50 protein-coding genes (2 of these 50 only partly in view) are annotated in these 57,671 nt (G+C 61.4%); 28 read left to right on the top strand and 22 right to left on the bottom strand.

The genetic code is table 11. The features are described 5' to 3' along the window. Window positions 1-1,390, top strand: the 3' portion of a protein-coding gene (locus DCO57_RS01300) for an anthranilate synthase component I (RefSeq protein WP_116697035.1). The gene continues 791 nt to the left of window position 1, outside the view; only the last 1,390 of its 2,181 coding nucleotides appear in the window; the start codon falls outside the window, past its left edge; the stop codon is at window positions 1,388-1,390. Between the two features lie 343 nt (window positions 1,391-1,733). Continuing rightward, window positions 1,734-2,672 (top strand): hypothetical protein, encoded by a 939-nt coding sequence (locus DCO57_RS01295; protein WP_208977726.1) that lies wholly within the window; start codon window positions 1,734-1,736, stop codon window positions 2,670-2,672. A 69-nt stretch (window positions 2,673-2,741) separates the two neighbouring features. Here the strand turns inward: DCO57_RS01295 and amt are convergent, their stop codons facing one another. The 5 genes from amt to DCO57_RS01270 all read right to left on the bottom strand — a co-directional run bounded on the left by amt (window position 2,742) and on the right by DCO57_RS01270 (window position 11,543). Beyond that, complete coding sequence (amt, locus tag DCO57_RS01290; RefSeq protein WP_208977725.1) at window positions 2,742-5,936, bottom strand: ammonium transporter; 3,195 nt, start codon at window positions 5,934-5,936, stop codon at window positions 2,742-2,744. Window positions 5,937-6,285: 349 nt separating this feature from the next. After that, window positions 6,286-8,130 carry a dihydroxy-acid dehydratase gene (gene ilvD / locus DCO57_RS01285; RefSeq protein ID WP_116697034.1) on the bottom strand — a complete coding sequence of 615 codons (1,845 nt, stop codon included), beginning with the start codon at window positions 8,128-8,130 and terminating at the stop codon, window positions 6,286-6,288. Between the two features lie 302 nt (window positions 8,131-8,432). Further along, a complete protein-coding gene (locus DCO57_RS01280) occupies window positions 8,433-9,539 on the bottom strand; it encodes an alkene reductase (protein ID WP_116697033.1) in 1,107 nt (368 codons plus the stop codon). 114 nt (window positions 9,540-9,653) lie between these two features. After that, the gene (locus DCO57_RS01275; RefSeq protein WP_244287852.1) at window positions 9,654-10,154 is read right to left on the bottom strand and encodes a TetR/AcrR family transcriptional regulator; all 501 of its coding nucleotides are present in this window, start codon (window positions 10,152-10,154) and stop codon (window positions 9,654-9,656) included. Window positions 10,155-10,355: 201 nt separating this feature from the next. Further along, entirely contained in the window at window positions 10,356-11,543 is a 1,188-nt protein-coding gene (locus DCO57_RS01270; protein WP_116697326.1) for an ABC transporter substrate-binding protein, read from the bottom strand. Between the two features lie 333 nt (window positions 11,544-11,876). Here DCO57_RS01270 and DCO57_RS01265 point away from each other — a divergent pair, with 333 nt between their 5' ends. The 3 genes from DCO57_RS01265 to DCO57_RS01255 all read left to right on the top strand — a co-directional run bounded on the left by DCO57_RS01265 (window position 11,877) and on the right by DCO57_RS01255 (window position 15,008). Beyond that, window positions 11,877-13,052 (top strand): SH3 domain-containing protein, encoded by a 1,176-nt coding sequence (locus DCO57_RS01265; protein ID WP_165814594.1) that lies wholly within the window; start codon window positions 11,877-11,879, stop codon window positions 13,050-13,052. Window positions 13,053-13,186: 134 nt separating this feature from the next. Further along, window positions 13,187-13,666, top strand: coding sequence for a hypothetical protein (locus tag DCO57_RS01260; protein WP_116697031.1), 480 nt, complete (start codon window positions 13,187-13,189; stop codon window positions 13,664-13,666). 145 nt (window positions 13,667-13,811) lie between these two features. Beyond that, window positions 13,812-15,008 (top strand): lytic murein transglycosylase, encoded by a 1,197-nt coding sequence (locus DCO57_RS01255; RefSeq protein WP_116697325.1) that lies wholly within the window; start codon window positions 13,812-13,814, stop codon window positions 15,006-15,008. Window positions 15,009-15,133: 125 nt separating this feature from the next. Here DCO57_RS01255 and DCO57_RS01250 read toward each other — a convergent pair whose 3' ends face one another. The 5 genes from DCO57_RS01250 to DCO57_RS01230 all read right to left on the bottom strand — a co-directional run bounded on the left by DCO57_RS01250 (window position 15,134) and on the right by DCO57_RS01230 (window position 20,351). Next, window positions 15,134-16,105, bottom strand: a complete 972-nt coding sequence (locus DCO57_RS01250) for a formylglycine-generating enzyme family protein (protein WP_116697030.1) — start codon at window positions 16,103-16,105, stop codon at window positions 15,134-15,136. Between the two features lie 4 nt (window positions 16,106-16,109). Continuing rightward, window positions 16,110-17,111 (bottom strand): HAD family hydrolase, encoded by a 1,002-nt coding sequence (locus DCO57_RS01245; protein WP_116697029.1) that lies wholly within the window; start codon window positions 17,109-17,111, stop codon window positions 16,110-16,112. 82 nt (window positions 17,112-17,193) lie between these two features. Continuing rightward, window positions 17,194-18,801 (bottom strand): arylsulfatase, encoded by a 1,608-nt coding sequence (locus DCO57_RS01240; RefSeq protein ID WP_116697028.1) that lies wholly within the window; start codon window positions 18,799-18,801, stop codon window positions 17,194-17,196. A 234-nt stretch (window positions 18,802-19,035) separates the two neighbouring features. Continuing rightward, window positions 19,036-19,584 carry a cupin domain-containing protein gene (locus DCO57_RS01235; protein ID WP_116697324.1) on the bottom strand — a complete coding sequence of 183 codons (549 nt, stop codon included), beginning with the start codon at window positions 19,582-19,584 and terminating at the stop codon, window positions 19,036-19,038. Window positions 19,585-19,646: 62 nt separating this feature from the next. Beyond that, entirely contained in the window at window positions 19,647-20,351 is a 705-nt protein-coding gene (locus DCO57_RS01230) for a metal-dependent hydrolase (protein WP_116697027.1), read from the bottom strand. Window positions 20,352-20,589: 238 nt separating this feature from the next. On the opposite strand from DCO57_RS01230, the gene DCO57_RS01225 reads away from it, so the two are divergent. The 12 genes from DCO57_RS01225 to rpmG all read left to right on the top strand — a co-directional run bounded on the left by DCO57_RS01225 (window position 20,590) and on the right by rpmG (window position 35,661). After that, window positions 20,590-23,001 (top strand): EAL domain-containing protein, encoded by a 2,412-nt coding sequence (locus DCO57_RS01225; protein ID WP_133192606.1) that lies wholly within the window; start codon window positions 20,590-20,592, stop codon window positions 22,999-23,001. 57 nt (window positions 23,002-23,058) lie between these two features. Continuing rightward, window positions 23,059-23,544 carry a Holliday junction resolvase RuvX gene (gene ruvX, locus DCO57_RS01220; RefSeq protein ID WP_116697025.1) on the top strand — a complete coding sequence of 162 codons (486 nt, stop codon included), beginning with the start codon at window positions 23,059-23,061 and terminating at the stop codon, window positions 23,542-23,544. 76 nt (window positions 23,545-23,620) lie between these two features. After that, the gene (locus tag DCO57_RS01215) at window positions 23,621-24,547 is read left to right on the top strand and encodes an AEC family transporter (protein WP_116697024.1); all 927 of its coding nucleotides are present in this window, start codon (window positions 23,621-23,623) and stop codon (window positions 24,545-24,547) included. 124 nt (window positions 24,548-24,671) lie between these two features. Further along, a complete protein-coding gene (locus DCO57_RS01210; protein ID WP_205756050.1) occupies window positions 24,672-25,637 on the top strand; it encodes an aspartate carbamoyltransferase catalytic subunit in 966 nt (321 codons plus the stop codon). A gap of 12 nt (window positions 25,638-25,649) precedes the next feature. Next, on the top strand, window positions 25,650-26,951 hold the full coding sequence (locus DCO57_RS01205; RefSeq protein WP_116697023.1) for a dihydroorotase: 1,302 nt from the start codon (window positions 25,650-25,652) through the stop codon (window positions 26,949-26,951). A gap of 152 nt (window positions 26,952-27,103) precedes the next feature. Then, entirely contained in the window at window positions 27,104-27,763 is a 660-nt protein-coding gene (gene plsY, locus DCO57_RS01200) for a glycerol-3-phosphate 1-O-acyltransferase PlsY (RefSeq protein ID WP_116697022.1), read from the top strand. Further along, window positions 27,760-28,896 (top strand): DNA-processing protein DprA, encoded by a 1,137-nt coding sequence (gene dprA, locus DCO57_RS01195; RefSeq protein WP_116697021.1) that lies wholly within the window; start codon window positions 27,760-27,762, stop codon window positions 28,894-28,896. Before plsY ends, dprA begins: the two co-directional genes overlap by 4 nt. 176 nt (window positions 28,897-29,072) lie before the next feature. Further along, window positions 29,073-31,769: a type I DNA topoisomerase gene (gene topA, locus DCO57_RS01190; RefSeq protein WP_116697020.1), complete on the top strand. Its 2,697-nt coding sequence runs from the start codon at window positions 29,073-29,075 to the stop codon at window positions 31,767-31,769. Between the two features lie 62 nt (window positions 31,770-31,831). Next, window positions 31,832-34,084: a ribonuclease R gene (rnr, locus tag DCO57_RS01185; protein WP_116697019.1), complete on the top strand. Its 2,253-nt coding sequence runs from the start codon at window positions 31,832-31,834 to the stop codon at window positions 34,082-34,084. An 80-nt stretch (window positions 34,085-34,164) separates the two neighbouring features. Next, complete coding sequence (locus DCO57_RS01180; protein ID WP_116697322.1) at window positions 34,165-34,563, top strand: DUF983 domain-containing protein; 399 nt, start codon at window positions 34,165-34,167, stop codon at window positions 34,561-34,563. Further along, a complete protein-coding gene (locus DCO57_RS01175; protein ID WP_116697018.1) occupies window positions 34,560-35,306 on the top strand; it encodes an NUDIX hydrolase in 747 nt (248 codons plus the stop codon). Before DCO57_RS01180 ends, DCO57_RS01175 begins: the two co-directional genes overlap by 4 nt. A gap of 187 nt (window positions 35,307-35,493) precedes the next feature. Next, window positions 35,494-35,661, top strand: a complete 168-nt coding sequence (gene rpmG, locus DCO57_RS01170; protein ID WP_094070346.1) for a 50S ribosomal protein L33 — start codon at window positions 35,494-35,496, stop codon at window positions 35,659-35,661. 574 nt (window positions 35,662-36,235) lie between these two features. On the opposite strand, the gene DCO57_RS01165 is transcribed toward rpmG, so the two are convergent. Then, a complete protein-coding gene (locus tag DCO57_RS01165; RefSeq protein WP_116697017.1) occupies window positions 36,236-36,607 on the bottom strand; it encodes a response regulator in 372 nt (123 codons plus the stop codon). Between the two features lie 137 nt (window positions 36,608-36,744). Here DCO57_RS01165 and DCO57_RS01160 point away from each other — a divergent pair, with 137 nt between their 5' ends. The 3 genes from DCO57_RS01160 to DCO57_RS01150 are packed head-to-tail and all read left to right on the top strand — an operon-like array spanning window position 36,745 to window position 39,052. Further along, window positions 36,745-37,044, top strand: coding sequence for a DUF3572 domain-containing protein (locus DCO57_RS01160; RefSeq protein ID WP_116697016.1), 300 nt, complete (start codon window positions 36,745-36,747; stop codon window positions 37,042-37,044). Continuing rightward, complete coding sequence (locus DCO57_RS01155; RefSeq protein WP_116697015.1) at window positions 37,037-37,705, top strand: hypothetical protein; 669 nt, start codon at window positions 37,037-37,039, stop codon at window positions 37,703-37,705. The genes DCO57_RS01160 and DCO57_RS01155 overlap by 8 nt, the downstream gene beginning before the upstream one ends. A 51-nt stretch (window positions 37,706-37,756) precedes the next feature. Then, window positions 37,757-39,052: a DNA polymerase IV gene (locus DCO57_RS01150; RefSeq protein WP_116697014.1), complete on the top strand. Its 1,296-nt coding sequence runs from the start codon at window positions 37,757-37,759 to the stop codon at window positions 39,050-39,052. Between the two features lie 10 nt (window positions 39,053-39,062). On the opposite strand, the gene DCO57_RS01145 is transcribed toward DCO57_RS01150, so the two are convergent. Continuing rightward, the gene (locus tag DCO57_RS01145; protein WP_208977722.1) at window positions 39,063-39,941 is read right to left on the bottom strand and encodes a cell envelope integrity EipB family protein; all 879 of its coding nucleotides are present in this window, start codon (window positions 39,939-39,941) and stop codon (window positions 39,063-39,065) included. Window positions 39,942-40,257: 316 nt separating this feature from the next. On the opposite strand from DCO57_RS01145, the gene DCO57_RS01140 reads away from it, so the two are divergent. From DCO57_RS01140 to DCO57_RS01130, 3 genes are all read left to right on the top strand, one after another. Further along, the gene (locus tag DCO57_RS01140; protein ID WP_116697013.1) at window positions 40,258-40,722 is read left to right on the top strand and encodes a RidA family protein; all 465 of its coding nucleotides are present in this window, start codon (window positions 40,258-40,260) and stop codon (window positions 40,720-40,722) included. A 39-nt stretch (window positions 40,723-40,761) separates the two neighbouring features. Further along, a complete protein-coding gene (locus DCO57_RS01135) occupies window positions 40,762-41,553 on the top strand; it encodes a glycerophosphodiester phosphodiesterase family protein (RefSeq protein ID WP_208977721.1) in 792 nt (263 codons plus the stop codon). 85 nt (window positions 41,554-41,638) lie between these two features. Further along, window positions 41,639-42,955: a GNAT family N-acetyltransferase gene (locus DCO57_RS01130; protein ID WP_116697011.1), complete on the top strand. Its 1,317-nt coding sequence runs from the start codon at window positions 41,639-41,641 to the stop codon at window positions 42,953-42,955. Here the strand turns inward: DCO57_RS01130 and DCO57_RS01125 are convergent. The 3 genes from DCO57_RS01125 to DCO57_RS01115 form a co-directional block, all read right to left on the bottom strand. Then, window positions 42,939-43,814, bottom strand: a complete 876-nt coding sequence (locus DCO57_RS01125; RefSeq protein ID WP_116697010.1) for a GNAT family N-acetyltransferase — start codon at window positions 43,812-43,814, stop codon at window positions 42,939-42,941. The two genes, DCO57_RS01130 and DCO57_RS01125, sit on opposite strands and share 17 nt — an antisense overlap. A 227-nt stretch (window positions 43,815-44,041) precedes the next feature. Continuing rightward, window positions 44,042-44,362 carry an antibiotic biosynthesis monooxygenase family protein gene (locus DCO57_RS01120; RefSeq protein WP_116697009.1) on the bottom strand — a complete coding sequence of 107 codons (321 nt, stop codon included), beginning with the start codon at window positions 44,360-44,362 and terminating at the stop codon, window positions 44,042-44,044. A 194-nt stretch (window positions 44,363-44,556) separates the two neighbouring features. Then, window positions 44,557-45,426, bottom strand: a complete 870-nt coding sequence (locus tag DCO57_RS01115) for a delta-class carbonic anhydrase (RefSeq protein ID WP_208977720.1) — start codon at window positions 45,424-45,426, stop codon at window positions 44,557-44,559. 435 nt (window positions 45,427-45,861) lie between these two features. Here DCO57_RS01115 and DCO57_RS01110 point away from each other — a divergent pair, with 435 nt between their 5' ends. Next, window positions 45,862-46,821 carry a LysR family transcriptional regulator gene (locus DCO57_RS01110; protein WP_116697008.1) on the top strand — a complete coding sequence of 320 codons (960 nt, stop codon included), beginning with the start codon at window positions 45,862-45,864 and terminating at the stop codon, window positions 46,819-46,821. A 36-nt stretch (window positions 46,822-46,857) separates the two neighbouring features. Here the strand turns inward: DCO57_RS01110 and nfsB are convergent, their stop codons facing one another. Further along, the gene (gene nfsB / locus DCO57_RS01105) at window positions 46,858-47,526 is read right to left on the bottom strand and encodes an oxygen-insensitive NAD(P)H nitroreductase (protein ID WP_116697007.1); all 669 of its coding nucleotides are present in this window, start codon (window positions 47,524-47,526) and stop codon (window positions 46,858-46,860) included. 651 nt (window positions 47,527-48,177) lie between these two features. On the opposite strand from nfsB, the gene DCO57_RS01100 reads away from it, so the two are divergent. Continuing rightward, window positions 48,178-49,134, top strand: a complete 957-nt coding sequence (locus tag DCO57_RS01100) for a dihydrodipicolinate synthase family protein (protein ID WP_116697006.1) — start codon at window positions 48,178-48,180, stop codon at window positions 49,132-49,134. A gap of 161 nt (window positions 49,135-49,295) precedes the next feature. Here DCO57_RS01100 and DCO57_RS01095 read toward each other — a convergent pair whose 3' ends face one another. Continuing rightward, window positions 49,296-50,312 (bottom strand): Ldh family oxidoreductase, encoded by a 1,017-nt coding sequence (locus tag DCO57_RS01095; RefSeq protein WP_116697005.1) that lies wholly within the window; start codon window positions 50,310-50,312, stop codon window positions 49,296-49,298. 162 nt (window positions 50,313-50,474) lie between these two features. Between DCO57_RS01095 and DCO57_RS01090 the strand changes: the two genes are divergently transcribed. After that, window positions 50,475-51,170, top strand: coding sequence for a GntR family transcriptional regulator (locus DCO57_RS01090; protein WP_116697004.1), 696 nt, complete (start codon window positions 50,475-50,477; stop codon window positions 51,168-51,170). Between the two features lie 123 nt (window positions 51,171-51,293). Here the strand turns inward: DCO57_RS01090 and DCO57_RS01085 are convergent, their stop codons facing one another. Genes DCO57_RS01085 through DCO57_RS01065 form a run of 5 tightly spaced genes read right to left on the bottom strand, consistent with a single transcriptional unit; the run spans window position 51,294 to window position 55,261 of the window. After that, window positions 51,294-52,325, bottom strand: coding sequence for a proline racemase family protein (locus DCO57_RS01085; RefSeq protein ID WP_116697003.1), 1,032 nt, complete (start codon window positions 52,323-52,325; stop codon window positions 51,294-51,296). 9 nt (window positions 52,326-52,334) lie between these two features. Then, window positions 52,335-53,057, bottom strand: coding sequence for an amino acid ABC transporter ATP-binding protein (locus DCO57_RS01080; RefSeq protein ID WP_116697002.1), 723 nt, complete (start codon window positions 53,055-53,057; stop codon window positions 52,335-52,337). Beyond that, the gene (locus DCO57_RS01075; protein WP_116697001.1) at window positions 53,054-53,716 is read right to left on the bottom strand and encodes an amino acid ABC transporter permease; all 663 of its coding nucleotides are present in this window, start codon (window positions 53,714-53,716) and stop codon (window positions 53,054-53,056) included. The genes DCO57_RS01080 and DCO57_RS01075 overlap by 4 nt, the downstream gene beginning before the upstream one ends. Window positions 53,717-53,726: 10 nt before the next feature. Then, window positions 53,727-54,389 carry an amino acid ABC transporter permease gene (locus DCO57_RS01070; protein WP_116697000.1) on the bottom strand — a complete coding sequence of 221 codons (663 nt, stop codon included), beginning with the start codon at window positions 54,387-54,389 and terminating at the stop codon, window positions 53,727-53,729. A 59-nt stretch (window positions 54,390-54,448) separates the two neighbouring features. After that, window positions 54,449-55,261 (bottom strand): transporter substrate-binding domain-containing protein, encoded by an 813-nt coding sequence (locus DCO57_RS01065; protein WP_208977719.1) that lies wholly within the window; start codon window positions 55,259-55,261, stop codon window positions 54,449-54,451. Window positions 55,262-55,518: 257 nt separating this feature from the next. Between DCO57_RS01065 and DCO57_RS01060 the strand changes: the two genes are divergently transcribed. Both DCO57_RS01060 and DCO57_RS01055 read left to right on the top strand, forming a co-directional pair. Next, window positions 55,519-57,222, top strand: coding sequence for an aconitase family protein (locus tag DCO57_RS01060; RefSeq protein ID WP_205756049.1), 1,704 nt, complete (start codon window positions 55,519-55,521; stop codon window positions 57,220-57,222). A 315-nt stretch (window positions 57,223-57,537) separates the two neighbouring features. After that, window positions 57,538-57,671, top strand: the 5' end (the start) of a protein-coding gene (locus DCO57_RS01055) for a VOC family protein (RefSeq protein WP_116697319.1). Its footprint extends 289 nt past the window's final position; 134 of the gene's 423 nt are visible here — the first part of the coding sequence; it begins with the start codon at window positions 57,538-57,540; the stop codon falls past the right edge of the window.

Here is a 57,671-nt window from a genome sequence, read left to right as displayed (position 1 = left end):
GGGCCAGACCTTCTACGAGCCCTGCGCCAATCCGCCTTCCGCCGTCTGCCGGCGCCTGTCGCAGATCAATCCCTCCCCCTATTCCTTCTTCTTCAATCTCGGCAACAATGAGTATCTCGTCGGCGCGTCACCGGAAATGTATGTACGGGTGACCGGGGGACGGCGGGTGGAAACCTGCCCAATCTCCGGCACCATCCGCCGCGGCAAGAATGCCATCGAGGATGAGGCGCAGATCCGCAAGCTTCTCAACTCGGCCAAGGACGAAGCGGAACTGACCATGTGCTCTGACGTCGACCGCAACGACAAGAGCCGGGTCTGTGTGCCGGGCTCGGTCAAGGTGATCGGACGCCGCCAGATCGAGATGTATTCCCGCCTGATCCACACTGTCGACCATATCGAGGGGATCCTGCGCGAGGACATGGATGCCCTCGACGCGTTCCTGTCGCATACATGGGCGGTCACGGTCACCGGTGCGCCGAAACGCTGGGCGATGCAGTTCATCGAGGATCACGAAAAATCCCCGCGCGCCTGGTATGGCGGCGCCATCGGCGCCGTTCTCTTCAACGGCGACATGAACACCGGCCTGACACTGAGAACCGTGCGCATCAAGGACGGCACGGCCCAGATCCGCGCCGGTGCGACGCTGCTCTACGACAGTGTTCCAGAAGACGAGGAAGCGGAAACCGAACTCAAGGCGGAAGCCATGCGCGCAGCCGTGCGCGAAGCCGGTCTGGCCACCAGGGCGCTCGACAAGCAGGTGGAGCGCAAACCCGGCAAGGGCATGAAGATCCTTCTGGTGGATCATGAAGACAGCTTCGTGCACACGCTTGCCAATTACTTCCGCCAGACCGGCGCCGATGTGGTCACCTACCGCACGCCCGTGGCCGATCATGTTTTCCATGACGTCAACCCGGATCTTGTGGTCCTGTCACCCGGCCCCGGCAAACCGACGGATTTCGACTGCACGGCAACCATCGGCCGGGCCCGGGCCCGGGCCCTGCCGATCTTCGGTGTCTGCCTGGGCCTGCAGGCGCTCTCGGAATATTTCGGTGCCGAACTCGGACAGCTCGACATACCGATGCACGGCAAACCTTCGCCGGTGAAAATTGCGGACAGTTCCGTGCTGTTCGACGGGCTGGAAGCACCTGTCGTCGTCGGCCGGTATCACTCCCTCTATGCCAAACGCGACACCCTGCCCGGCGACCTGCGCGTGACGGCCGAGACGGAGGATGGTGTGGTCATGGCGATCGAACACCAGAAGGAAGCGATCGCGGCGGTCCAGTTCCATCCGGAATCGATCATGTCGCTCGACAAGGAAGCCGGTCACAAGATCATCGAGAACGTCGTGTCCCGGCTGGTCTCGACCCATCGGATGGCGGAGGCCATCTAGGTCGCTCCCGCCAACAGGGTCGGCCGCGCCTCAAGGCGCGGCCCCCCGCGTTGCGGGGCGTACAACCGTTCCGCCTGCCTCCCGGCGTTCCGCTTCCTCCGCCGGAAGTCACTGCGTACGAAGTCGGCAGTTCAACAGCTGTTTTCTGGACCTCACGAGTGGTCTTTTACCCCCTCCCCGACCGCAAGGCCAAGTTCCCGGAAAATAAAGTTGATTAACAATTCACGACGGCGTTCTATGGATTATCGAAGCTGCATTTAACCGGATTTCAGGGGACAAGTAATAGTGTAGGTGGATCCTGCTAGCGGGAGACAACTTCGACAACACACCCCGGGGAGACAGGATGAGCGGAAACGCGCAACGGAACCGCAAAGGATTTGCGCGCCGGCACGCACAGCTGCTGCGGACCCTGCACGCCGCAGGGCTGCTGATTGTCCTTGCTCTCTGGCCCTCCTCTTCGCGGGCCGAGGGAACAGCGGACCTGGAAAATCACATACTCGGCATCGGCAATTGCCCCCCGTGGAATCCGCAATCCCTGGAGGTCTGCAAGCACAGTCTCGAAAAGGTCGTGACATCCCTGGCACCCAGGGTCGATGCGGGTCCCGACAATACCCATCAGCTCATCAACGAAGGTGCGAGCGCCGCCGCTCTCAAGCGCAAGGCCACCGAGCTTGCAAGCCGGCTCGGCCCCTCCGACCGGCTGATCATTTACGCCAATGTTCCGCTCGGCAAGGACGATACGGATCCGGCGACGGATCAGTCCGGTTATGTCCTTGAACTCTGGTCCGGCCAGAGACCGGAAACGGCCGGTCAGGCGATCAGCGAGGGAACCTGGATCTCCACCTCTGCCTTTGCCGCGATGATCCATACGATTCCGGCGGCTGAAGTCATACTCATTCTCGACACGAACAACTCTCACGCGGTCAATCTGCATCTTCTGGACGGCCATTCGGTCGACCTCAAGGGACGGCCCGAGGCCCTCGTGTCGTCCTCCGGCTCCGGCCAGGTGGCCAATTACTCCGCCGACAGGACCATCTCGCTCTTCGCCAAACATCTGGCGCTGGCCCTGCAGGCGACTGACGGGTCGATGCAGGATGTCATCGCCGAGGCCGTGAAGGGGACCCGCCAGGCGGCCATTCCGATTTGCGCGAATCTGAAGGAAACCGGTTCGGAAGAACGGATTGACGCCACGGACTGCAATCAGGTGCCCGAAATTCAGGATCCGGCGGACGTGCTGGGGCGGACCATGCTGATCCCCCTGCCGGAAACCCAGGTGAACTGATCCACCGGCAGGCATGTTCTCTGGAATTCGGCGGGCACCACGTTTTCGCTCACCCGACCGCCTGAGACGTCAGCTCGCCAGATTCTTGGGTGTGGCCGGCTCGAAATTCGACACACCAGTGAATTTCTGAATGTCCAGAGCCTCCTGAACCTCGGCCGGAACCTGCCGCAGGAGCCGGTCCACCGGGGCAGGCCTGCCGATCAGGAAGCCCTGCACCTCATGACAGCCATGCTGCGCCAGAAGCAGCAGCTTTTCCGTGTCTTCCACGCCCTCGGCGACGACACGCATGTTGAGTGCCTTGCCGAGACGCACCACGGTTTCGATGATCGCGAGAGATCCGTAATTGCCCCGGGCCTCGCTCACGAAGGAACGGTCGATCTTGATGCAGTCGAAAGGAAACCGGCTCAGATAGCTGAGCGAGGAATAGCCGACGCCGAAGTCATCCAGCGCGATCTTCACGCCGATTTTCTTGAGCCGCGTGAGAATGGAAAGCGCCCGGGCGTCGTCTTCGATCAGGGTATTTTCGGTGATTTCGAGTTCGATCCGTTCCGGCGGCACACCGGAATTCTCGATGACCCGCTGAACGTCGTCAACGAAGTCCCTGTCGCGGAATTGAACCGGACTGACATTCAGACTGATATTCGACGCGGTGATGGCCGTGGAGGCCATACGCAGGGCCTCGGACAGGACGTATTTGCCGATCGAAATGATCTGGCCGGATGCTTCCGCAACCGGAATGAACTCGGCCGGACTGATCAGGCCCCGCTCGGGATGATGCCAGCGGATCAGCGCCTCGTAGCTGTCGATCCTGCAGGTGGAAAGATTCATGCGCGGCTGGAAATACAGCTCGAATTCGTCTCCCGAAAGCGCTGCGGTCAGATCCTTTTCCAGAGCCCGGCGCTGGCGCACCTCGTCCCCCATCCCGGACTGGAACAGGCAGTAGGTGTTGCGGCCCCGGTTCTTTGCGTTGTAAAGGGCAATATCGGTGTTCGAGATGACCTGATCCGGGTCGTCTCCGCCCCTCATCAACGATACGCCGATGCTGGCTGTTGGCTTGAGAACGAGCCCCTGGCCGCAGTCGATCGGTTCAGACAGGGCCCGAACCAGCCGCATGGCCATGTCTTCGGCCTGATTGATGAACTGAATACTGTTCTGGATGATGGCAAATTCATCGCCGCCCAGGCGGGAAACGGTATCGCAACTGCGGCTGTATTTTCTCAGGCGATCCGCGGTGATGCGGATGACGGTGTCGCCCACCGGGTGACCATGCAGGTCGTTGATATCCTTGAACTTGTCCAGATCAACAAGCAGAAGCGCGGCCGTATGGCCGCTCCGTGCGCATTTGCCGATCACCTGCCTCATCTCCGCATTGAAAACGACCCGGTTGGGCAGGTCGGTGAGCGGGTCGTGCTGGGCCAGATGCAGGATCTGCGCCTCGACCTTCTTGCGCTCACGCAGGTCCACAAGCGCGGACACCCGCGTCGGGATCCCGCGGTAGGAGATGACCCGCGTGCGGATTTCAACAGGAACATGCTCACCGCTCCGGTTGATCAGGGTCACTTCCCTCGGCTCCTTCTCGGCCCGGACCAGATGCTCTTCCAGGGTGCCGGCCAGCTCATTGTCCACGAATTCGTAGAGGCCGCGCATTTCCAGCTCGTCCATGCCGTATCCGATGAGATCCTCGAAGGTCTTGTTGCCATCCAGGATGCGCCCGTCGACAGAGATCACGATGGCGTCGAAGGTAGCGTTTGCAAGAGCAGACAGCCGCTCCGCCTCCTCACGGGTCCGCTTGGCGTCCGCCACGCGGTTCTGCGCCTGTTCCTCATTCTGGACCGTGTCCATGAGCGCATTGAACAGGCGTGTCAGCCGCTCCGAGTCGTCCCCCCTGGAAACATCGAGGCGCATGGAAAGATCCGCCTTGCCGGCAATCAGCCGGTCGAGCGCGTCTTCCACATGACCGATCCCGAGGCGGGTTCCGTGTTCGGCTTCATTGAGGCCCAGGTCTTCACTCACGGCATCCAGCCGCATGGGCTGCAGGCGGTTGAGAAGCGACAGAAGAAGCCATCCGCCGCCGAAACACCAGGCAAAACAGGCAACCACACCACCGAGCTGAACGGCGAATTGCGCGCCCCTCGCGCCAAGCGGCAAAAGCTCCACAGGAGCCAGAAGAGACAGGGCCAGCGTGCCCACGACGCCGGAAAATCCGTGAACGCTGATGGCGCCGACTGGATCGTCGATCTTCAGGATGCGCTCCACAAAGACGGCACCGAGGATTGCGACAGTGCCGCCAAGCCCGCCGACGATCATGGCACCGGCCGGCGTCAGGATGTGGCACCCGGCGGTGACGGCCACGAGGCCGCCCAGCAGCCCGGAGATGGAGTTTTCAGGCAGAATATACTTGTCTTTGCAGCGACCGAGAAAATAGCCGACCGCTGTCCCCGCCGCAGCGGCGAGCACCGTATTGGTCAGGATTGCCGGCACGTCCCAGGATGCGGCGAGCGTCGAACCGCCATTGAACCCCAGCCAGCCGACAAACAGGATCAATGCACCGGAGGTCGCCAGCACCGCGCTGTGCCCCTGGATTCGGAACGGCTTGCCGTCCTTGCCGAACCGGCCGATCCTTGGCCCGAGCAATGCGCAGGCGGCGAGGGCAATCCAGGCGCCGGTGCCATGCACCACGGTTGACCCGGCAAAATCCACGAAACCGGCATTGCCCAGAACTGCCGTTGCGTCGGCATAAAGGGCAGTCCCCCATGCCCAATGGGCAAAGACAGGGTAAATCAGGCCTGCGGTCAGAACTGAGCACCAGACATAGGCCGACAGGCGCATGCGTTCGGCAACAGCACCGGAAATGATGGTCGCCGCCGTTCCGCAAAACATGACCTGAAAGGCAAAGACGGTAAGCTCCCAGGGATCGAGATCCGAAAGCCCGAGAAGGTGGGTATCAAAGCCGACGAAGCCGTTGCCTCCCGCTCCGAAGGCGAAGGCAAAACCGAAACCGGCGAAGATCAGGACGGAGACCGCCAGGTCGAGCAGGTTTTTCTGGGCAACGTTGATCGAGTTCTTGGAGCGGACAAGACCGGCCTCCAGCAGCATGAAGCCGACCTGCATCAGCAAGACCAGTCCTGCGGCGAACAGCACCCAGACCATGTCGAGCTTTTCATGACCGGTCACGGTCTCCACCGCTTCGGACGCCTGAACCGTTCCGGAAAGTATTCCCGCAACGCCAAAAACGGTTCCAGCGACAACCGACCGCATCATCATAAAATTACCCTGCAAATACGAACCGGGCACATGATTTCGCGCAGAGGTTAATTCTATCTTGCTAATTTTGACTATGTTTTTCGCGAATTCATTATGCCTACTTTCTTGGCACTCACACAAGTATTTCACTCGCGGACAAACATCACCAACCACATGTTTCAACTTCTGTATTTGAGCTGGCAGGATCTTAATGAAGACAAACAAGATGAATTTTCGCGCATGTGCGCGCTCAATAATTCATCAGGAGAACATTTTCCGGACATGCCGGATCGCGACGGTTTCCAGAAACGGTCGCCATAAAAAAGAGGCGGGATCAGGCCCGCCTCTTCGTCCAGACATTCCGGATAGCCTAATCGACGACCCGGACAGCACCCTTGGACGCGCTGGTCGTCAGTTTGGCATAGGCCCGAAGCGCGGTCGTTATCTTGCGCTTGCGTTTTTCGACCGGCTTCCAGGCATCGCTCCCCTTTGACTCCATCGCCGCCCGGCGACGTGCAAGTTCCTCGTCGGAGAGATCGACCTTGAGGACACGGTTGGGAATGTCGATAACGATCAGATCGCCTTCCTCCACGAGACCGAGCGCGCCTCCCTCGGCGGCTTCCGGCGAGATATGGCCGATGGAAAGCCCCGAGGAACCGCCGGAAAAGCGGCCGTCGGTGATCAGCGCGCAGGCCTTGCCCAGTCCCTTGGATTTCAGATAGCTGGTGGGGTAGAGCATTTCCTGCATACCCGGACCGCCGCGCGGGCCTTCGTAGCGGATCAACACCACGTCGCCGGCCTTGACCTTGCCCGTCAGGATCGCGGAGACCGCAGTGTCCTGGCTCTCGAAGATACGGGCCGGGCCGGAGAAGGTCAGGATGCTGTCATCGACACCGGCGGTTTTCACCACGCAGCCGTCTTCGGCTATGTTGCCGTAGAGCACGGCCAGACCGCCATCCTTGCTGTAGGCATGGTCCGCATCGCGGATGACCCCGGACTTGCGGTCGAGATCCAGTTCGTCCCAGCGGCGGTCCTGGCTGAAGGCGACCTGCGTCGGCACGCCGCCCGGCGCGGCCTTGAAGAACGTGTGCACGCTTTCGGAGTTGGTCTGGCGGATGTCCCAACGTGCAAGCGCCTCTTTCATGGTCGCGGCATGTACGGTCGGCAGATCGGAGTGCAGATGCCCTGCCCGGTCCAGTTCTCCCAGAATGCCCATGATTCCGCCGGCCCGATGGATGTCTTCCATGTGGACGTTCTCGATCGCCGGAGCGACCTTGCACAGGACCGGCACCTTTCTGGACAGCCGGTCGATGTCGTCCATGGTGAATCCGACCTCGCCCTCATAGGAGGCGGCGAGCAGGTGCAGGACGGTGTTGGTGGACCCGCCCATGGAGATGTCGAGGGTCATGGCGTTTTCAAACGCCTTGAAGTTCGCGATCGATCTCGGCAGGACGCTTTCATCGTCCTGCTCGTAATAGCGTTTGGCCAGATCGACGATCAGGTGGCCGGCCTCGACGAACAGGCGCTCCCTGTCCGCATGGGTGGCGAGCGTCGAGCCGTTGCCCGGCAAGGCCAGCCCCAGCGCCTCTGTCAGGCAGTTCATGGAATTGGCCGTGAACATGCCCGAGCACGATCCGCAGGTGGGACAGGCATTCTGTTCCATCGTAAGGACATCGTTGGCGGACATACGGTCGTCGGCGGCGGCGACCATGGCATCGACCAGGTCGACCGCCTTTTCAACGCCGTTTTCAAGCACCACCTTGCCGGCTTCCATCGGACCGCCGGAAACGAAGACCACCGGAATGTTCAGCCGCATGGCGGCATTCAGCATGCCCGGCGTGATCTTGTCGCAATTGGAAATGCACACCAGGGCGTCGGCGCAATGGCCGTTGACCATATATTCGACGGCGTCGGAAATCACTTCACGAGACGGCAGCGAATAGAGCATGCCGTCATGGCCCATGGCGATGCCGTCATCGACGGCAATCGTGTTGAACTCCTTGGCGACGCCGCCGGCCTTTTCCACTTCCCTGGCCACGAGCTGACCGAGGTCCTTCAGGTGTACATGGCCCGGCACGAACTGGGTAAAGGAGTTGGCGATCGCGATGATCGGCTTGCCGAAATCGCCATCCTTCATGCCCGTCGCACGCCACAGGCCGCGCGCGCCGGCCATGTTGCGGCCATGGGTGGATGTTCTGGAACGATAAGGGGGCATCGTCGTTTCTCCCTCGATTTGCAGGCATGCCGCACACTCCGGCGGTCCGTTTCCAGCCGAAGCAGAGCATGCGTCCGCGCCCGTTTTGATCTGCCATCCGGTTTGACAGGTTTCGGGGCAGAACGAAAGGTCTGAATAGGCAAAAAGTGTACGCTGCGGTACGGTTGACTTCCGCGCTCAGTCGCCTTGCCGGCGGGATGCCGGACGACGACAGCCGGTGCAGACACCCGCCTGCACCGGCCGTGTTTCAGACCGCCCCGGAGGGGTGGATGTCGGGCGGACTGAAACGGACTGGTTCGGGCCTACTGAGCTGCGAGGGAACTTTCCGCCAGAGTGGGATAATCCGTATAACCCTTCTCGCCGCCGCCGTAGAATGTATCCCTGTCGGGCTCGTTGAGAGGCGCGTTTCTTTTCAGCCGTTCGACGAAATCCGGATTGGCTATGAACGCGCGACCGAAGGCCACGAGATCCAGCGTGCCGCTTTCGACGGCCTCGATGGCGGAAGCCCGGTCATAGCCGTTGTTGCCCATTCTGGCGCCGTCGAAGAGCGCATAGAGCGCCGCGAGGTCACAGCCTTGCGGAATGTCGCGCGGGCCACCCGTCTGACCTTCGACAAGATGGAGATAGGCCAGCTCATAGGTGTTCACCAGCCTGATTGCATGGGAGAATGTTTCTTGCGGATTGCTGTCGGTGATGTCGTTGGCGTTCGAGAAGGGGCTCAGGCGAATGCCGACACGGTCGGCGCTCCATGCCCCCGTCACCGCATCCAGAACTTCCTTGAGGAAACGCATGCGTTTTTCCACGGTACCGCCGTAGGCATCGTCGCGCTTGTTGGCCCCGTCGCGCAGAAACTGGTCGACAAGATATCCGTTCGCACCATGAATCTCGACGCCGTCGAAACCGGCCTTGCGGGCATTTTCGGTCGCCTTCGCGAAATCCTCGACGATGGCCGGGATCTCGGCGGCCTCCAGAGCCCGCGGCGTCGGGGTCGCGATAAACTGTGTGCCGTCGAAGGTCTTTGAATTCGCGGCGATTGCAGAGGGCGCGACCGGATCCACGCCTCCGGGCTGAAGCACCGGATGGGAGATCCGGCCGACATGCCAGAGCTGTATGACGATCTTGCCGCCCTGCTCGTGAACAGCGTCGGTCACCTTCCTCCAGCCTTCGATCTGGGCCTGGGAATAGATGCCCGGGGTCCAGGCGTAGCCCTTGCCCTGGGGGGAGATCTGCGACCCTTCGGTGACGATCAGCCCTGCCCCGGCCCGTTGACGGTAATATTCCACGTGCAAATCATGGGGCGCGTCGTCTTCGGCGCGAGCCCGGTTGCGGGTCAGCGGTGCCATGACCACGCGATTTTTCAGCTCGATGGCGCCGGCCTTTGCCGGAGAAAACAATTTTGCGTCTGACATGGACAAATCCTTTCGGCTGTCATTGGGTCTGTTGACAAAATTATGGATCAATCAGTCCATAATCGGGCATGTGATTGCCCGGGTTTGGTGACGAGACAGGCTCCGGAACGCTTCTCAGGGAGAAAGGATCGTTCGGGCCTGTTTCAGGGTCTCGGCGATGCGTTCAGCCGGAATTCCGGCCTTGCGCAGCGCAAGGGTTCCGATGGCAAGCGATGAATAGGCACGCGCCCGGTCGCGTACGGCGTCCGGATTGTGCGGATCGATTGCCTTCGAGAAAATTTCCTCGATGGTTTCCAGATGGCGGCGCCCGATTTCGGCGACCTTTTCGTCATGCGGCGCGAGTTCCGTGATGCAGTTGACCAGCAGGCACCCCTTCGATCCGCCGTGCGGATCCGAGATGGCCTGCATCATCGCGTCGATCGCGTTACCTTCCGCGGTTTCCGCGACGTCTCTCAGGTTCCGGATTCCGTTGCTGGAATAGTGCTCCACCGCCCGCAGGAACAGGGCCTGCTTGTCTCCGAAGGCACCGTAGAAACTGGACCGGCTGAGGCCCATGGCCTTGGTCAGGTCGTCCAGCGAGGTTGCCTCGAACCCCTTCCGCCAGAAGATATTCATCGCGGCTTCCAGAGCAACAGCTTCATCGAAGTTGCGCGGCCGCCCCGGGCCGGGAGGTCTTGAGTCAGGCAGGTTCTGTGGGGACAAGGCGTTGGACATGATGTTGATATGGACCGTCCGGTCCGGAATGCAAGAGAGGCACATCCGGTTTCGGACTGATCGTTTCAAAACTCGGGAACAGCACGATGTGCCGTGACGGCATCACATCCGGCAGGAGCCTGCATAAGCATCGCCGACATCGTCAAACACCCGTGCGATCGCTTCCATTTCATAGAGCTTGCTGGTGCGCCTCACCCCTTCGACCAGATAGAAGTCCTGGATCGGAAACTGGTTGGAGTTGAAGCGAAAGTCGCCCCTCACGCTTTCGAAGGGCGCCGCGCCGATGGCGGAGACCAGGGCTTCCTGGTCCTTGATGCCTCCGGTCAGTTCGAGCGCGGAGTGAATGAGCCTGGCGGCATCATACCCTTGTGCGGCATAAACCGATGGCTGGTATTCATATTCCCTGCCGAAATCGCGCACGAAACGCTTGTTGGCGGGATTGTCCAGATTCGGCGCCCAGTGGGAGGCGGAAAACAATCCTTCGGCCATTTCCCCGGTATAGGGCAAGGTCACCGCGTTGATCGTATGGGCGGACAGGAACGGAATGATGCCCTTGAGGCCCGATCCGTGAAACTGCTTGACGAGTTCCACCCCCATGCCGCCCGGCATGAAGGCATAGATCGCATCCGGTGCGATTTCCTCGATCTGTGCGAATTCTTCCGAAAAGTCCGTCTGTCCCATCCGGGTGAACATCTCCCGGGCGATCTGTCCCTTGAAATGGCGCCGGAATCCGGCCACCGCATCCCGGGAAGCTTCATAATCTGGGGCAATCGTGACGACCTGCTGGTAACCCTTCAGGCTCGCATACCGGCCCATGGTCTCATGCACCTGGTCGTCCTGGGAGGCAATGGAAAAGAAGTAGCGGCTGCAATTGCGTCCGGCAATCGGCGCCGGGCCGGAATTGGTGCCGATGAAGAGGGTTTTCGATCGCACCACCGGGTCATGAACCGCCAGCATGACCTTCGAGAAATTGACGCCGACCATGATATCGATGCCGTTTTCCTCGATCAGTTTGGTCACCTGCCGGACGGCATGGTCCGGATCAAGCTTGTCGTCGACCACCAGGACATTGGTGGGCAGGCCGCCGAGCGCTCCATGGGCCTGCTTGACGGCCAGCAGGAACCCGTCGCGCATATGCTCGCCGTAGACTGCCGCGGGACCAGACAACGTGGCCATCAGGCCGATCTTCAGCTCCTGCACCTCCTGCGAGACCCCAATCTGACAGGTCAGACACAGACCGGCCAGCAGAGTGCCCGCCTGGGTGAAAAGTCCGAAGATCCAGCGTTTCATGGTGTCTTGTCCATTCATTCCAGTTGCAGCAGCGGCTCCAGATCGACCTGCTATTCCGGAAGCTTCCTGCCGCGAGATCTCGCGAAAGCGGGGGCTTCAGCCATTGTCTGCGTGCGCCGTCAGCAAATGATTCTCTCCCGATCATGGCAAAGACTGGTTAGGCTTTTGCAAACGGGGCAATCCGGATCCTCTCCATGTCACATTCTCGCAAAATTTCCTTGGAGCTGCCGCATTGCGGCCCGTGTCCCGGCGTATTGACGGAGATTAATGGTTCCGTCGAAAAGACGACCGCTCCGGGCATGCCCAGAAACGCAGATACAGCAGGAGGGCCACATGTATTCCTTTTCCGCGCCAGCCACCACTTGCGACCCCTTTCCAAGCCACGATCCGGAACAACACCCTCTGCCCGCGACGCGAAGCGATCTGCGGCTGGTCGAAATCCGCCCGCCCGCGACGGCTGGTGCCAGAACCGACAAAGGCCGGGTTCCCCTTGACCTTGCGGAAAAGGTTCTGCGCAGACACGCGGCAGCGGCGGAGACAGGCCGGGAAACGCTCCGCGCCCCGAAGCCGTCGTTCCGCAGGGAAAACAGTGCAACTGCAACTCCGGAGGTTTTTGAGCGCTCGCTTGAGGAAGATCAGACCCCGGCCCCGAACGAGGAAATCGCGGGCATGACACTTGACGAGCTTCCTTCGTCCGCACCGGGACACCAGGGGCCCAGGCTCAAAACACTGATCGCCAGCACGCTTGTGCTCATTGTCTTTGGCGGTGGCGCGATCGCCCTCGCAAAGTCCGGTTTGTTTGCCACCGGGCAGGTCAGCTCCCGTGAAGGTGCGGCACAGCCCATCGCGGTGGAGCCGACACTGGAAAGCCTGATCGAGTCCAGCCTGCCCGCACTATCCGACACCACGCCTGACCTTGCGCCTGCGGATGCGGCACGTTCGGACGATGCCGAGGAGCTACAGATCGCCAGAGCCAAGGAACAGCTGCGCGAAGCCTTCGCGGCCCAGGGTGTGACGGCCGGAACACAGACCGGACCGGCAGAGGCAAGCGGCGCAACCGGCCTCTCGCAAGGCAAGATACAGGCACGGCTGGACCCGCGCCGGATTGCCGCCCCGGCCGCCACCGTCCAACACCGCCCGCAGGATCCCCCGGCTCTCGCCGCTGCCACCGAAGCCGTTGCGCAACCGGACGCCACGGCCGAGTCCGGCACGCAAGAGCAGACGGCTCAGGAGGTTCGCGACGTTCCGCAAGCCGAAGACAGCTCCGCGAACGCCGCCGCCCCGAAGGCTTCCGGTGCCGATCCCTCCTTTACAACGACCGGCCGCATTGCCTCAGCCGTGAACCTCAGGCAGTCGGCGGACAAGAACGCGGAAATCCTTGCTGTCCTCCCGGCAGGTGCGGAGATCCGTGTCGGGGAATGCGGAGCGTGGTGGTGCGCCATACAACATGACGGGCAAACCGGCTTTGTCGGCGAGAAATTCCTGGAAAGGACCACGCCGGCCGATTGAATTCGACCGGCTCGGGTAGAGGTTTTTTAAGCCCGGCCGGATATTCTTTGCAGGTTATCGTGCCGCCTTTGGCACGGCCATGCCTTCAAGGACCGGTGATGATGGCGCCGGAGCCCGCGTGCAGGAGACGGACCATGCCCTACCCCGGAACCACCGGCCTGACCGTCATCGCCTTCCTCGCCCAGGGAGCAGCGTGCTTACCCTCTCTTGCGGATGGCACCGATTGCGTGACCTATGCCACCGACTATGCCAACACCCACATGGGCAGCGGAGATGTCGTGGGCGATGCGGTGGACGGCGGCATGACCGGAGCCGTTGCCGGCGGCGCGTGGAGAGGCCCTTCGGGAGCGCATCGCGGTGCCCGTGCCGGCGCCGCGCTCGGTGTCATGGACAATCTCGGATCCATGCCCGGCGGTTGGCAGGCGCTCTATGACACGGCCTACCAGATGTGCCAGCAGCAGACCTCCGGCGTGAATGCAGCCCCGCTCTATCCATCGCCGAACCTGGGCGCCCCGAACGCCGATTGCAGGTCCTCGGTCACCGTCGATGCCCCCTTGAGAAAAACCCCCGACGGAAGCATCACCGCCGGTTCCGGTTTCGGAAACTGCCAGTAACCGGACATCGCAAGGCGATCGCATGGTGGAAGACGCCACTGCAGGACCCGAGTGCGGTTGACCTTGCGGGCGAAGCGAAGTCAACTGTGGCCGATTTCAGGAAAGGCATTTCCTTTTCACAGGCTCAATGACGACAGGACTTTTCATGACCCGCCGCGCGCTTTTTTCCCCCCGGCTTGCCGCTGCCGCTCTCACCGGTCTTTTCCTTGCCGGTTCCCCTGCCCTTGCCCAGCAATGCGGCGGCGATTTCCGCCAGTTTCTGGCGGGCGTGAAACAGGAAGCCGTTGCCAAGGGCCTTTCCGCACGGGCTGCCGACAAAACGCTGGCAGGAGCGCAGATCGACCGGAAGGTGCTTTCGCGCGACCGGGCACAGGGCGTCTTCAAGCTGACCTTCCTGGACTTTTCCAAACGGGTCATTTCCGGCTACCGCATGAAAAACGGCGCCGCGAACATGAAGAAATACGCCGGCATCTTCCAGCGCACCGAGCGGGAATACGGTGTGCCCGCGCCCGTCATTACCGCCTTCTGGGCGCTTGAGACCGACTTCGGCGCGGTTCAGGGAGACTTCAACACGGTCAATGCGCTGGCGACACTCGCCCATGACTGCCGCCGCCCGCACCTCTTCCGACCGCAGCTCATCGCGGCCATCGAAATGGTCCAGCATGGTGATCTCGATCCGCAGCGCACCACCGGTGCCTGGGCCGGTGAGATCGGCATGGTGCAGATGCTGCCCGAGGACATCATCAAGTTCGGCAAGGACGGCGACGGCGACGGTCATGTCAAGCTGAAGGAAAGCGCCGCCGACGCGATCCTGACCGCCGGTGCCTTCATTCATCATCTGGGCTGGCGCCGGGGCGAACCCTGGCTCCAGGAAGTGACCGTGCCGCAGAACCTGGACTGGGCGGCGACCGGGCTGGGCAAGACCAGAACCGGCGCGCAATGGGCATCCCTCGGGGTGAAGTCGCGCTGGGGCAAGATTTCCCCCAACCTGCCGGCCTCCCTGCTGCTGCCGCAGGGACGCAAGGGTCCGGCCTTCCTCGCCTATCCGAATTACAATATCTACCTGGAATGGAACCAGTCGTTCATCTACACGACCACCGCCGCCTATTTCGCCACCCGGCTGGCCGGGGCGCCGGTCTACAATGCGGGAAATCCGGAGCCGGGCCTGAACGACGCCCAGATGAAACAGCTTCAGACCAGGCTCAAGAGCATGGGGTACGATGTCGGCAAGATCGACGGCATTCTGGGATCGGGAACCCGCGCGGCCGTTCAGCAGGTGCAGCAGAAGCTCGGCATGCCCGCGGATGCCTGGCCGACCCCCGCATTGCTCAACAGGCTGTAATCGGCAGCGGCAATCGGGAAAGGACCCCGGTTTTCCGCTCCCCCGGCCGAGTGACGGGAAATGGACCCGTCAGGTCGTTGCCTGCGCGTAGGCGCATATGTGGCACGGGACCGTCCGGCGCTGCCCTATTCCACATCCTGCACGATCCGGAAACCGATGTGGTTGGAGCCGAGACTGCGTTCGGCATGCTGGCGGGCGGACGGGCGATAGCGCAGACAATAGGACGGGGCACAGAGCCAGGATCCCCCCTTGACCACATGCATTGGCCCCACGGCTTCATGGGCGAATTGCGCGGCAAGTTCGACAGGCGGCCCCGACGGATCCGTCGCGGCCTTGTTCGGGTGACCGGGCACCCACCAGTCGGCGACATGCTCCCAGACATTTCCGGCCATGTCGTAGAGGCCGTATCCGTTCGGCTCGAAAGACCCCGCAGGGGCCGAACCGTGATAGCCGTCTTCGGCGGTATCGATCGACGGAAAAACGCCCTGCCAGGTATTTGCCTTCCAGCCCTGTGAAGGATCGTAGGTCTCGCCCCAGGTGTAGTCGGCCCCGTCGAGACCGCCACGGGCGGCGAATTCCCATTCGGCCTCGGTCGGCAGACGTCCGCCGGCCCAGCGCGCATAGGCCCTGGCATCATCGGGGGACACCTGAACGACGGGATGGTCTTCCAGGCCGTCGATGGAACTTTCCGGACCTTGCGGATGACGCCAGTCCGCGCCGGGAACATACCGCCACCAGTGACGGAAATCGTTCAGATCAACCTGCTGCAACGGCTGGGCGAAAACCATCGATCCGGCCTTGAGCAGATCTCCGGAAAAGGCCGGATGCTCCTCGGGGTCCAGATCCTTCTCGGCCGTCGTCACATAGCCCGTCGCTTTCACGAATGCCGCGAAATCGGCATTGGTAACCTCCGTCGTCCTGATCAGAAACGGCGCAACGGTAACCTCATGCTCAAAGCGCTCTTCCCGATAGTGGCTTTGCGAGCCCATCAGGAACGTGCCGCCTTCGATCCGCACGAAATCACCATCGGCAAGGGCGGAGGACGCGCAAAAGCCGATCCCTGCGAGCACCAGAACAAGTGCGGATGAAGACGGCATCCCGTTACCTGCCATCTGCAAGTTCGAAGGGGAACACCGTGCGCCAGTCTTCCTTCATGTCGACAACGGTCCAGCCATGCTCTCCGGCCTCGTCAAGCGCCTTGTCCAACCGGCCGATATCGGACTCGCGGTCATAGGCCCACTCCCGGTCCGCGTCCGTGTGATGCACGATCAGGGCAAAACCTTCGTCTTCTTCGCGGTAAGTCGCATATTGCAGCATCTGGAGGTCCCCGTCGGAGTTTCCAGCGGCAAAAACCGGACGCCTGCCGATGTGGTGATTGATGGCAACCGGCTTGGCCGCCTTGTCGTCAAAGAAAAACAGCTCCGGCAGTTTCAACGTATTAGCGGCAGCACCATCCAGCTGAAATTCCGCCTTTATACTGGACCCGACAACCTGTTCCGGCGGAATACCATAGGCCTTTTGCGAAAAAACCCGGATGAAATCGATCCCTCCGCCGGAGACGATATAGGTCTTGAAGCCGTTCTCGCGGAGATAGGAGAGAAGCTCAAGCATCGGTTGATAGATCATTTGATCGTAGCGTACGCCTGTTTCCGGGTGCCGGGCGGTTTCCAGCCAGTCAGCGACGGACGATTTGAACATATCCGTCGTCATGCCGGAATGGGACATGGCGAGAACCTCCAGAAGACCCTTGTGGTCATCTGCCATCAGCGCTTCCAGATTGCCGTCCACAGCTGCCTTCACGGCGGCACTGTTTTCCACCAGGGAGGGATCGGCTTTCGCCAGTTCCTTCACTTTGTCGAGCGTATAGAAAATCTGAAAATAGGCAGGCTGCTCCGACCACAAGGTGCCGTCATTGTCGAAAACCGCAATTCGCTCCGACGGATCGACGTAGCCGTCCCCTCCCGGTGTGGCCACTGTTTCCACGAATTCGACAATGGCCGATTTGGAGTCTCCGGGTTTCCAGGACGGCAACGGGTCTGCCAGCACCTTCCCTGCCGCGGTCGTCATCAGAATGGCGGCCGCCACCGTGAATAATCTGAACATCATTTCCCTCCACCCGGATGTGAACCGGAGGCAGTCAAGGCCCATGACCAGACGCCTCCGGTATCGATTGCCCCTTGCCGGATCAGTTGCTCCCGGCCATTCCGGATCTCAGTTTCTCTTCGATCGCCGACAGGTTGAAGGAACCGGGTGACTGGCTCGGCGGATATTCCTGCATGGTTTGCAGGAACTGGGACGCCAGTGCCTGGATCGGGACAATCACGAAGACCCTGTCCAGCAACCAGTCGAAATAGGTGTTGGCGTTATGCTGGGCCTTTTCGAAGGGATCGCGGCGCAAGTTGAATATGGCCGGGACACGCAACTCGGTGAAAGGTTCCTGCCAGACACCGAACGCCTGGCCGCGATTTTCCAGGAACACCACTTTCCAGTCGTCGTAACGGGCCGCAACGATCTGCCCATCGTCGTTGACATACCAGAATTCATGACGGGGAGAGTCTTCCGCTTCGCCCTTCAGATAGGCGCTCATGTCGTAGCCGTCGATGTAGTTCCTGTAGGTCCTGCCAATCAGCTCGACGCCGTCTTTCAGTTCCTCCTTGATATCAGGCGCACCGGCAGCGGCGGCAAAGGTCGGCAGCCAGTCCTCATGGGCGACGATGCCGTTCAAGGTCACGCCGGACTGAAACACGCCCGGCCAGCGAACGAAGGCCGGAACGCGGTAGGCGCCTTCCCAGTTGGAATTCTTCTCGCTGCGAAACGGCGTTGTGCCGGCATCCGGCCAGGTATTGTAATGCGGCCCGTTGTCGGTGGAGTACATCACGAGCGTATTATCGGCGATGCCGAGTTCGTCGAGCAGATCCAGCAGCTCGCCGACATGCATGTCATGTTCGATCATGCCGTCGTGATAATTGTCGCCGCTCGGACCGGAGATGCCGACGTGCTCTTCCTTCACATGGGTGCGGAAATGCATGCGGGTGCCATTCCACCACACGAAAAAGGGCGTCCCCTCCTCAACGGCCTCACGAATGAAGCGCTTGGCCTCGGCGACGGACTCGTCGTCCACGGTTTCCATGCGTTTCTTTGTGAGCGCGCCCGTATCCTCGATCCGCTGCGTTCCGTCCTCGTTCGCCCAGGTGTGCAGCACGCCGCGCGGTCCGAACTGCTCCTTGAACGTCTTGCCGTTGGCAAGCACCATGTCGCCGGGATAGTCCCTGTTTTCCGGTTCTTCCTCCGCATTGAGATGATAGAGGTTGCCGAAGAACTCGTCGAAACCGTGATTGGTCGGCAGATGTTCATCAAGGTCGCCCTGATGGTTCTTGCCGAACTGACCCGTGGCATATCCCTGAGACTTCAGAACTGCCGCCATGGTGACATCGGTTTCCTGCCAGCCCTGCTCGGCACCGGGCAGACCGACCTTGGTCATGCCGGTGCGCACCGGCACATTGCCGCCGATAAAGGCTGCCCGGCCCGCCGTGCAGCTCTGCTGGGCATAGTAATCGGTGAAGGCGACACCTTCATCGGCAATGCGATCAATGTTGGGTGTCCTGTAGCCCATCATGCCACGGTTGTTGTGGCTGATATTCCAGGTACCGATATCATCGCCCCAGATCACCAGGATATTCGGCTTTTCGGTATCTTGCGCGGATGCCGTGCCAGGGACAGTGGCAGTGGCAAATGCCGCCACCAGCCCCAGGACCGCCGCGCTCAAACGTGGCGGAAGCAGAAAATGGCTCATGAAAACCTCCCAACTTTATGGTCACATACAGACACCACTCAGGATTGAGACCGGGATCGAAGCCCCTTTCTGGCGACCGTAATATAACCTTAAGTCAGTTTTTCATGAGAACAAGGAATTTCATATATTTTTGGCCAGTTCCCGACGTCACGAAGGACAGTGTTTCCTACCCTCTTGCCCACAATCAATACGGGCACCACGCATTCACACGGCACCATTTCTGGCCGGAAGTGCTTATTCCACCTTGGCTTTATCCGTACCCGGCGCATCTTCCAGAACCACCGGTTTGCCTCCGTCACCGAGCAGGAAAACGGTGAGAATGCGCGCGGGCACCGTCCCCGTGTTTTCTCCCCGGTGGGTCACATCCATGGCATCCAGAATGCCTTCGCCTTCCCGGTAGACCTTCTTGCCGATCGCCTCGTAGGTCACGGTGACCTCGCCTTCCAGCACATAGGCGAAAAGAGGCGCGTGATGCTGGTGCCATTGGGTGACTTCGCCCGGCTCCATCGTGACGATCATCGCCTTGACGGAGGGATCGTTCTGCGGAAAGGCGATCTTTTCTCCGGCAATGGTCTCGTTGCCGGAGAACACGTCCTCCGTCTTGTCGTAAGGGGTCTTCGCCGCCGCCTCCGCATCGCGTGCCGCCCTGGAACCGGGTTTGGCCGAAGGCTGGGAGGGAGCCGGCTTGCCGTCGGGCGTGATCGACTTGTCGGCCGCCGTCGCGGATGCCCCCGCAAGCAGCAGTGCAAAACCAAGGCAGATGGGTAATCTGGTCCAGGACATGATGGTCTCTTCCGAATTGGCTTGTGCCCGGAAAGCCCGCAAGCCTTCCGGGCGGTCCACTCTCATACGTCGATACTGTCTCCGGGGGCAATCGTCTTCACCGTGCCGGAAGCCTCGCCAAGCGCCCGGACAAATGCGTCCGACGTCTGGTCGAGAACCGGAAAGGTGCCGAAATGGCAGGGCAGGATCGCCTCGAAGTCGAAATACCGGCTGCAGGCCATTGCCGCCGTTGCGGCCCCCATGGTGAACCGGTCTCCGATGGGAACCAGGCCGATCCGCGGCCGGTAGATCTCGTTGATCAGGGCCATGTCGGAAAAGATGTCGGTGTCTCCCATATGATAGAGCACCTTCTCGCCGGGCGCCTCGACAATCACGCCATGCGGATTGCCCAGGTAGATCGCCTCCCCGTCGGTCTGCATGGAGGAAGAATGATCCGCCCGCGTCAGCGCGACCCTGAAAGGTCCCGCATCCACCTTGCCGCCGGTGTTCATGGGACTGAAATTCTCGATGCCCTGACGGCTCGCCCACATGCAGATCTCGAAATTCGCAGTCAGCTGTGCGCCGGTTTTCTTCAGGATATCGATGGAATCGCCAATGTGATCATCGTGTCCGTGGGTCAGGATGACATGTGTCACCCCGTCCGCCACTCGATCGACGCTCAGGCTGTCCGGAAACGACGGGTTTCCCGTCAGGAACGGATCCATCAGGATGGACGCGCCCTCGATCTCGATCTTGAAGGCGGAATGGCCGTACCATGTGAGTTTCATTTGTTCACGTCACCTCTGTTCAGACCTGGCGGCTGCCGACCGGGTTCCCCCGGCAAATGACCGTTCGAAGTTTTGCGATGTCATCATTCGGGTGTTTTTGCTAGGCTCTCACGAAACGACTTCAAGGACTTGCCGCATCTGGCGCCGGCATGACCGCCATGTAAACTAGAAAACACACCGCCTGAAATTGCAAGATGGCAACTTCTGTATCCGGGATGGTCGGCGAGAGGATATCAGATTGAAGATCCGTAGTTATCTTGTCTTCTTTTTGCTCATTGCGACCTTGCTGCCGACCCTCATATTCAGCATCTGGTCCTATCGCGACGCGGTCTCGCGGGAATTTGCCGAGGTCAAGGACAGGCACCTGCTTCTAGCCCGCGAGACGGGCTTCGCGCTCGATCGCTACCAGCGCAACATCGTCACCGCTTTCGAGACAGTGAGTTCGAGCCTGGTCCAGGGCAGAAGCCCCGGGGAACTGTCCGGCCTTCTGACCCAGTTCGACATGTGCTGCGTTTCCATCGTCGACAAGTCCGATGGCAGGATTGACGGCGGCGTCTGGACACCCGGCACCAAGGCCCTTGTCCAGATACCGCCAGCACTGTTTGCCGATCTGAAAAAGATCGCCCGGCGGGACAGCCCGGTTTTCACAAATGTCACGGCATCGACGGACAATCGGATCTGCCTTTTCCTGGTGCGGGAGCTGGAGCACCACTATGCAATCGGCGAAATCTCGCCGAACTATTTCAAGAACCTCAGCAAAAACATCATTTTCGGCGAGAATGGCCATACGGTCATCGTCGACAGCTCGGGCACAGTGATCGCCCACCCCAGGCAGGAATGGGTCGAAACCCGGATGAACATCGCGGAGATTCCGACCGTCAGACGCATGATGAACGGAGAAACCGGCATCGAGGAATTCTACTCTCCTGCCATCAACAGGGAGATGATCGCAGGTTTCACCTCGGTAGCCGGTCCCGGATGGGGTGTGATGGTGGCCCAGCCGGTCTCTGAAATCTACGAAAAGATCGCGAAGAACCAGTCGTCTCTTCTGCTCATCATCACGGGCGCCGCTCTGGCGACGATTGCAATCGGAATGGTCCTGGCACGATCCCTGTCGAGACCCCTCGAGGATCTGGCGCGGGCGACCCACACCAGTGCCCGGGACCAGAAGCTGACCCCGGTCGAAACAGGCAGCCGCATGATCCGCTTTACGGAGATCGCCGACTTCTGCGACGGCTACAATGCAATGGTTGACCGCATGACGTCTGCTGGTGAACAGATTGAAAGGCTTGCCTACAGCGATCATGTCACCGGGCTGCCGAACCGCGACCACCTTCAGTCCGTTGCCGATCCCATCCTGAAGGAGGCCCAGGATCCGGAGCGTGGCGGGATCGTCGTGCTGATCGATCTGGACAACTTCAAGGAGGTCAATGATCTGCATGGACATCATGCCGGTGACCTGCATCTGAAGGCCTGCGCACGAAGGCTCCTGAAAGTGGCCGACGGGGTGCAGCTGGATGACGCGGCACCAGGCAGTCAGTTTGCGCCTCCCCTGGTTGCCCGGGTCGGTGGTGACGAATTTATCATGCTGATCCAGGGGCTCGTGTCCGAGCAAAAAATCCAGGTCTTTCTGGACGCCATTCTTGCCGCCCTTTCGGCACCCGACGCCGACCTCGGCATTTCGCCATCGGCCAGTGTCGGCTGCGCCCGGTTTCCGCAGCATGGCCGGCAGCTGGAAGAGGTGTCGAAACGTGCGGACATCGCCATGTACCATGCCAAGCGCGCCGGCAAGAACCGGACGCATATCTATTCACCGTCGACCGACAGGCAGTCGGCGGCGGAAATCCGGCGGGACGTCATTTCAGCGATCGAAAACGGCCGGCTGTACCTGGTTTATCAGCCGCGGATCTGCACGGCGCGTCGCAAGGTGGTCAATGTCGAGGCGCTCCTTCGCTGGAACCATCCGGAATTCGGTTGCCTTCTCCCCGATTACTGGATTCCCCAGCTTGGGGCTTCCCATGCGATGAACCGGCTGGGCGAATGGGTCATCGGACAGGCGATGAGCGACCATGCACGGCTCGTGGCACAGGGGCATGATCTCTGGATGTCCGTCAACATCGGCTCTCATCATTTCATTTCCCCCGACTTCGTCGATACGCTCGAAGCGATCCGCTCCAGGGTGGGTTTCGAGAGCGGGCAGCTGGAGATCGAGGTGACGGAAGATGCCATGTTCACTTCGGAACAGGGAGCGCTTTCGACCTTCAAGCGCCTAAACGAACTCGGATACAAGGTGTCGATCGACGATTTCGGCACAGGCTACTCGAACCTCACCCGTCTGGCCGGCCTGCCGGTCGGTTACCTGAAACTCGATTACTCGCTGATCGCAGGGGCAAGCGTGGATCCGCGGATCCGCACAATTCTCGCATCCACCATCGACATGGCGACGAAACTGGGATGCAAGACCGTCGCGGAAGGCATCGAAACGGAGGATCAGGCCGCATTCGCAACACGTCTGGGCGCAAATGGCCTGCAGGGCTGGTATTTCACCGGCGGGTTGCGGCTCGAGGACCTGATGCCCTGGCTGGACCTGCAGAAAAGCAGCTCGGGCCATCCCTATCTGAAACCGGAATCCGCAGCCTCCAGGGTGTAAACGCCAGCAGGCGCATTCACGCTGGATCAAATGCGGCAGTCCTGATAAAGCCTCCCCATGGCAAATGACTCCTCACTTTCGCTGGAAGACTTCCTAGCCGCCATCCCGGACAACACCCGGCTGATCGGACTGGATCTGGGCACGAAGACCATCGGCCTGGCCCTGTCCGACCTGGGACGCGGCATCGCCTCGCCCCTGGAAACGATCCGGCGGAAGAAATTCACCCAGGACGCGGAAAAGCTGCTGGAGATCTGCACAAAGCACAAGATCGGTGGCATCGTTCTGGGCATGCCGTTCAACATGGACGGCAGCGAAGGGCCACGTGCCCAGGCAACCCGGGCCTTCGCCCGGAACCTGGCCCCGAAAACGGAGCTGCCGCTCACCTACTGGGATGAGCGCCTGTCGACAGCAGCCGTGACCAGAACCCTTCTGGAAGCCGATTCAAGCCGTGCCAGACGGGCGGAAGTGGTCGACAAGATGGCTGCCGCCTATATCCTGCAGGGCTTTCTCGACCGGCTCGGTTTCATGGGGCTGGGACGCTGAACCATCCAACAAACGCCTGACCCGGACGTCTGCCGAATCCGGGGACTGCAGATCCATCCAACGCAAATAGTTCTCCATGCTGACAACACTTGCCGCCCTGATACCGGTCATCCTCGTGATTGCCTCCGGATACATGATCGCCCGGACCGGGCTGATCACCGGCGACCAATGGCGCGGTATCGAGAGGCTCGCCTATTTCGTACTGTTTCCCACCGTCCTGTTCCGGATCATTGCCCAGGCCGACTTCAACAGCTTTCCCACCCTCGACATGGGCCTCAGCCTGCTGGCGTCGATCACGCTGATGGGCCTTGCCCTGCTTGCCGCCCGCCCCGTCGTCGAACGTATCTGGGGCATCGCCCCGTATCGGTTCACATCCATATTTCAGGGCACCCTGCGCTGGAACGGAATGATCGCCCTCGCAATCGCCGACAATGTTGCCGGGGAAGCGGGCCTTGCCATGCTCGCCGTGGCCATGGTTTTCATGATCCCGCCGCTGAACGTGGCAAGCGTTCTCGTGCTGTCGCATTTTGCCGGCACGACCACGCCCAGCGCGAAGAAAATCCTGAAGGATCTCTACACAAATCCGTTCATGCTCTCCATCGGGGCGGGTCTCGTCTTCAACCTCGGCGGGATCACCCTGCCCTTCGTCGTTGACGACACGCTGGAAATCTTCTCGCGCGCGGCGCTGCCGATCGGGATCATCTGCGTGGGAGCCGGTCTCGATCTGCGCTCGTTGCGCCGGCCGGGTCCGGCGCTCACCATGGGCACCTTTCTGCGCCCCCTGCTCATGCCGCTTCTCGCCTTCGGCTTCGCCTCGCTGTTCGGCGTCACCGGCGACGCCCTTGCGGTGGTCATCATTGCCAGCTCGGTCCCCTGTGCCAGCAACGCCTATCTGCTGGCCAGGCAGATGGGCGGCGACGCGAAACTGATGGGGGAAATCATAACGCTGCAAACCCTTGCGGCGACTGTGACAATTCCCCTGGCCATGCTTGTGTTCACCTGATCCGGGCAGAACCCTATTTTTTGTCCATCCGTTCAAATATTCAGCAAGCGTGTGGACAGCCGTGCAGCGCGGGGCCGCGCGGAAAATTCGTGTCTTGTGCACGGAGGCGATTCCCCCTATAGGCATGACCTCGATGACCGCGAAAGACACCCATCGAGACAACCCTTATCCCCATCGTCACCTGCTGGGCATAGAGGGTCTTCACCCCCACGAAATTCTGGGCCTTCTGGACCGTGCGGAAGAAGCCGTCGAGGTTTCCCGCCAGATTCACAAGCGCAGGCTTGTCCTGCAGGGGCGCACCCAGATCAATCTCTTCTTCGAGAACTCCACCCGCACCCAAAGCTCCTTCGAACTGGCCGGAAAACGGCTGGGCGCGGATGTGATGAACATGGCCGTGTCGCAGTCCTCGGTCAAAAAGGGCGAAACGCTGATCGACACGGCGGCGACCCTGAACGCCATGCATCCCGACCTGCTGGTGGTCCGCCATCATGCGGCAGGCGCGGTGCACCTGCTTGCCCGCAAGGTCGGCTGCTCGGTGGTCAATGCCGGCGACGGGCCGCATGAACATCCCACCCAGGCCCTGCTCGACGCCCTGACCATCCGCCGCCACAAGGGCAAGATCGCCCGTCTGACCGTGGCGATCTGCGGCGACATTGCCCATTCCAGGGTGGCGCGTTCCAACATCATTCTTCTAAACGCGCTCGGAGCGCGGGTGCGTGTCGTGGCTCCGTCCACCCTGCTGCCTTCCGGTATCGCAAAGATGGGCGTGGAAGTCTTCAATTCCATGCGCGACGGCCTTGAGGGCGCGGACATCGTCATGATGCTGCGCCTGCAGCGCGAACGCATGAACGGTGCCTTCGTGCCGTCGGTGCGTGAATATTACCGCTACTACGGTCTCGACGCGGAAAAACTCGCCTATGCGAAGGACGATGCGCTGGTGATGCATCCCGGCCCCATGAACCGCGGTGTGGAGATCGACGCATCCATCGCGGACGGTCCACAGAGCCTCATCCGCGAACAGGTGGAAATGGGCGTGGCGGTGCGCATGGCCGTGCTGGAGGCGCTTGCCGCCAACCTGCCGAACAACTAGAGGACTTTTTCCGTGGCTTACGACACACCCAAACCTCTGGTTCTGTCCAACGCCAGGGTCATCGACCCGGCGCGCGGGCTGGACGCGCCCGGCTCCATCATCGTTGCCGACCGCACCATCCTGGCCGCCGGGCCGGAAGCCGCCAACCAGGGCGCTCCCTACGGGGCGGACATCATCGACTGCAAGGGCGCCGTCGCCTGTCCGGGCCTGATCGACATGTGCGTCTCGGTCGGAGAACCGGGCGCGGAACACCGGGAAACCCTGGCGAGCGCCTCCCAGGCCGCGGCCGCAGGCGGCGTCACAACCATCTGCATCATGCCGGATACGGATCCGGTGATCGACGATCCCGCACTTGTGGACTTCATCCTGCGCCGGGCACGCGACACGGCCAGCGTCAACGTCCTGCCCTTGGCGGCCCTCACCAAGGGCCTGAGAGGCGAGGAAATGGCCGAGATCGGCCTTCTGCAGGAAGCGGGGGCAATTGCCTTCACCAACGGCCACAAGTCGGTCAAGAATGCGCAGGTGATGCGCCGCATGATGACCTACGCCCGCGACTTCGATGCTCTGGTCATACATCACACCGAGGATCCCGATCTTGCCGGCGGAGTGATGAACGCCGGCCTCAACGCGAGCTGGAAAGGTCTTTCCGGCGTCTCGCGCGAAGCCGAAATCATCATGCTGGAACGCGACCTGCGCCTTGTCGGCATGTCCGGAGGCAAATACCACGCAAATCTGGTGTCCACCTCGGACAGCGCCGACGTCATCCGGACCGGCAAAAGCCGGGGTCTCGACATCACCGCCGGGGTCTCGATCAATCATCTGACCCACAACGAGAACGACATCGGCGCATATCGCACCTTCTTCAAGATGTCGCCGCCCCTGCGCGACGAGGACGACCGGCTGGCGATGGCCGCGGCCGTGGCCGACGGAACCATCGACATCATCTGCTCCAACCACGATCCGCAGGATGTGGAGACCAAGCGCCATCCCTGGGCGGAAGCCGAAGACGGGGCGATCGGTCTGGAAACCCTGCTGGCCGCCGCGCTCCGGCTCCACCATTCCGGCGATGTCGATCTGGTCACCCTGCTCGGCGCCATGACCAGCCGTCCCGCCGACAGGCTGGGTCTGGAAACCGGGCGCCTTGCCAAGGGGGCCCCGGCGGATATCACCGTCTTCGATCCGGAGCGGCCCTGGGTGCTGGAAAAAAGCGCGATCCGGTCCCGCTCCAAGAACTCTCCCTTTGTGGATGCCCGCTTTTCGGGGCGCGTACTCCGCACGGTCGTGGCAGGCAAAACGGTCTATGACCACGCCTGAGCACCCGCCGCACACCGGTTTCCTCATTGCCGGACTTGATCCGACATTTCATGGCGTTACATTGCCTCAGGCACCAGGTGCACACGGCATGGGTGCCGTTGCCGTGCCTTTGCACGGCGTCGAGACGATACGCATTCACGGGGGGAAACTGCGTGCCTGATCCGATCAGCTGGGCCTTCGCCTGGCCATATTATCTCGCAGCTCTCGCCTTCGGCTACCTGCTCGGGTCCATTCCGTTCGGGCTGATCTTCACCCGCATGGCCGGCCTCGGCGACATCCGCAAGATCGGCTCGGGCAATATCGGCACGACCAATGTCTTGCGCACGGGGCGCAAATCCCTGGCCGCGGCGACACTTGTGGGCGATGCCCTGAAGGGGACCGTCGCGGTTGTGATCGTAGGGCAAATGTACGGCCAGGAAATGGCCCTGATCGCCGGTCTTGGCGCCTTTCTCGGCCATCTGTTTCCGGTCTGGCTGAAATTCCGGGGTGGCAAGGGATTCGCGACCTATCTGGGTGTCCTGCTCGGCCTCTACTGGCCCATGTTCCTGCTTGCGGCCGCGATCTGGATCTCGATGGCCTTTCTCTTCCGCTATTCCTCTCTCTCCGCCCTGACGGCGAGCCTTGCGACACCCGTCCTGCTCTATTTTGCCTTCCACCAGTTCCAGATGGCGGAAATGTTCGTGCTTCTGGGTGTCCTTCTGTGGGCAAAGCATCATGAGAATATCGGCCGTCTCCTGCGCGGCCGGGAAAGCAGGATCGGTTCCAGATCCACTCCGGAGGACGCATCCGCGCCGGATGCGCGAGGCAAGTGAACAAGCCGGCTCCGTATGATACGCGGCGCCTCTCCGACGCCCAGCGCCTCTCCTGGCTGCGCCTGATACGGTCCGAGAATATCGGCCCGGCGACATTCTTCGACCTTCTCGACCATGCCGGCTCGGCCGAGCGGGCGCTGGAGCTGCTGCCGGAACTTTCGAAGCGCGGCGGCAAGAAAAGCTACCGGCTGTGTTCAGTGGACGACGCGGAAGCGGAACTGGATGCGCACCGGCAGCGGGGCGCGGAGCTCGTCGCCTTCGGCGAAGCCGGCTACCCGCCGCATCTGCGGCATATCGACGGCCCTCCCCCGATGATTTCGGTGCGCGGCGGCCCGATCCTGGCGAACCCGGGAATGCTCGGCATCGTGGGCGCCCGCAACGCCTCCCTTTCGGGGAGAAAGCTGGCGGCGCAATTCGCGCGCGATCTCGGCGAACAGGGTTTCGTGATCGTGTCCGGACTGGCCAGAGGTATCGACGGGGCGGCGCATGAGGCCGCACTGACGACCGGAACCGTGGCCGTTTTCGCCGGTGGCATCGACATCCTTTACCCGCCAGAGCACGACCGGCTGCAGGCGGCGATCCTCGACAGGGGCGGCGCGGTGATCAGCGAAATGCCGCTTGGATGGAAACCGCGCGGACGGGACTTTCCCAGACGCAACAGACTGATATCCGGCGTGTCCCTGGGGGTCGTCGTCATCGAGGCGGCCAAGGCCTCCGGATCCCTTCATACAGCCCGCTACGCCCTTGAGCAGAACCGGGAGATATTTGCCGTCCCGGGGTCTCCGCTCGATCCGCGTTCGGAAGGGGCCAACGGCCTGATTCGCCAGGGCGCAACCCTGGCCACCTCCGCCAGAGACGTTCTGGAAGGTCTTTCCGGACGCCTGAACTCCGTACGTCCTCTCCAGCAGCGTCTTCTGGAGGAGGACCGGAACGCACCGGCGCCCCCGCCGGACCCCGACGAGACATTTCGGCAGAACGTGCTGTCGGCCCTGGGGCCGGCACCGGTAGACCTTGATGAACTCATCCGTTTCCTTGATGCGGACACCCGTTCAATCAACGTGATTTTGCTGGAACTGGAGCTTGCAGGCAGGATAGAACGCCATCGCGGCAACAAAATCTCCGCCCTTCTGTGAGCGCCCTAATTGTCTTGAAACTCAGTGGATAACCCCTATCCGGGGCGGATGGGTTGACCGGGAAGGTGCAAAGGTCCATTTGACACACGGCGTGCGATCCGTGATCGTCTCGCCATAAATATAATGTTCTCCACCGGGCGGACGTCCCGTTTCCGGCAAAAATAATTCGGGTAATAATGAACGTCGTCATCGTGGAATCGCCGGCGAAAGCCAAGACGATCAACAAATATCTCGGATCCGATTACACGGTTCTGGCTTCCTACGGCCACGTGCGCGATCTGCCGCCCAAGGACGGGTCCGTAAAGCCGGACGAAGACTTTGCCATGAGCTGGCAGGTCGACAGCAAGTCGCAGAAACGACTTACGGAGATTGCCAACGCCGTCAAGGATGCCGATCGCCTCATTCTCGCGACCGACCCCGACCGCGAAGGGGAAGCGATATCGTGGCACGTTCTGGAAGTCCTGCAGAAAAAGCGGGTCCTGAAGGGCAAGCAGATTGAGCGCGTGGTCTTCAACGCGATTACCAAGAAGTCGATCCTGGAGGCCATGGCCAACCCGCGCGAGCTCGATGTGCCGCTGGTCGATGCCTATCTGGCGCGCCGCGCACTCGATTATCTGGTGGGCTTCACCCTTTCGCCGGTGCTTTGGCGCAAGCTGCCCGGTGCCCGCTCGGCCGGCCGTGTGCAGTCGGTCGCCCTGCGGCTGATCTGCGACCGGGAAATGGAGATCGAGGTGTTCCGCCCGCAGGAATACTGGTCGATCCTCGCCAACATGAAGACCCCGTCCGGCGACATGTTCCAGGCCGGTGTCACCGGCTTTGACGGCAAGAAGCTTGGCCGGCTCGACATCTCAAACGAGACGGACGCCACCGCGATCCGGACCATGCTGGAAAGCGCCAGCTTCAAGGTCGACAGCGTGGCCTCCAAACCCGCCAGGCGCAATCCTGCCGCCCCGTTCACCACTTCCACCCTTCAGCAGGAAGCCTCCCGCAAGCTCGGCTTTGCCGCCTCGCGTGCCATGCAGGTGGCGCAGAAACTCTATGAAGGCGTGTCCATCGGCGGGGAGACATCCGGTCTCATCACCTATATGCGAACCGACGGGGTGCAGATCGCCGGCGAGGCCGTGGACGCCGCCCGGGCCGTCATCGGTCAGGACTTCGGTGAAAAATACGTTCCCGAAAAGCCGCGCATCTATTCCACCAAGGCGAAAAACGCCCAGGAAGCGCACGAGGCGATCCGTCCGACCGACCTGTCCCGCCGCCCCAAGGATGTGGCCCGTTTCCTCGATCCAGATCAGGCAAAGCTTTACGAACTGATCTGGAAGCGCACCATGGCGTCACAGATGGAATCCGCCATTCTGGAACGCACGACCATCGAGATTCTGGCCGACGGTTCCGGCAAACGCGCCAACCTGCGCGCAACTGGCTCGGTCATCCGCTTCGACGGTTTTCTGGCGCTCTATCAGGAAGGGCGTGACGACGACGAGGACGAAGGATCCAAGCGTCTGCCGGCGGTGGACGAAGGCGCCGCGCTGACAGCTGCCTCCGTCGACGGCACGACGAAGGCGATCGAGGCGGCCCAGCATTTCACCACACCGCCGCCGCGCTACACGGAGGCCAGCCTGGTGAAGAAGATGGAAGAACTCGGCATCGGCCGGCCTTCCACCTATGCCTCCACGCTGCAGACCCTGCGCGACCGGGACTATGTCGAACTGGAAAAGAAGCAGCTCGTTCCGATGGACAAGGGACGGATCGTCACCGCCTTCCTGGAAAGCTTCTTTCACCGCTATGTGGAATTCGACTTCACGGCGAGCCTTGAAGAACAGCTCGACAAGATTTCCGCCGGTGAATTGTCCTGGGTGGAGGTCCTGCGCGACTTCTGGAAGGGATTTTCGGGCGCCGTCGACGACATCAAGGACCTGCGCGTTTCCCAGGTCATCGACTCCCTGAACGAACTGCTCGGCCCGCATATCTTCCCCGCCAAGGAGGACGGTTCCGATCCGCGCAAATGCCCGAGCTGCGACAGCGGGCAGCTGTCCCTGAAGGTCAGCCGCTGGGGCGCCTTCATCGGCTGTTCCAATTATCCGGAATGCAGCTACACGCGCCAGCTCGGCAAGCCGAACGGCGAAGACGGAGAAGGTGATGAAGGCCCGAAGGTGCTCGGACAGGATCCGGCGACCGGGCTCGACGTCTCCCTGCGCACCGGCCGCTTCGGCCCTTATGTGCAACTGGGCGAGGAAGCCAAGCCGAAACGCGCCTCCCTGCCGCGCGGCTGGTCCGCGCCGGATATGGATCTGGACAAGGCGCTGCAGCTTCTTTCGCTGCCTCGCGAGGTCGGCCCGCATCCCGAAGACGGCAAGATGATCAGCGCCGGCATCGGTCGCTACGGTCCCTTCGTGCTGCACGAGGGCACCTATGCCAATCTCTCCTCGGTCGATGAGGTCTTCTCCGTCGGCATCAACCGCGCTGTGGATGCCCTGGCAGAAAAACGCGCCAAGACCGGAGGCCGGTCGGCGGCAACGCCGCTGAAGGAACTTGGCGAACACCCGGACGGCGGCCCGATCAACGTCTATGACGGACGGTACGGTCCCTATGTCAAACACGGCAAGATCAACGCGACCCTGCCCAAGGACAGCGATCCGAAGGCGGTGACGCTGGAACAGGCGCTGGAACTGATCGCCGCCAAGGCGGCCAAGGGCGGCAAGGGCAAGACCGCGGCGAAGAAGCCGGCAGCCAAGAAAGCCGCTGCCAAGAAACCGGCTGCGAAAAAAACCGCGGCGAAGAAACCCGCTGCCAAGAAGACCGCGACCAAAAAGACGGCCAAGACAGCCGTCGACGACTCCTCCACCGAAGTCCCCTGGGATGATGCGTCTTGAGCCCAAAACGGATCAACACACGCAAACACACAGGCCGCAAACACGCCAAGGTGCCCGGCGAGATGCCCTCCCGCGAGGATATTCTGGCGTTCGTCGCGGACAATCCGGGGCGCGCGGGCAAGCGGGAGATCGCCCGGCATTTCGGTATCATCGGCGGCGCCCGCATTCACCTCAAGAAAATGCTCAAGGATCTGTCCGAAGAGGGACTGCTTGAGAAACGCAACAAGCGCATGATCCGGCCCGGCGACATGCCGCCGGTGTTCGTGGCCAATATTGTTGCCCGGGACCGGGACGGTGAACTGCTCGGCGTTCCTGCGGACTGGGACGCTGAGGCCGGCGATCCGCCGAAGATCCTCATCCTGACCGGCAAGACCAAGGCGACGCAGCCGGGCGTGGGCGACCGGGCGCTGATCCGCCTGACCGAAGCGGAGACCGGCGGGGAAGCCGAATACGCCGCGCGGGTCATCAAGGTGCTGGAAAAACGCCAGGGAGCGATCCTCGGCATTCTGCGGAAACGGGACGGAGACCGTCCGCCCTACCTGGAGCCCATCGACCGCAAGCAGCGTGAACTGGATATCGATCCGGGCGACCTGAAGGAAGCGGACGACGGCGACCTGGTCGCTGTTCAGGTGACGCGCTCCGGCCGCTACGGCCATCCTGTGGCCTCGATTGTCGAGCGCTTCGGCGCCATGAAATCGGAAAAGGCGATCTCCGAAATCGCCCTGCAGTCCCATGGCATCCCCCATGTCTTTCCCGCCAGCGTCGAGGCCCAGGCCGAGGCGGCCAGGCCGATCGAAAAGCTCGGCAAGCGCGAAGACTGGAGAAAGATCCCGCTTGTCACCATCGATCCGCCGGATGCGAAGGACCACGACGACGCCGTCTTTGCGGAGCCGGATACATCCGGGGAGAACGAAGGCGGCCATATTGTCTATGTCGCCATCGCCGATGTCGCCTGCTACGTGACGCCGGGCTCGCCCATGGACCGGGAAGCCAGCCTGCGCGGCAATTCGGTCTATTTCCCAGACCGGGTGATCCCCATGCTGCCGGAGCGGATCTCCAACCAGCTGTGCTCTCTCAGGGAAAAGGAAGACCGACCGGCGATCGGTGTTCGGATGGTCTTCGACAAGACCGGCCGGAAGATCAGCCACAGTTTCCACCGCGTGCTGATGCGCTCCGCCGCCAGGCTGTCCTATCTGCAGGCGCAAAAGGCCATTGACGGCGTTCCCGACGAAAAGACCGAAACCCTTCTGGAAGGTGTCCTGAAGCCGCTGTGGGCGGCGTATGAGGTGCTGAAGAAGGGCCGGCAGGATCGCGAACCGCTGGATCTCGACCTGCCTGAACGAAAGATCAAGCTGAAAGAGGACGGCACCGTCGATCACGTCTTCGTGCCCGAACGCATGGACGCGCACAAGCTGATCGAGGAGTTCATGATCCAGGCCAATGTTTCGGCCGCGGAGACACTGGAGAAGCAGAAGACCGCCCTGCTCTACCGGGTTCACGACGCCTCCACGCCCGAGAAACTGGAAGCGCTCAAGGAATTTCTCTCGACGCTGAACATGAAGCTGCCCTCCTCCGGCGGCCTGCGTCCCTCCGCCTTCAACAGCATCCTGTCCCGGGTGAAGGACACGCCACATGCACATCTTGTCAACGAGGTGGTGCTGCGCAGTCAGGCCCAGGCGGAATACGCGCCCCAGAACATCGGCCATTTCGGACTGAACCTGCGCCGCTACGCGCATTTCACCTCACCGATCCGACGCTATGCCGACCTTCTGGTCCATCGCGGCCTGATTACCGCCCTCGGCCTGGGGAATGACGGGTTGCCGGACGGCATCGAAAGCAAACTCGATGTGATCGGCGCCGAAATCTCCGCGGCCGAACGTCGCGCCATGCTGGCCGAGCGGGACACGATCGACCGTCTGATCGCCTTGTGGATGAGCGATCAGATAGGGGCCACCTTCCAGGGCCGGGTCGCCGGAGTGGTGAAATCCGGGCTGTTCGTGCGCCTGCAGGACACCGGCGCGGACGGCTTCGTGCCTGCCTCGACGATCGGGGCCGACTATTACCGCTATGACGAAGGGTCGCACGCGCTGATAGGTGACAAAACCGGCGAGACCTACCAACTTGGAGATCAGGTAGAGGTCAGGCTCGTTGATGCCGCGCCGTTTGCCGGATCGCTGACATTCGAAATGGTCAGCCACGGTCGCATCGACGGCAAACAAATCCGGAAAGCAGCCCCAAAAGCCCGGCGCGGACCGCCGAAAGGCGGCCGGACGAAGACCTCGCCAGCCAAAAAGAACCGAAGGAGGTCTTCGTGACGGTTCGTTATGAGACACATGGAAACCAGGATGCTGCCGCTCCGGCACAGGCCAAGCCGCATCGTCCGGTGCTGACCGCCATGCTGCGCGGCGCGGCCAACAAATGCATGAACTGCGGCAACGGCAAGGTTTTTGACGGATTCCTGGCGACCAATCATGCCTGTTCCAGCTGCGGTCAGGAATTCCACCATCACCGCGCTGACGACGCCCCGCCCTATTTCACCATCACCATCGTCGGCCACATCATCATCCCGGCGCTTCTGGCGGTGGAGGTTCTCTGGCATCCCGCCCTGTGGATCCACATGAGCCTGTGGGTGCCGCTGACGATCCTGCTGGCCCTCTCCCTCATGCGTCCGATCAAGGGCGCGCTGGTGGGACTGCAATGGGCGCTCTACATGCATGGCTTCGACCCCGATGCCGAAGACGACCTGCCGTTCGTACCCGCACCTGCGCCCGCCACTGTCGAAAGGCTTTCATGAGCGGGTCATTCGAGCAGCGTCTGGCGAAGGACGAACAGGCGGGCAATCATCCCTATATCCGGCCACGCGACGCCGCGACGCTACTCATTCTCGATCGCAGCGACAACGGCGGCGTGCGGCTCCTCATGGGACGGCGGCACATGCGCCATGCCTTCATGCCGGGCAAATTCGTTTTTCCCGGCGGGCGCGTCGATCCTTCGGATTCCAGGATCGCCAACGTCGGCCCCTATCATCCGGACGTCGAGGCGAAACTCTCTGCGGATCTGAAGAACGTCAAGTCGGCGGCCCGCGTGCGCGCCCTGGCCCTGGCAGCCATCCGCGAGACCTACGAGGAAGCCGGCCTTTTCATCGGCAGGAAAAGTCCGGACACCTCCCTGCGTCTGGGACGGGGATTCGAGGCCTTTGCGGAACGGGGCATTCAGCCCGATCTCGGCGGCATGCGCATGATCGCCCGGGCGATCACGCCGCCGCAGCGCCCACGCCGCTTCGATACGCGTTTCCTGTGCGTGTGGGCAGACGCCATCGCCGGTCAGCTGCCGGACGGCAAGGGCCCTTCAGGAGAACTGGAGGACTGCGCCTGGCTCACGCTGGACGAGGCGCGCCGCAAGGAACTGCCGATGATCACCACACGTATCCTTGCCGACCTTGAGGAGCGTCTGGAGGCGGATCCGGACCTGTCTCCGGCCACACCCGTCCCCTACTACTTCTTTCGCAACGGCGGCTTCGTGAGGGAGTTTCTCTGAGCTTGCCGTTTCCACCGGACCGGCGACCGTAACCCCCGTCAAAATGACGCCGAAGCGATGCAAGTGCTTGACTTTCGCGCAGCGATGGGTAATTTCCGCGCAGATTTCAGACATTGGGGCAGTTTCATCGCCAGCCATCTGGCCACAAGAACCCTATGCCCGACAACAAGGAACAGGATCCAAGGCCATGGCCAAGGCGACAACAATCAAAATCAAGCTCCTCTCCACGGCGGACACCGGCTTCTTCTATGTCACCAAGAAGAACTCCCGCACGATGACCGAAAAAATGGTCAAGAAGAAATATGACCCGATTGCCAAGAAGCACGTCGAGTTCAAGGAAGCCAAGATCAAGTAAATCCGGTTTTCCGGCTATTACGCAGAAACCCGCCTTTCCCGGCGGGTTTTTTGTTGCCTCGCCCACGGGAAGAGCGAAACCGCGACACGTGCCGGAGCTCGAGCGGAGATCGGGACAGCCAGCATGACGGCCCGGAGGCCGGGCTATCTGACTCAATTCGATCGGATTTGCGGAGAAAATAGTGGTCGGCGGGAACACGGCATTCGAGGAGGCCACTCATCGGCCGGTTCCCTGCCGACCTGCCCCACGGACCCAGGAGATGCGGCGGACCTGAGCACTCCGAGGGGTATCTTTAATTTCCGGATCGTCACGACAGCTCATTACGCTACCGTCACCAAACCATCGAGGAAATCCCCGACCAGCGGTTACACTACTCGATTGTAACCCGATTGCAACATCTTCCGTAAAATATACACAGCCGCAATGGTTTTTAGTAAATTTGTAACCTTAATATGTCCGGCTCCGCGGCCTCGACACTTTGTTTCACCGGCGAACAAGGGACAAGCAACACCGTCGGATTGGCCGAAACCTTGGGGAGTTCTTCACCGGAAACGTCGTAGCGGGTAATCCGGCGTCACGCCTCGCCCAGATAGCCGCGCACGGTCTCCAGAAATTTCGCGACGGAAATCGGTTTGGAAATATAGGCCTCGCATCCACCCTGGCGGATCCGCTCTTCATCCCCCTTCATGGCGAAGGCGGTAACGGCAATGACGGGAATTGACGAAATATTCTCGTCTTCCTTGATCCACTTGGTGACCTCGAGGCCGGAGACCTCCGGCAACTGAATGTCCATCAGGATCAGGTCCGGCCGGTTTTCACGGGCCAGTTCAAGAGCCTCGATACCGGTCCGGGTCTGCAAGGTATTGTAACCGTGTGCTTCGAGCAGATCATGAAACAACTTCATGTTCAGCTCGTTGTCTTCTACGATCAACACGGTTTTTGCCATATTTCCGGCCCTTCATCCGGCTGAGTGCCGGTCCCAATTTGTTACCGCAGCGTTTTATTGTCCGCGGTAGAACCCTTCCCCGGCCTGCATTAGGTTCGTTCTAACCCGGAATCGTTTCAGAAAGGCAAAAAAACACAATGAAAAATATGCAGTCCAAGTCATTGTCCGTTGAAGAAGCGCAAGGGATTGCCACGGAAGCGCTTCTGCAGCTCAGCCAGGATCCGGAGCAGATCGGACGTTTCCTCGCCTTTTCCGGAATCGGGCCGGAAATGATTCGGGAAGCCGCCGAGGAACCGGGGTTTCTGATGGGAGTGCTCGAATTCTACATGGCGGACGAGTCGCTTCTGCTGGCGTTCTGCGAAAATGCCGGTGTCCGGCCGACGATGATCGCAGCGGCACGCTACACCCTTTCCGGGGGACAGTACGACGATGCCTGAACCGACGCCGGTTCTGCCCGAGGTCCTCAGCCAGATCCGCGCCCTGCAGCGCACGCAAAGACCGCTGATCATCTGCGATGTCGACGAGGTGATCCTGCAATTCATCAGCCATCTGGAAACCTATCTGCAGGCACGCGACCTCGTCTTCGTGAAATACGAATACCGTCTGACGGGGAACATCGCCGGAAGCAACGGCGGGCCTGTGCTTTCCGCCGACGACGTGCGCCGGCACCTGCGGGACTTTTTCGACGAAGCCTGTCACATGCAGGAAATGGTGCCTGGCGCCGATGCCGCCCTGCGCGGCCTTGCCAGAGACTGGGAGATCGTTCTGCTGACCAATCTGCCCGGCGGCCACAACAAGCCGCTGCGCGAAACACTGCTGGCGGGCATGGGCATCCCCTATCCCGTGCTTGCCAATTCCGGCCCGAAGGGCGGCGCGGTCGCGGCGCTCGCCGCCGGACGGCCCGGCCCCTTCGTGTTCATCGACGACAGTCCGACCAACCACAGTTCGGTGCATGCCTCGCTGCCTTCGGCCACCCAGATCCAGTTTGTCGCCGACGCGCGCTTCCGGCGATCCCTGCGTCAGGAGGCCCATATTGATCTTGTCACCGGCGATTGGCAGGAGACTGCGGCCTTCATCGGCGGTATCCTGAACCGGTAACTTGCCACAAGCGGAGCACTCAGCTGCCGCGCAGACCTCGTCGTGACCCACATGGTTCCGGAAAATCCAGCCCTTTGCCGGGATTGCGGCATCCGCATCGGGACGTCCTCGTCCCGATGTCCATCCTGCGGCAGTCCGCGGCTTGTCAGGCATGCGGAACTGGACACGCTGTCGATCGCCCATATCGACTGCGACGCCTTTTACGCGGCCATCGAAAAGCGTGACAATCCGGAACTGCACGACCAGCCGGTGATTGTCGGCGGTGGTCAGCGCGGGGTCGTGTCGACCTGCTGTTACATCGCCCGCATCTATGGCGTGCGCTCCGCAATGCCGATGTTCAAGGCGCTGGAAGCCTGCCCGGATGCCGTGGTCATCAGGCCGGACATGGAGAAATACGCCCGGGTCGGCAAGGAAATCCGCGAACGCATGCGTGCATTGACGCCCCTGGTCGAGCCTCTGTCCATCGACGAGGCCTTTCTCGACCTCACGGGAACGCAACGCCTGCATCATGCGACAGCGGCGGAAACACTCGCCCGTTTCGTGCGGGAGGTGGAAAGGGACATCGGCATCAGCACGTCCGTCGGGCTGGCCCCGAACAAGTTCCTGGCGAAACTGGCCTCGGACATGGAAAAGCCGCGCGGTTTCTCGGTGATCGGCGCAGCGGAAGCCCGCACGGTGCTCGCGGCGATGCCGGTTGGCCGTATCTGGGGTGTCGGCAAGGTCTTCCAGCAAAAGCTTGAGAGAGACGGCATCCGCACCATCGGCCAACTGCAGACCATGGAGGCCGCGGACCTTGCGCGCCGCTACGGTTCGATCGGTCTGCGTCTTGCCAGGCTTTCCAGGGGGGAAGACACGCGCCCGGTCGAGCCCGGCCGGGGCGCGAAGAGCGTTTCGTCGGAGACGACGTTCAGGACCGATATCTCCAGCCTGGACACCCTGCGCCCCATCCTGCGCGGTCTGGCGGAAAAGGTCTCCGCCCGCCTGAAGAAAGCCGAGCTTTGCGGGCGCGGTATCACGTTGAAGCTCAAGACGGCCGACTTCAAGACCGTGACGCGCGCACGGCATCTGGCCGACCCGACACAACTTGCCGACAGGATCTACGCCGCCGGCGAGGCACTGCTGGAAATCGAAACGGATGGCCGGAAATTCAGGCTGATCGGCATCGGCGTCAGCGATCTCGAACCCGCGGTGCGGGCCGATCCGCAGGATCTTCTCGATCGGTCCGCCGAACGGCGCAAGAACGCCGAGCTGGCAGTGGACAGGCTGCGGGACAAATTCGGCAAGTCGGCCGTCGAACTCGGCCTGACCCATGCGGCCAAAGCCGCGGAAAAATCCAAAAAGGCGTGACGCGCCCGTCCTAGTTCTGGGGGCACTCCACCTCGTCATAGAGTTCCAGAGCCGTCATCCGGCCGTTGATGGTGAAATCCCCGTAGTCGAGTTTCAGCTGTCCGCTGATGCCGTTCTCGTAGAGCCAGAAGGACAGTTGATAAACGGGAAGCAGTTCGCCGGTCGCGTTTTCCTCAAGGGGATCGAAATAGGCGATAGTCACCGGCCAGTAGTGTAGCCCGGCCAGCGCTGCCTCTGCTCCGTCCGAATCCGCCTTGGCCGGGCTGAGTGTTCTGGCACCGATCACCGTTGTCGTGGCATAGACCTTCTCACCGGTTTCCGCCCCGTCATAGATATCCGCGGGCAGGAAATGCACGCCTTCGTCGGCCGCATTCAGAACGGCGAGAAGATGCTCCGTGGGAAACAGCACCTCACTGCCGATTTCAAGCGACTTTTCCGCCGGTTCCGTAAGCTCGACCGACTTTGCGTCCGCCCCGGCGCGCACCGTCCCGCGCGTCGACTCGACCAGCTCCTGATCGACAAAGGTCTTGGACAGGAACTGATAGCTTGCCGCCTTCGGCTCCTCGAAGGAGGTTGTCTGCAGATCGGTGATCTGCGAACCGCCGTTGGCATCCTGGAATTCCGTCACGAAGCGGAAATTGACGCTGTAGCCCTCGCAGGCGCTGCCGGTAAAATCATAGACCATCCGCCCGCTCAGGCCGGCGATGCCGGATTGTTCTTCCGTATCGCCGAGCTTCATGTCGTAAATGGCCCGGTGGGGCACCAGCGTATGCCCGGCGGCAGCTCCCATCGTGCCCGCAAAAACGCCGCTTCCGGCGGCGGACGAGGCGGCAAATGCCAGCAGCACTCCCCGGAAGGTCACGAGCGCGGACTTGGGAACGAACTGCATCAATCAAACCTCTTTTTCGTCCGGGCGGCACATGCCGCCCGGGCCCGTGCCGGGCATTATGGGGCAAACAGCTCGTTTCGCCATAGCGAATAAACAGTTGCCCGTAAAAACTTCAGGTGCGGGATTTATCTCACACAAACCCGCCGGACAGCGGTTTTTCCGGCCGGGCCATGCCGTCTCCTCCACAGCTTCCTTGCCGGGAAGCCGCCGAATTTGACCTTGTCACGTCGGACGAATTACGCCAAGACACCGGAGAGCCTCACATAGAGTTGCTGACCGCAGAATTCAACGAGACAATCCAGCGCGGAGACCCCTCATGAGCACCATAGAAGCCCGCCTTTCCGACCTCGGGATAACCCTGCCGGCGGCGGCGGCGCCCGCGGCGAACTACGTTCCATTTGTCAAAAGCGGCAACCAGCTTTTCATCTCCGGCCAATTGCCGATGAAAGAGGGAAAGATCCAGGTCACCGGCAAGCTGGGCGCCGATGTCAACCTCGACGAAGGCAAGGCGGCGGCAAAGCTCTGTGCGATCAATCTCCTGGCACAGGCGAAGGCGGCCCTTGGCGACCTTGAAAAGACCGTGCGTCTCGTCAAGATCGTCGGGTTCGTCAATTCCACCGCCGATTTCGCCGAACAGCCGCAGGTGATCAACGGCGCTTCCGATTTTCTGGTGGAAGCCATGGGCGACAGGGGCAGGCACGCCCGCTCCGCCGTCAGTGCGGCCTCCCTGCCCTTCGGCGCTGCCGTCGAGATCGAGGCCATCTTCGAGATCGCGGACTAGGTTTCTTCCGGCCGGTCCCGCGGACCGGTCCCTTCCCTCATGAACAAGACCTTATCCATGACCCCGGACCTCAAGGCCATTTTCGCACGCCCGATCGCACATCGCGGCTATCACGACGCCGAGAACGGCATCATCGAGAACACGCCCGCCGCCGTCGGCAAGGCTGTGGAGAAGGTTTTCGCCATCGAGGTGGACGTCCAGGAAACCGCCGACTGCGAAGCGCTGGTCTTCCATGACTATACGCTCGACCGCCTGACGGAGGGCACGGGCAAGGTCATCGAGCAATCCTCAGCGGATCTCCGGCAGGTTCACATGAAAACCGGGGACGACCGTCTGTGGTTTCTTCAGGACCTTTTCGACCTTGTCGACGGCAGGGTTCCGCTGGTCATCGAGATCAAATCGCTTCTGCGCCGCGATGCCCAGGGGGCGTTCGTGCGCCACGTCATCGACCAGGTCGCGGCCTACAGGGGACCGGCGGCGATCAAGACCTTCGATCCGGACATGCTGTCCATTGCCCGGGGTCACAATCCCTCCGTCCTGCGCGGCATCGTGGCGGACGGAGCAGAGCCCGGTCCGACCTACGGTCTGCACGGCCGCATGGATCGCTTCATCCTGCGCCATATCCTGCACGCGCCGCGCACCCGGCCGGATTTCATCTCCTATGGCATCAATGACCTGCCCAAGGCCGGTCCCAGCCTTCTGCGTTCGGTGTTCAAACTTCCCCTGATGTGCTGGACGGTGCGCACGCGCGACCAGCGCGAGAAGGCGGCACGCCTTGCCGACCAGATCGTTTTCGAGGGTTTCGATCCGGACGAAACCACCGCGAATTGACCCCGTGTCGGCCCGCCCCTCTTGCACTGCAAAACGGCGGCGCTACATTTCGGGCATGGCTTCCAATCGTGGTTCTTTCTGACGCATGACCTCATCCCCTCCAAAGGACGGCAAGGACACCGCGTCAGCCGGTGCCGATCAGGCCGCCACCTTACGTATTCTGTCATCGCTGAAGGATGTCCCGCGCACGGCCTGGGACGAGGTCGCCAATCCCGGCTGGCACCTGGGCGAGCGCGGTCTTCTGGAAAAGGTTTCCGGCCGGGCCGCGCCGGATGATCTTGCCGCCCTTCTGGGGGATGACGCCGCCCCTTCAGTCGAAGACGTCTCCTTCAACCCGTTTCTCTCGCATGCGTTTCTGGAGGCTCTGGAGGCCTCAGGATGCGCCACGGCGGAAACCGGCTGGCTGCCCCGGCACATGCTTCTGGAAGACGACACGGGCACGCTCCTCGGCGCCGTTCCAGCCTATCTGAAGGGCCATTCGCAAGGTGAATATGTCTTCGACCACGGCTGGGCCGAAGCGTTCCACCGGGCCGGTGGCGACTATTATCCGAAGCTGCAGGTCTCCGTGCCCTTCACCCCGGCGACAGGCCGACGCTTCCTGACCCGGGCCGGCGTCAACCGAGAAGCGGGCCTGCAGGCCCTGGCGGCCGGCCTGGTTCAGGTCTGCCGACGGACCGGAGCCTCTTCCGTGCATGCAACCTTCCTGACCAGGCCGGAGTGGGACAGCCTCGGCGAGCTGGGCTACCTGCAGCGCACCGACCAGCAGTTCCACTGGGAAAACAACGGCTACGACAGCTTTGAAGGCTTTCTGGGGGATCTCGCCTCACGCAAGCGCAAGGCCATTCGCAAGGAACGGCGCGAGGCACTGAGCGCCGAGGGCATCGAGGTGGAATGGGTCACCGGATCGGACCTGACCGAAGCGCACTGGGACGCCTTCTACACCTTCTACCTGGACACCGGCAGCCGCAAATGGGGCCGCCCCTATCTCAACCGGGCGTTCTTCTCGCTGATCAACGAACGGCTGGCGGACCGCACGCTCCTGGTGATGGCCAAACGCAACGGACGCTACGTGGCCGGTGCGCTCAATTTCATCGGCTCGGACACGCTCTTCGGCCGCAACTGGGGCTGCACGGAACATCATCCGTTCCTGCATTTCGAGCTCTGCTACTATCAGGCCATCGATTTTGCCATCGCCCACGGACTGAAGCGCGTGGAGGCCGGTGCGCAGGGCGCGCACAAGCTCGCCCGCGGCTATCTGCCTGCCACCACCTATTCCGCCCACTGGATCGCCCATGAAGGGCTGCACGATGCGGTCGCCGATTTCCTCGAGCATGAACGGGCGGCGGTGGAACAAGAAAATGCCGCGCTCGCCGAGCACGCCCCGTTCAGGAAAGACGGATGAGCGCCGGCAGTTCCAGGCACATCTCGTATTGCCGCAGAAGATCTTCGGCGCCGAACCTGTCCAGGAAGGCATTCAGACCGGCTGCCTCTTCATCGACATTCACGAAGAGCAGCTGATCCGCGCCGGTCCGCTGACACAATTCCCGCAAGAGCGCCTGCCCGATGCCGCGCCTGCGGTGCGCTTTGTGAACGGCGATCTGGGCGACCGCGCCATCCTTGTAGGCAGCGCCCCACCCCAGCAGCTCGCCGCCTTCCCGCACGCCGATCAGATGGATATCGGGTCTCAGGCCGACAAGGGCCGCGCGGGCATTCTGCGGCGTCGGCCGTGTTTCGAAATAGGCGTCCTCGTCGGTGGGCAGCGCCTCCAGCTGCAGATCCTCGACTGTCCACCGGCCCGGCTCTGCCGCATCGAGGTGTTCTTTCGTCAGCTTGCAGACACGCAGGGTGCGCTGCCGGAAGAAGCCGAAGTCCTCATAGGCGCAGACAGCCTTGTCGTTGGTGGTGATCACTTCCAGCTGCAGACCGCTCGCCTGCTCCGCCTTCTGGGCGTCCACGACGGCCTGGAGCAAGCGGCGCGACAACCCGCGGCGGCGGTGGTCAGGGCTGGTACCGACCGACAGCGTATAGGCCCTGTTGCCGAAAGTCGGATCCGCCTGTCCGGAAAACCAGAAGGCGGCGATCTTCCCCTCGTTCAGGGCGACGAAGGAATGCCTGCCGGAGAACCCGCGCTGGCGCTGAAAATCGACAAATTTCGCCTCGCTCATCTGCAGGGGCGTCACATAGTCGGAAAACGCCTCGTTCATTGCGTCGGCGAGTTCCCCGGGGCCAAGGGCCCGGCAGTCCGTAATCCGGTAGTTCATTCCAGGTCGTCTTCAGTTCCGGCTTTTCATTGAAGTCAGCGCATATTGGCCACGGGTTTTCCCTCCATCAACTCCGTTTGGACCACTGTGCCCCGGAAACTGTGAAAACAGATCGAATGGGGCGGTCATCGCGAGGCCTGCCACGGACATCGTGACATCGGGAGAAGGAAAACATGTCGAGGATCGCCGACCGGCAGCGAACGGCAAAGGCAGACGGAGCGCGCGGTCTAATCGAAGCTTTCCGTCACGTCGTACATCACCGGTTCGAAACTCTTGCACAGGGCGCTGATCCGCCGGTTGCGCTCGCGCATTTCCGTCGATCTCAGCATTGCCAGAAAATCCTCCCGCCGGCGCCACTGCGAATAATTGGCGATGCGCGTCTGCGCGTCGTTGACATGAAGCCCCGCGCCGATGAATCCGGGCTGGTGGCGGATGAAATTCTCGTAGGCGTCCCTCAGTTCGTCCATGAGGTCGAAACACGTGCCCGGCGTCATTTCGAAAGTGGTGATGACGGTCTGGCAATCCCGGTCGCTGGAAATCTCAGGCATGGCTCTCCTCCTCCAAGGCTGGGGGAAGGCTGGCACGTTTTCCGGAGCCGGGCAACATGGGGGCGGGTATGAAAGCGGCGGTCGGTCTGCCCGGCCATGAGTCAGAAGACCTCCGGCCGCTTCCGGCTGGAGGTCTTAAAAGTGACCGGTTTCGAACCGGCGGCCAGTCCTGCGATCAGGTGACCACGGGCCGGCTAGTTGGAGATCTGCGACAGAAGATCCGGGTTGAGCACGAGATTGCGCACGCCATGTGCGTGGTCTTCATGGAAGACATTGTCTTCCAGCCAGTCACCGATGGAATTGATGTCCAGTTTCACGGTTTGCGGGCGGACGCTCCAGGTCACATGAAAGGGCGAGGCCTTTTCGTTGTAGCCCGGGCCGGTGGTGGAGCCGGCATATTCGACCGGCGTACCGAGATTATCCGGGAGGTTCGGCGCCTGGTAGAGACCGTCGACCGTGTCGATCTTCGCCATTTCGACAAAGTCCGCCGCGGCCGGGTCATTGACCAGAACGGCGATCACCGCTTCCACGCGCAGTTGCGGATTGTTGATGGCATCGCTCAGGCAGGTTCCCAGGGTCGGGCCGGGCGCCGCCAGAGCGGTCGAATAGACGAAATGGATTTCGATGGTGTCGCCGGGAACCAGGTCGCCGTGCTCGCTTTCGCCGATCTTCCTGTCGACCGGGGCAAGTTCCGCGCCGGTCAGCTTGCCGTCATACCTGAAGCCGGTGCCGTGACCAAAGCCGTCGCCATTGCCGGCATAGGTGGTGAAATCGCCACCCTTGTGCTCGGCATTTTCATGAAAATGGATGTCGCACAGTGTCATTTTCGGAAAGGCTGGCGCCGCGCCGAACGCACGGGTGTTCTTGCCATTGTCAACTTCGATGTCCCGGGGAGACTGGGGTCCGAAACCGCCGCTCTTGGTTGCCTCGGCCAGTTCCTCGCGCTGTTCGGCGATGACCGCGTCGGGAACGGCTTCACCGGCATCTGAATCCGCCATGGCGAAACTGCTGAAGAGGCCGGTGGCCAATATTGTCGATGCAAGCACGCATTTCATTCTGAACATCAATCGTCTCCAAAGGTTCGCAGGGCACCGACAGGCGCTCTCGCGGAGGCAGAATACGGTTGGGGGGGCGAATGATGCTATCCGCAAATGACGGCCTGCAAAGTTCGTTGTCCTGTTGCCGCTACCGGTGAAATCAACAACCCGGCAAGATCCTGCATCACGTGCACGGAAGCCGAGGCGGGAGCCGGTGTCAAGAAATATCAGACGAAAAAAGTTTTTTCAGTCAACAATATATGAAGCCTGCCACGATGATGGTGTCGGCGCGCACTCCCTCCGGAAATCTTCCGTCTGATGTATCTTGGCCGGTCTTCAGCGGTTAATTCCCCGCTCCGGCGTCCCTTGCGCTGATTTCACCTGGGAAGTATGTGCGACGTCACGGCAGGACAATCGGACCGATCGGGATGAAGATCCCTCCAGACAGGGCGACACGCGGACATGTCATTCGATCTCAAGGCTTTGGAGCTATTCGTCAGGGCTGCGGAACTGGGGGCCATCGGGCGCGCGGGCGAGGAGCTGGGCCATTCCTCCACCCATGCCAGCCACCTGCTGAAATCGCTGGAAAAGCATCTGGGGGCGAGCATGTTCCATCGCACCACCCGCACCGTCACCCTGACCAGCGATGGAGAGGTGTTCCTGGACCATGCCCAGCGGATCCTGCAGAGCATCGAAGAGGCCAGCCAGGCGCTCGCCGATGACGACAGGCCTCTGCACGGAACGCTGCGCGTCGGTGCGCCGACGGGCTTTGCCCGCTCCCATCTCATTCCCTTCGTGCCCGAATTCGTGGCCCTTCATCCGGAGCTGACTCTCGACCTGCGGCTTTCGGACAAGGTCCTCGACATGGTCGAGCAGGGCTATGACCTGACCTTCCGCATCGCGGATCTGCAACCTTCCAGCCTCCTGGCGCGCAAGGTTTCCAGCTATCCGGTCCTGCTGGCGGCCACCCCCGCCTATCTGGAGAAGCATGGCGAACCGAAAACGCCTGCGGAGCTGGAACGCCATGTCTGCCTGCATCTGACCGGTCTGGATCACTACCTGCTCTCGGGGCCGGATGGAACGATCCATCGCGTCCCGGTAAAGGCGCCGGTGATCTGTGACTATGTGGAAGCCCTCGCCCATTGGATGCTGGCGGATCTGGGAATCGCGCCTGTCTCCCCCTTCCGCGTCCGTCAGGAACTTGAAACCGGTGCGCTGGTGCCGGTCATGACCGACTACATCTTTGCCGAACAGGCGCGGATCTGGGCGATGCGTCCGCCCGGCGCGATCATGCCGCGCCGGGTGAAGGTGTTTCTGGATTTCATGCACAAGCGCATCGGCGCCCTGCACACCAGAGCCATGGACGAAAGCGCCGCGCTCTGGTGGTCGCCGGAGGTACTCGAGCGGATCAGGAACCGCTGAGCCGTCGCGCAGGAAACCGGCGGCAGCGTTCCGGTGTCAGACGGTTTCCATGATCGCGTCTTCGCTCAAGCGGGATTTGGGCAGAGCGGCGTTGAAGTCCTTTTGGGAATGATAGCCGAGGCTGACCACGGCGGCGGCCTTGTAGCCCTTTTCCGTCAGACCGAATTCCCGGTCCAGCACGTCGGTATCCACGCCTTCCATCGGCGTCGTGTCGATGCCCAGCTGCGCGGCGGCGAGGAGAAACTGGCCCATGTTGAGATAGGTCTGCTTGTCCATCCAGTCGAAGGCATCCTTGCGCTGGCCGGTATGGATGGAGATGAACATGCGGCGGCCGCGGTCCATGTCGGCGCGGAACTGTTCCGGGTCTGCGTCGAAGCGGCCATCGGCGGCTTCCTTTTCCAGAAGGGTATTCAGGAACCCCTCGTCATCGGCCTTGAGCCGGGTCGCGAAGACCACCACGTGGGAGGCGTCTGTGATCTTGGGTGAGTTGAAGGGATAGGCCTCGTCTGTCGCTCTGGCGACGCGGGCCTTGCCCTCCTCGCTTGCGGCGATGACAAAGTACCAGGGCTGAAGATTGACCGAGGAAGGAGCCAGGCGCAGCAGCTCCTTCAGCCTGGCAATATCCGCCTCGGGGATCTTGCGGTCCGGGTCATAGGCCTTGGTGGAATAGCGTTTTTTGGCGGCGGCGGTCAGGGAAACGGTCATGTCGGTCTTTCTTCGAATACGGCAAGACAGACCTCCCCGCGCCGGTGGTAACCGGCACGCTCGCAGCACTGGCCACGGATCGGAGAGTTTGCCTTGCCCGGTTGGGCGCGAATATCGGAGACGGGCGCCGCCCCGTTTCCGAGACGACCCTCCGGCGATGATCGGGATATAAGCTTCCCGCGTAGGGGTATTACCGGCCCGCGAAAGGAAAGACTTTCCCAGAGGATGGGATAACGGCGGTTCTTTTGGTTGGGAGCGCAGCTACCTGAGCAAATCTCTAGAGGCAATATGGGCACGAGGCCCTTGTTTGCAGACGAAAGAGACAGCCAGGTGACGGGTTTGGGTTTCAAGCGACCCTGCTGGGTCGCTTCGGCCCGGTCACGACATCACGCAGAATCAAACTCAGGGCGATGACCGTAGACGCGTCTCTGCTGAAAGGACCTTGCAGAGAAAAGACATAATAAAGCGCTTCACAAATTTACAATGGATGTTGGATACATTATGTCATTGGGAACCACCTTCCGATGCGAGTCACGGCTCCATCGAAACGCACGCCTAGCCGCACCTGTCCGGCCCGCATCCCGGCCCGATAATGCTCCGCAACCAGAAACCCGGCTCATTCATGAGCTGACCGAATATGGAGGAACTCCTATGCCCAATATCTTCACCGGCACCATGCCTGCGCTTATGACACCTTGCAAAGCAGACCGCAGTCCTGACTTCGACGCGCTGGTGAAAAAGGGCAAGGAGATGATCGACGCCGGCATGTCTGCCGTTGTCTATTGCGGGTCGATGGGCGACTGGCCGTTGCTGAGCGACGCGCAGCGCATGGAAGGTGTCGAAAGGCTCGTGAAGGCCGGTGTTCCGGTCGTTGTGGGGACGGGAGCCGTCAACTCGAAATCGGCAACGGCCCATGCGGCGCATGCGCAAGAGGTCGGCGCGGCGGGTCTGATGGTCATTCCGCGGGTCCTGTCACGCGGATCGTCCCCGATCGCCCAGAAGAACCATTTCAAATCCATCCTGAGCGCGGCACCAGATGTGCCGGCCATTATCTACAACAGTCCGGTCTACGGCTTCGCCACCCGCGCCGACCTGTTCTTTGCCCTGCGGGCCGAGCATCCGAACCTTGTCGGCTTCAAGGAATTCGGCGGCAAGGATGACCTGCGCTACGCCGCCGAGCACATCACATCCCAGGACGACCAGGTCACCCTGATGGTCGGGGTCGACACCGAAGTGTTCCATGGCATCGTCAACTGCGGCGCAACCGGTTCGATCACCGGGATCGGGACGGCCTTGCCAAAGGAAGCCCTGCTGCTGGCAGCTCTGGCGCAAAAGGCAGCCGGCGGACACGCCGAAGCGCGCAAGCGCGCATTGGAGCTGGAAGAAGCCATCGGCGTCCTGTCCAGCTTCGACGAGGGCACCGATCTGGTCCTTTATTACAAGCATCTTCTTGTGCTCAACGGCGAGGAAGAATACCGCCTGCACATCAATGAAACCGACGCACTTTCAGATGCTCAGCGCAACTATTGCGAACAGCAGTATACGCTGTTCCGCGCATGGTTTTCCGATTGGGTCAGGCAGGGCGGCGTCATCGCCGAATGCATGTAACCGGCTCCTGCAATGGCGCGACAGTGCCGCCTGCAATCCACGACACGCTCCCGACCCTGACGGGTCGGGGCCCGGCGCGGGCACTCCTGCACTCCGCGATGCCCCGGCAGCCCGGCCGGACCGGCACAGCGGCGAAGGCTCTGTGCCGGACGCCGCTCAAATCAAGGCAGCAAGGCACACAGGTCGTCGTAAAGACCTGAAGAGATTTCGACAAACCCGCGCTTCAGATTGCGCGCGCGGGCCGCGAAACGGCGCTGCGACGGCAAGCGGGCGCCCTGATCGATGATATCGGCGAACAACCTTTCAGCCCGCGCCTCATTTCTGGCCAGCTGCCCGCCGGAAAACTGCTCCAGATCGAAGGCGAGCAGGATCTGTCCGTGATAGGGAGCCCCGGACTTGCCCTGCGCAAACTCCATGCTTTCAAGGCTGGTCATGTCGTCAATCAACGGGCCGGCCAACAGTTCGATCATGACGGAAAGCGCCGACCCCTTGTAGCCGCCGAAGGTGAGCATGGCGCCGGCCAATGCGGCATCGGGATCATTGGTCGGATTGCCGTCCTTGTCGATCGCAACGCCGTCCGGCAAGGGCTTTCCCGCTCTCTTGTAAAGCTCGATCTCTCCCCGCGCGAAAGCGCTCGTCGCGAAATCGAAAGTGAATGGGTCCCTCCCCTGACGCGGCCAGCTGAATGCCATGGGGTTGGTGCCAAGCGTGCCTCGCGTCCCTCCTGCCGGGGCGACCCATGAATGGCTGGGGACCATTGTCATCGCGGCCAGCCCCTCGGCCGACAGGCGTTCGACCTCGGGCCAGAGAGCCGAGAAATGAAAGCAGTGATTGACTGCAACAGCGGCAATCCCGAATTCGCGCGTTTTTTCCACCAGAAGCGGAACGGCCTGTTCCATCGCCAGCAGAGACATGCCGCCGCGGGCATCGGCCTTGATGATCGCTTTGCCCGCCTGGGAGATCGACGGGGCGATGTGTCCGTCAATCTTGCCGGCCCTGATCGTCTCGATGCACATGAGCAGCCGGAAAAGACCGTGCGACTGGCAGTCATCCAGCTGGCATGTGTAGAGCATCTGGGCGATGGACTGGGCGTGGGCGCTGCCGTAACCGGCATGTGTCAATATGTTGAATGCGAGCTTCGACACATCATCCAAAGCGATTTCGACTGTTTTTTGCATCTGCCTGACTTTTCCGACCCTATTTTCAAAGGATAATGGATACAAGATTTGTGCGGCGCCGTATATTCTTTTGTTGGCTGGCCAGTCCGCGATATTCAGTTGGAAATTCAGCTCGAAGAGGATAATTGTATCCAAAATGCGAAACAGAATGAGAATTTAAAAGTGGCCAGCAAACGAGCGATAGTCCGTCAAAGTCTCCCTGACGCCATAGCAAGCGATATCCGCGAACGCATCCTGAATGGCGAACTGGCTGAAGGCCTGACGATCCGGCAGGAGGCTCTGGCCGAGGAATATGGTGTTTCGCGCATGCCGGTCCGGGAAGCCCTCAAGCGGCTTGATGCCGAAGGCCTGGTGCAGCTGACCAACAATCTGGGCGCCACCGTTACCAAGCATTCCCTCGATGAAATCGGGGAAATCTTCGATCTGCGGATCCTGATCGAAGTGGACCTGTTTCGGCGGGCCATCGCGGCCATGACACCCGCCCACCTGAAACGCTGCGAAGAAATCCTGGAGACAATGGAAACCTCCTATGATGCGGATGACGTCGGCAAATGGGGCTCGCTGAATTTCGAGTATCATTCGGCTCTCTATGCGGCGGCCAATCGCGGGCTGACCAATGACGTCCTGCATCGCATCAACCTCCAGTCCGACCGATATGTCCGCATGCATCTGAGCGTGATGGAGCAACGCGATCCGGCGACCCGGGAGCACCGTGAACTGCTGGAACTGGCCCGTGCGGGCAAAACCGAGGAAGCATGTGCCCAGTTGACGCAACATATTGCGCAAACCAAGACGAACCTGCTGAAGCTGATGGTCGACAAACGCGCGGATGAAGACTGCGAGAGCCTGTCGCGCTGAATTGAATTCAGGCAATCGCCCGCACGCATTGTCCATGCGATCGCTTCGGCCATGCGGGCGCCGCTGAACCTCACCTCAAGGCTGCCTGCAGGGCTCCTTCTTCAAGCGCGCCGGCAAGTGACCCTATCTGTAGCGCGGCCATGTATCAGACAGCCGGTACCCTTCAGGCCACGGATCTTCCGGGTCCAGCATGTGCTGATGGGTTCCGGTAACCCAGCCTCGCCCGCTGATCTGGGGGCGAATGGCCGGGACATCGCCAACGCTCGTCAGTCCGAGAATTTCTCCGGTGAATTCCGAGCCGATGATCGAGACGGCGGTCATGCGGTCGCCGACCTTCATCTCCCCCCTGGCATGCAGCAGGGCCATGCGTGCCGATACCGCAGTTCCGGTTGGCGAGCGATCCAGCTTGCCGGGCTGGATCGAGACGACCGATTTCGCCCGCAGACCCGTTTCACCACGCTCCAGGGCACCTGCGAAGAGACAGAAGGAATGATGCCGCCATTCCGGCTGTAGCGGATGACGGAATTCCAGCTGTTCATTCGCCGCATTGGTGATCCTGACGCCAAGACGGGCGATGGCCTGTGCCTCGTCGGCCTCAAGCGCGATCCCGAGGGCCTGAGGATCGACCACCACGAAGCTGTCGCCGCCAAAGGCCGTATCGACATGAATCGTGCCGATACCTTCGATCTCGAGCGGAACATTCAACAGGCCCGCAAAAGACGGCAGGTTTTCGACCTCGATCCGTTTCGCCTTGCCATCGGCGCAATGCGCCCGAACGTGCACCAGCCCGCCCGGCGCCTCGAGAATCATCTCGGTGACCGGCTCGCGCATCGCAACGATGCCGGTTTCGAGCAGCACTGTGGAAACGCAGATGGAATTCGACCCGGACATCGGCGGCGTGTCTTCCGGTTCCATGATGATCCAGGCCGCATCCGCATCCGGATGTTTCGGCGGCACCAGCAGGTTCACATGCCGGAAGACACCCCCGCGCGGTTCATTGAGAACGAAATTGCGCAGCACCTCGTCCTGCGCAATCCAGTTGCGCTGCTCCCAGATCGTCTCTCCCGGGGGCGGCGCGACACCGCCCACGATCACATCCCCAACCTCCCCTTCCGCGTGGCACGACACAAGGTGGATCACTTTAGCGCTGCGCATGGACTTGTCTCACCGGATCTTGGACAGGAATTTTTGCAAATGTTCCGACTTGGGTGAGCCGAAGATCTCGGAGGCGGTATCGATCTCCTCGATAACGCCCTGATGGAAAAACGCGACGCGGTCCGAAACATCCCGGGCAAAGCTCATTTCATGGGTCACACAGATCATGGTCATGCCTTCTTCCGCCAGCAATCGCATGGTGTCCAGAACCTCGCCCACCAACTCCGGGTCAAGCGCCGAAGTCGCTTCATCGAAGAGCATGTATTCGGGTTCCATCGCCAGGGCCCGGGCGATGGCAAGCCGCTGCTGCTGCCCGCCGGACAAAGCGCTCGGATAGACGTCAAACTTGTCTCCCAGGCCGACATGCTCCAGTTGCCTGGCCGCGATCTCCCGGGACTCCGCCCTGGACTTTCCCTTGACGATCTGCGGCGCCAGGGCAACATTCTGCAGTGTGGTCAGATGCGGGAAACTGTTCCATTGCTGGAACACCATTCCCAGCTTCTGGCGCAACGCATTGATGTCGGTGCCCCTGGCATGCACATCGATGCCATCGACAATGACCGAGCCCGCCTGGATCGCCTCAAGCGCATTGATGCAATAGAGCAAGGTCGACTTGCCCGATCCCGACGCCCCGACAATCGACAGCACTTCGCCTTTCGGCACATCAAGGTCTATGCCCTTGAGAACCTGCAGCGATCCATAGAACTTCTCTAGTCCACGAATTTCAATCATGAGGCCCAACGTTTTTCGAGGTTCGCCGCGTAGCGGGAAATCGGATAAGACAATGCGAAGTAGAAAGCGCCGGCAATCGTCAGAATCAGCAGGGGTTCCTGCGTCCGGGTGATCAGGATCTGGCTTGCCTTCAACAGTTCGACATACCCAAGGACAGACACCAGCGCGCTGTCCTTCATCACACCCAGCGCCACGCCCACCCAGGACGGGAATACGGCCCGGGTGCCGATGGGGAGCACGACATGGCGAAGGTCCTGCCAGTAGCTCATCCCCAGGGAGCGGGCCGCGCGGCGCATGGACGGACCAACGGCCTCCATCCCGCCGCGGGCGACATTGGCCACCAGGGCCGCGCAATAGATGGACAGGATGACCACCCCGGAGAGGAACGGATCAAGGACCAGGCCAATGATTGGCGCAAAATTGTAAAACAGCACCAGCTGGATGATGAGCGGCACCGACCGGAATACATCCAGCAGCGGCCCGAGGAACAGGGCTGCGGCCCAACGTCCCTCGAAGAGCATCCAGCCGAAGACGACCCCCAGCACCGTCCCGATCGTGATTGACAATGCCGAGATCAGCAGCGTGCGCCAGGCGGCCTCGGCCAGATACCAGAGGTCGCTGAGCTGGAAATCGAAAAAGAAGCTTATCGTCGGTTCCATCTGCCTGCCCTCAATATCTGAACAGACGGGCGGCCAGCAAACGCGAGGCGCCCAGAATGATCTTGACGATGAGATAGTAAATCACAGCCGTAACGGCGAAATATTCGAAAATGCGGTACGTGCGGCTCGCCAGAGCCTGCGTTTCGCCCGACAGTTCCCGAAAGCCCACCAGCATCCCCAGGGAGGAGATCAGCACGGCCCAGACCATCTGGTTGGTCAGCGGATGATAAACGATCCGGAACACCTGGGGGATAATGATCCGCGTGTAGGTCTGCCATGCCGTCATCCCCAGGGATCGCGCCGCGCGAATCTGGGTATCGGGAATGGCCTGGAACCCGCCGCGGAAATTTTCCGCCAGATACCCTGCGCAGTTGAAGCTGAGTGCCGACAGGACAATCGCATAGGGGGTCATGTGTACCCCCAATGCGCCCAGGCCGAAGCCGAAGAAGAAAAGCTGGAACAATGCCGGCGTGTTGCGCGCCAGTTCAACCCAGGCTGATGCGAACCATCTCAGCGGGCCGCGCATATGCAGCCGGATCAACGCCAGTCCGAGCCCCACAATGACCCCGATGATCATGGCCAGGACGGCCACCTGCAGGGTGGTCAGTCCTGCCGCCAGCAGATCCGGCAGGTTTTTCAGAACCGGACGCCAATGAAAATTGTAATCAAACACGTCTGTACCCCTGCCCCGTAAAGCCCCCCGCCCATCGCGCCGATGGGCGGGGGATCATGTTAATACATGACGCCCGGGATACGCAGTTCAGGCGCTTCTCCGCCAACGTATTTGCCCCAGAGCTCCTGATAGCGGCCGGAGCGGACCTGATGGGTCACAAACAGGTTCAGGTAGTTGAGCCAGGTCACATCCTTGCGCTTGCCGACAACGGACGTGTAATCGGTCGTCCAGGGCATGCGCGGACCGGCGACGATGGTGTCATACTGTTTCGTGATCGGCAAAACGGCCGTGTTGGTCGTCAGGCCGATATCGGCCTTGCCCTGGGCAACGGCAAGGAAGACCTCGTTTTCCGACTGATAGCCCTGGTAGTTGTCCTCTTCGCCCCATTCGGCGGCAATCTTGAGCCATTCCTGCTCCGGAACCGTGCCGATCGCCGCAGCAACGCGCTTGCCACGAATGTCTTCGAAAGTCGTGATGCCGCTGTCGGCACCGACGACACCCTGTGCATAGTAGATTGCGTAAGGGATCGAGAATCCGACGGTGCGGGCGCGCGCAAGGCTGTCGGAGGTGCCGCCGAAGACGACGTCGGCACGGCCGGTGACGATCACGGGCAGGCGTTCGGACCACGTCAGCGGCAGGATTTCATGTTCGACTTCGAGCGCGGCCGCCAGATCGGCGCAATATTCCACGTCAAAACCGGCCGGTTCGTTGTTCTCGTCCCGATAGCCGATCGGCGGGAAATCCAGAACGACGCCACAGCGGAGTGTGCCGCGATCCACGACGTCATCGAGCGTGTCAGCGACCGCTGCGGTGCTCAGGGCTGAGGTAAACAGCGCCGCGGCTGAGAGCGCGGCAAGCATGGTCTTTTTCATTTTAATTCCCTCTGAAAGGAGTGTTGCTGGTTTCTTGTTATTAAATTGGATACAATATTCAATAAAAGGAAACCGGCTCCGATACAAGGGGCAGAAATCACATCATCGATCCGGGCCGCCGGGCGGACCGGCGCTCCGGATCGAAGATGAAACCCCAGGGTGCAAACTGATTAATGAAGACCAGGCCGCCTCAAACCGGTTCATCTGCATGCATGAGTTCACCCCCTGAGACACATACCCACCCAAAGAGGCGAAGCATGATCCCGGACGTCCCCCACAGCGCAACACTCTTCGTCGAACGCGATGCGAAGGGCGAGGTTCTCAACTGCAGGGAGGGATTGAGTTTCTGGGGCGGCGTGGATCCTGATACGGGCGTGATTATCGACGCCCATCATCCCGATCACGGCACCTCGCTCGCGGGCCGCATCGTGTTGATGCCCACCTCCCGGGGCTCCTGCAGCGGCAGCGGCGTGATGCTGCAACTTGCGCGCAACGGCGAGGCCCCGGCGGCCCTTGTGTTTCGCGAAGAGGAATCCATCCTCACCCTGGGCGCGATGATTGCCGGACGGCTGTTTGACCGGCCTGTGGCGATCCTGCGGCTTTCTCCGCCCCTTTACGACGCGCTGTCCAAAGCCGGCGAAGCGGAAATCCGCGACGGGGTCCTTCTGTTCCAGGATCAGGCAATCGAACTGCACAGACCCGGCGCCGGGGCCCTGTCGCTGAGCGAGGCCGACCGGTCACTGCTGGATGGCAAGGACGGCACAGCCCGGAAGATCGCCATGGAGGTCCTGTGTCTGATGGCGAGCGCGCAGGGCGCAACCAGTCTGACGGATGTTTCGCGCGCCCATATCGACGGCTGCATCCTCGCCCATGATGCCAATCTCGATTTTGCCGAGAAGATGCATCAGATGGGCGCGAAAATCGCCATACCGACCACGATCAATGCCATTTCCGTGGATCGCGAGAACTGGCAATCGCAAGGTGTTCTCCCCGATTTCGGCTCCAGGGCCAGTCGTCTTGCGGATGCCTATGTCAACATGGGAGCCCGGCCAACATTCACCTGCGCCCCCTATCTTCTGGATGATATCCCAGCCGAAAACGAACAGATCGGCTGGTCCGAATCCAACGCGGTCATCTATGCGAATTCGGTCCTGGGGGCCCGCACGCAAAAACACCCCGACTATCTCGACCTTTTTATCGCAATGACCGGGCGCGCGCCGAACACGGGCGTCTACCTTGCGGAAAACCGGCGCCCGGACTGCGAGATATATGTGGAACTGCCCGAAACCCATGACGATTCCCTGTGGCCCATGCTGGGCTGGCTGGCCGGTGCCAGATCGCCGAACGGCATTCCCGTGCTCACCGGTCTCGAAGCGGCATCACCGACGCCAGACGATCTCAAGGGACTGTGCGCGGCCTTCGGCACGACGTCGGCAGCGCCGATGCTGCATGTGCGCGGCCATACGCCCGAAGGGGCCCTCCCCCTGCGGGACGGCGCGCCCAGAAGTGTCATCACCGCAGGCGACCTGGCGCAGCTCTGGCGGGAGTTCAACACCGCCGATGACAAGGTCGATCTGGTGGCAATCGGCAGCCCGCATGCCTCGCTGAGCGAATGCCGGAACTTTGCCGATTTTCTGCGTGGCCGGTCGTGTCATCCCGACACCAGGACAATCGTGACTGTCGGCCGCGCCGTTCTGGCCACGGCCAGGAAGGAGGGTCTCATCGACCGTCTGCAAGAGGCCGGCGTTCAGGTCATCCCCGATATCTGCTGGTGCTCGATTACCGAGCCGGTTTTCCCGACGCAGACCGCTGTCCTGATGACCAATTCCGGCAAATACTCCCATTATGCCAAGGGCCTGACAGGACGAGCCGTAAGATTCGGCAGCCTGAAGGACTGCGCCGAAACCGCCACAAGCGGCCTTGCCTCCTCCGGCCTGCCGAGCTGGCTGTCCGCCGGGTAGCCGGGGTATTTCGGGGATGTCGTTTGGGCGTTTCCGGGCCACTGGGGACATTCACACGCTGATACGCTGCTGCGGTCCGTGCTGCCGAAGCGGTCATTCGTTGCATCTGCGAAAACGCCGCCAGAAGCCGGCATTGCGAACCAAACAGACGTTGACTTGTGTTGGTCCGGCCCGTAATTTTCGTGCGTCTGAAACAGGTTAGGCTCGGGACGGTTGGCCCGGCCCTCGCAGTGCGAGTCCTTCCGTCGCGACAGTGACGGCCCAAGACTATCGAGGTGTCCGCAGAACGTGGACGCCGATAGAAAGGGTATGGACATGAAACCTCGTATTTCCGTTCTAACACTTGCCGTCGCCGACCTTGAGCGTTCGCTTGTCTTTTATCGTGACGGGTTGGGTCTGCCGACAGACGGCATCATCGGGCGCGAGTTCGAACATGGCGCGGTGGCCTT

Origin of the sequence: Labrenzia sp. 011 (genome assembly GCF_003075075.1) — a bacterium.
Lineage (GTDB): Bacteria > Pseudomonadota > Alphaproteobacteria > Rhizobiales > Stappiaceae > Roseibium.
Note: the sequence above shows the minus strand (reverse complement) of the source record. Positions and strands in the feature narration are given on the sequence as shown.

Excerpts from the sequence above, each read along its gene's own strand:
- DCO57_RS01295 (WP_208977726.1), top strand. The coding sequence starts at position 1,734 with ATGAGCGGAAACGCGCAACGGAACCGCAAAGGATTTGCGCGCCGGCAC.
- amt (WP_208977725.1), bottom strand. The coding sequence starts at position 5,936 with ATGATGATGCGGTCGGTTGTCGCTGGAACCGTTTTTGGCGTTGCGGGA.
- ilvD (WP_116697034.1), bottom strand. The coding sequence starts at position 8,130 with ATGCCCCCTTATCGTTCCAGAACATCCACCCATGGCCGCAACATGGCC.
- DCO57_RS01280 (WP_116697033.1), bottom strand. The coding sequence starts at position 9,539 with ATGTCAGACGCAAAATTGTTTTCTCCGGCAAAGGCCGGCGCCATCGAG.
- DCO57_RS01275 (WP_244287852.1), bottom strand. The coding sequence starts at position 10,154 with ATGAATATCTTCTGGCGGAAGGGGTTCGAGGCAACCTCGCTGGACGAC.
- DCO57_RS01270 (WP_116697326.1), bottom strand. The coding sequence starts at position 11,543 with ATGAAACGCTGGATCTTCGGACTTTTCACCCAGGCGGGCACTCTGCTG.
- DCO57_RS01265 (WP_165814594.1), top strand. The coding sequence starts at position 11,877 with ATGTATTCCTTTTCCGCGCCAGCCACCACTTGCGACCCCTTTCCAAGC.
- DCO57_RS01260 (WP_116697031.1), top strand. The coding sequence starts at position 13,187 with ATGCCCTACCCCGGAACCACCGGCCTGACCGTCATCGCCTTCCTCGCC.
- DCO57_RS01255 (WP_116697325.1), top strand. The coding sequence starts at position 13,812 with ATGACCCGCCGCGCGCTTTTTTCCCCCCGGCTTGCCGCTGCCGCTCTC.
- DCO57_RS01250 (WP_116697030.1), bottom strand. The coding sequence starts at position 16,105 with ATGCCGTCTTCATCCGCACTTGTTCTGGTGCTCGCAGGGATCGGCTTT.
- DCO57_RS01245 (WP_116697029.1), bottom strand. The coding sequence starts at position 17,111 with ATGTTCAGATTATTCACGGTGGCGGCCGCCATTCTGATGACGACCGCG.
- DCO57_RS01240 (WP_116697028.1), bottom strand. The coding sequence starts at position 18,801 with ATGAGCCATTTTCTGCTTCCGCCACGTTTGAGCGCGGCGGTCCTGGGG.
- DCO57_RS01235 (WP_116697324.1), bottom strand. The coding sequence starts at position 19,584 with ATGTCCTGGACCAGATTACCCATCTGCCTTGGTTTTGCACTGCTGCTT.
- DCO57_RS01230 (WP_116697027.1), bottom strand. The coding sequence starts at position 20,351 with ATGAAACTCACATGGTACGGCCATTCCGCCTTCAAGATCGAGATCGAG.
- ruvX (WP_116697025.1), top strand. The coding sequence starts at position 23,059 with ATGGCAAATGACTCCTCACTTTCGCTGGAAGACTTCCTAGCCGCCATC.
- DCO57_RS01215 (WP_116697024.1), top strand. The coding sequence starts at position 23,621 with ATGCTGACAACACTTGCCGCCCTGATACCGGTCATCCTCGTGATTGCC.
- DCO57_RS01210 (WP_205756050.1), top strand. The coding sequence starts at position 24,672 with ATGACCTCGATGACCGCGAAAGACACCCATCGAGACAACCCTTATCCC.
- topA (WP_116697020.1), top strand. The coding sequence starts at position 29,073 with ATGAACGTCGTCATCGTGGAATCGCCGGCGAAAGCCAAGACGATCAAC.
- rnr (WP_116697019.1), top strand. The coding sequence starts at position 31,832 with ATGCCCTCCCGCGAGGATATTCTGGCGTTCGTCGCGGACAATCCGGGG.
- DCO57_RS01180 (WP_116697322.1), top strand. The coding sequence starts at position 34,165 with ATGCTGCGCGGCGCGGCCAACAAATGCATGAACTGCGGCAACGGCAAG.
- DCO57_RS01175 (WP_116697018.1), top strand. The coding sequence starts at position 34,560 with ATGAGCGGGTCATTCGAGCAGCGTCTGGCGAAGGACGAACAGGCGGGC.
- rpmG (WP_094070346.1), top strand. The coding sequence starts at position 35,494 with ATGGCCAAGGCGACAACAATCAAAATCAAGCTCCTCTCCACGGCGGAC.
- DCO57_RS01165 (WP_116697017.1), bottom strand. The coding sequence starts at position 36,607 with ATGGCAAAAACCGTGTTGATCGTAGAAGACAACGAGCTGAACATGAAG.
- DCO57_RS01160 (WP_116697016.1), top strand. The coding sequence starts at position 36,745 with ATGAAAAATATGCAGTCCAAGTCATTGTCCGTTGAAGAAGCGCAAGGG.
- DCO57_RS01155 (WP_116697015.1), top strand. The coding sequence starts at position 37,037 with ATGCCTGAACCGACGCCGGTTCTGCCCGAGGTCCTCAGCCAGATCCGC.
- DCO57_RS01150 (WP_116697014.1), top strand. The coding sequence starts at position 37,757 with ATGGTTCCGGAAAATCCAGCCCTTTGCCGGGATTGCGGCATCCGCATC.
- DCO57_RS01145 (WP_208977722.1), bottom strand. The coding sequence starts at position 39,941 with ATGCAGTTCGTTCCCAAGTCCGCGCTCGTGACCTTCCGGGGAGTGCTG.
- DCO57_RS01140 (WP_116697013.1), top strand. The coding sequence starts at position 40,258 with ATGAGCACCATAGAAGCCCGCCTTTCCGACCTCGGGATAACCCTGCCG.
- DCO57_RS01135 (WP_208977721.1), top strand. The coding sequence starts at position 40,762 with ATGAACAAGACCTTATCCATGACCCCGGACCTCAAGGCCATTTTCGCA.
- DCO57_RS01130 (WP_116697011.1), top strand. The coding sequence starts at position 41,639 with ATGACCTCATCCCCTCCAAAGGACGGCAAGGACACCGCGTCAGCCGGT.
- DCO57_RS01125 (WP_116697010.1), bottom strand. The coding sequence starts at position 43,814 with ATGAACTACCGGATTACGGACTGCCGGGCCCTTGGCCCCGGGGAACTC.
- DCO57_RS01120 (WP_116697009.1), bottom strand. The coding sequence starts at position 44,362 with ATGCCTGAGATTTCCAGCGACCGGGATTGCCAGACCGTCATCACCACT.
- DCO57_RS01115 (WP_208977720.1), bottom strand. The coding sequence starts at position 45,426 with ATGTTCAGAATGAAATGCGTGCTTGCATCGACAATATTGGCCACCGGC.
- DCO57_RS01110 (WP_116697008.1), top strand. The coding sequence starts at position 45,862 with ATGTCATTCGATCTCAAGGCTTTGGAGCTATTCGTCAGGGCTGCGGAA.
- nfsB (WP_116697007.1), bottom strand. The coding sequence starts at position 47,526 with ATGACCGTTTCCCTGACCGCCGCCGCCAAAAAACGCTATTCCACCAAG.
- DCO57_RS01100 (WP_116697006.1), top strand. The coding sequence starts at position 48,178 with ATGCCCAATATCTTCACCGGCACCATGCCTGCGCTTATGACACCTTGC.
- DCO57_RS01095 (WP_116697005.1), bottom strand. The coding sequence starts at position 50,312 with ATGCAAAAAACAGTCGAAATCGCTTTGGATGATGTGTCGAAGCTCGCA.
- DCO57_RS01085 (WP_116697003.1), bottom strand. The coding sequence starts at position 52,325 with ATGCGCAGCGCTAAAGTGATCCACCTTGTGTCGTGCCACGCGGAAGGG.
- DCO57_RS01080 (WP_116697002.1), bottom strand. The coding sequence starts at position 53,057 with ATGATTGAAATTCGTGGACTAGAGAAGTTCTATGGATCGCTGCAGGTT.
- DCO57_RS01075 (WP_116697001.1), bottom strand. The coding sequence starts at position 53,716 with ATGGAACCGACGATAAGCTTCTTTTTCGATTTCCAGCTCAGCGACCTC.
- DCO57_RS01065 (WP_208977719.1), bottom strand. The coding sequence starts at position 55,261 with ATGAAAAAGACCATGCTTGCCGCGCTCTCAGCCGCGGCGCTGTTTACC.
- DCO57_RS01060 (WP_205756049.1), top strand. The coding sequence starts at position 55,519 with ATGATCCCGGACGTCCCCCACAGCGCAACACTCTTCGTCGAACGCGAT.